The organism is Cupriavidus phytohabitans (assembly GCF_000426345.1).
Classification (GTDB): Bacteria; Pseudomonadota; Gammaproteobacteria; order Burkholderiales; family Burkholderiaceae; genus Cupriavidus.
Genome location: NZ_AUFE01000027.1, coordinates 1 through 57671 on the forward strand (window position 1 = coordinate 1; position 57671 = coordinate 57671).

Here is a 57671-nt window from a genome sequence, read left to right on the forward strand (position 1 = left end):
GGCGAGGCCGGCCAGCGGCACTGACGCCGGCACCGGCCACTGCCAGTGTCGGACCAAACAAGTCCTCGCCGACCACAGTGCGTCCATCCTTCCCCTTGCGCGCAAGCACCGGCGCCAGGGCCGCCTCAATGTTGTTCCATGGCATCCGGGTCGCCAGCACTGCGAGCGGATGCCGTAGATCAATCATCCCGTCCAAGCGGCTGCGAAAGAAGTCCGGTGTGCTCATCAGCAAGGCCCTCAAATCTCCCAGGATTTAAATCAGATTCCTATTCGATCTGGGAGTTCTGCACGCAGCACAATTCTTCCGACGCCTTGCTGCGCCTTACCCTTCAACATTCTGCAGGCCGGACTAAGTAATAAGAGATATAAAGCTGGAATAGAGCGCGCAACAGTCCGGCATATTTTCCGGCGGACAAGGGTCGAGGCGGACCATGAAAGCAGCGGGCGAAACGCCCCACAGGTCCGTTGCTTCGCACTGAAAAGCTATGGCCGCATGGATGATGAGCGCGGTCGCACGAACCTCAATCCTCGACAACAGCGCCGGCTGCCGTCGGAGGCAAAAATAAAAATGCAATTAATCGCCAAGCTGGTCGATCGGCAGTCTTCGTAGCAGCACGCAGATGGGCGGGGAACCGAAGTTTCGCGGGTTCATGGACACTTGAGCACCGTGCGCGGGATTCTGGATTGGTCTTGCATTGCACGCTCTCCGGCTCTTTGGTACCGAGACGAAACCCCGAGGCGGGGCGGCATTCCAGGAATCCGGTGCAGCGCTTACGGGATTGCTTGGCCCAGGTCTGGACGCACCGAAGAGTCTGCGCTACCTACGGTGCCTCATGGGCGCCGGTGGCACCGCTGGTGATGATTTGCTGCATGTGCAGCTGCGCAATACTGCTATCGAATCGCCCTCCATTGCCGCCGAGGATCTCGGTGGCCTGCCTGGCAGTCTTTAGCAGCGTTGTCACTGCCGCGAACATGGTCGGCGCAGCGGCGAGTCTCTGCTTTGGCCCGGACAAGGTCAAGGCGCCGACGAGTTGCCCCATCGCGCTGAAAACAGGGACTGAAGCGGCCGCAGTCTCGGACTCGCGCTCGCCATATGACACAGCCCACAAGCGCTCGCGAACCTCGTGCCAGCGTTCATCGCTGGTTTCGCTGAACGCCAGCAACACCTTGCCCGAGGCACCGCGATCAATGGGGAACTCATCGCCGACACCGATCGCGACGCGCACAGCGCGCGCCGGCTCCACCCGATACAGCACCAGCCGCCGGTCCCCCTGACGGACATAGAACGAAGCGGTCTCGCCAAGCTCGCGGCTGAGTTGCTCAAGCAAAGGCTCAATGACAGGACCGACGCGAAACGATCGCTGATAAATCGCGGCCAGCCGTAGCGGCTGTGGGCCAATTGCATACTGGCCATCGTCAAGCTTGCGAATGAAGCCGCCGTGCTCCAGCGCGCCCAGCAAGCGCAACACCGTACTCTTGTACATATCCGTGCGGCGCGAGAGTTCCGTCAGCGTCAGGCGGTCATCGTTGGGGCCGAATGCCCCAAGAATGGCAAAAGCGCGATCCAGCACCGCCACGCCGCTGGAACTGTCGGCAGGCGGGACCTCGGTCCGGCCATCGAGCGGAGAAGTGGAGTTGTGGCCCATGTTGGTCGTGGCTGTTTGTTCTGTCCAGTAGAACACGTTTTCAAAAAAATAGAAAGATGAGGGTATACCCTCCTTTCTAACGCGGTTTCTCGCGCCTAAAGTTCTTTTCCATAGAACACGGGTCTGTCTGAGAGAACAAAGCGCGATGAGTAACTACCTTCCCGTTCGGCCCGAATGGCTAGCCTCTGCCACCGAGGAGGCGCTTGAGCCGTTGTTGCCAATCGTCGATGCGCATCACCATTTCTACGAGCGCCCGGGATGGACCTACCTGCGCGACGACTATCTGCAGGATCTGCGCTGCGGGCACAACATCCAGGCGTCCGTGTATATGCAAGCCCTGACCCGCTACCGCGTAGCAGGCCCTGAGGCACTACGTCCGGTCGGCGAAACCGAGTTTGTTTCGCAGGCAACGCCAACGCACGCCGGCGGGGAGCCTCAAGTTGCCCAGGCCATCGTGGGCTACGCGGACTTGCGGCGTGGCGCGGCTGTGCGCGAAGTCCTGGAAGCCCACCTCGCTGCCGGCGGCGGCCGTTTCCGGGGCGTGCGCCACCTCACCACCTGGGATGCCGACGCCTCCCTCGCCAATCCTCTTACCGCCGCACCCCGCGGACTGCTGCTGGATCCTGGATACCGCGCAGGCGTTGCAGAGCTGGCGCCCCTGGGACTGTCCTACGATGCCTGGCTGTTCTTTCCGCAGCTCCCGGAATTGTTCGACCTGGCCAAAGCCAACCCGGATACGGTTGTCATCGTCAACCATTGCGGCGGCATCGTGCGCATCGGCCAGTACCGTGACAAGCCGGCGGAAGTGTTCACGCAGTGGTCGCGCCACATGCGCGAACTGGCCCGCCTACCTAACGTACGCGTCAAGCTGGGCGGCCTGGGCATGCGCATCAACGGCTTTGGCTTTGACCAGGGGGAGCGCCCGCCGTCATCGGTTCAGCTCGCCGACACGTGGAAACCGTGGATGCTCACGTGCGTGGAAGCGTTTGGCGCCGAGCGCTGCATGTTCGAAAGCAATTTCCCGGTCGACAAGGGTTCGTACCCCTACAGCAACGGCTGGAACGCCTTCAAGCGCCTGACTGCACAGGCCAGCGCAGCCGAGCGCGACGCGCTGTTCCGCGGGACGGCCAGTGCCGTGTACCGGCTTGGCGAATCGCCTTAATCCACCTTGAATTGCCAGCCCCTGCTGCTGCAGGCCAGCTCCTCCACCTTCTGCCAACAACCCACACGCCATCCGCCCGTACAGGAGACGACATGACTCACGCTCACACTCACCAGCCGTTCGCCACGGCAACCCGCCGCAGTTTTGCCCGGGCCATGCTCGGTTGCACGGTGTCGGCGCTGCTCGCCGCCGGCGTCACAGGCGCGGCTGCGGCCGAGGCCTATCCATCCCAGCCGGTCCGGCTGGTCGTGCCGTTCCCGCCTGCCGGCGGCACCGACGTGCTCTCGCGCCTGGTGTTCAACAAGATCGGCCAGGCCACGAATTGGAAGGTAGTGGTGGAGAACCGCGCCGGCGCCGGCGGCAATATCGGACTCGATAGCGTCGCCAAGGCCAAGCCGGATGGCTACACCCTGGGCATGGGCCAGACCGCCAACCTGGCGATCAATCCCACCTTGTATCCGAAGATGCCCTACAACGCCCGGAAGGACTTCACGCCGGTAGTCCTGGTCGCGGCGCAACCGGTCGTGCTGATCGTGCGTAGCGATGCCCCTTACAAGAACGTTGCCGATCTGGTTGCGGCGGGCAAGGCGAAACAGCTATCGATGGCATCGGCAGGCGCCGGCACCGTCGGCCACCTCACCGGCGAAATGTTCGCGCGCCGCGCCGGCATCAAGATGCTGCACGTCCCTTACAAGGGAGCCTCACCAGCGCTGACCGACCTGATGGGCGGGCAGACCGATTTCTATTTCGCCACGCCGCCGATCGCGATGCCGATGGTCAAGGCCGGCAAGGTCCGTGCGATCGCCGTGACCTCCGCCAAACGCCTGCCGCTGCTTTCCGCCGTGCCGACCGTGGCGGAGTCGGGCTACGCCGGCTTCCAGGCGGAAGACTGGAAGGCCCTGGTGGCGCCCGCCGGCACGCCGGCGGAAGTGGTGGCGCGCCTGAATGCCGAGGTCAACAAAGTGCTGGCACAGCCGGACACCATCACCAGGCTGCGCGAAGAAGGCAGCGAGCCGCGCGGCGGCTCTGCCAAGGACCTGACGACCTTCATCCAGAGCGAAAACACGCGCTGGGGCGACATCGTGCGTCAGTCCGGCGCCCGCGTCGAGTAATTCATTCAGTGGTGCCGCGGCGACTGTACTGCTGCAACACCACGCTATCGGAAGCCAGTCATGCAAAAGCCTTTGCGCAATACTCGCGTGCTCGACCTCACCAACGTGCTGGCCGGGCCCTTCTGCTGCCACCAGCTTGCCCATATGGGCGCCGAGGTCATCAAGGTGGAAACGCCCGGTACCGGTGACCTGGCACGCCAGCTGGGCGCCGATGCCGAGCTGAACCAGCGCCTGATGGGCGTGTCGTTCCTCGCCCAGAATCCCGGCAAACAGTCGATCACCATCAACTTGAAGCACGCCCATGGCAAGGAAATCTTCCGCAAGCTGGTGCGCAGCGCCGACGTGGTGGTGGAGAACTTTCGTCCCGGCGTGATGGACCGCCTCGGCCTGGGGTACGAGACGCTCAAGCAGGACAACCCGCGCCTGATCTATTGCGCGATCTCGGGCTTCGGCCAGGACGGCCCGCTGGCTGAACTGCCGGCCTACGACCAGATTATCCAGGGCATGTCCGGGGTGATGAGCATCACCGGCAACCCGCAGACGGCCCCGTACCGGGTCGGCTATCCGGTGTCGGACACCATCGGCGGGCTGACCGCGGCCTTTGCGGTGGCGGCATCGCTCGCCGACCACCAGCGCACCGAGGGCTACTTCATTGATGTCTCGATGCTGGAAGCGACGCTCGCCACCATGGGCTGGGTGGTGTCGAACCACCTGATCGCGGGCAGGGCGCCGGTGCCGATGGGCAACGAGAACATGACCGCAAGCCCCTCGGGGACGTTCCGCACCGGCGACGGCCTGCTCAATATCGCCGCCAACAAGCAGGAACAGTTCGAGGCTGTGTGCCGCGTGGTGGGCAAGCCCGAACTGGCCACCGATGAACGCTTCGCCCAGCGCCAGGCGCGGCTGGCCAACCGAGCTGCGCTGACGGCAGCGCTGGAGGCCGAGCTGGCCAGCAAAGCGGCCACCGAGTGGTGGCCGCTGCTGAACGAGGCCGGCGTACCGGCGGGACCCGTGCTGAGCGTGCCCGACACGCTCGCCCATCCCCAGGTGCGTGACCGCGGCATGATCGGTGAATTTGCCGATGCGCCGGGCGTTGGTCGCGACATTCGCGTGGTGCGTACGGGCTTCAAGCTCAATCGCGAGGCCCCGGCCGTCGACACGCCACCACCCGAACTCGGCCAGCATACGCGCGCGATCCTGGGCAGCCTGGGCTACAGCGACGCGGACATCGACCAACTCAGCCAGGAGCGCGCAATATGAGCCGCATCGAACAAGCCCCCAACACGCCCGATAGCACCATGGACGCCGGCCAACGCTTGTCGCAGGACTGGTGGCGCACCGAGATCATCGACATGCGCCCCGGCGAAATTCGCTATCGAGGCTATCCCATCGAGCAGCTGATCGGCCGCGTGTCGTTCGCACAGATGATCTGGCTGATGCTGCGCGGCGAACTGCCGGGGCCCGGCCAGGGCGAACTGCTTGATGCCGCCCTGATGGCGGCCGTGGACCACGGCCCGCAGGCGCCCAGCATCGCCATCGCGCGCATGGCGGCCACCTGCGGCGTGGGGCTGAACAACGCGATGGCCTCGGCTGTCAACGTGCTGGGCGACGTGCATGGCGGTGCCGGCGAGCAGGCCGTCGAGCTGTACCAGGACATCGCGCAACGCATCGACGCAGGCGCCGGCCTGGATGAGGCGGTCGGTGCCGGCCTGGAGCGCTACCGCGACCTGCACGGCAAGTTCGTCTCAGGGTTCGGCCACCGCTTTCATCCGCTGGATCCCCGGGCGCCGCGGCTGCTGGCGCTGGTCGACCAGGCATCGGAGAGAGGCGTGGTCAACGGCCGCTACGCCGCGATTGCGCGCGCAGTGGAAAACGCCCTTGGCGCAGGCCGCAGCAAGCCGATCCCGATGAATATCGACGGCGCCACCGCTGTCATCTATGCCGAACTCGGCTTCCCGGCGCCGCTGGCGCGCGGGCTGTTCTGCCTGTCCCGCTCGGTCGGCATTCTCGCGCATGCGTGGGAGCAGACCAACCAGGGCGGGCGCAACAAGGGACCGATCCCTCGGCAGTTCCTGTGGACGTATGACGGCACGCCCCAGCGCGACGTGCCGGAGCCTCCGCGCGAATAGGACCACGATGCCGTCTTGCGACGAGCGAGACGTCATCCAAAGCATCTCTCGACAAGACGCGGGCGACGGCAGTCGCCCCGCGATGACCCGCATCGCCCGGACGCCGCATCACCGGCGCCGGACAACGACAAGCCACACCAAGGAGACAACCATGTTGAACCGACTGATCGCTACCGTTGCCATGCTCTGCGCCACCCTGCCGGGCCATGCCGAGACCTGGCCCAGCAAGCCGGTGCGCATCGTCGTGCCGTACTCGGCCGGCGGCACCACCGATTTCGTTGCCAGGCAGGTCGCCCAGAAACTGACCGAGAGCACCGGCAAATCCTTTTTTGTTGAAAACAAGCCAGGAGCCAGCGGGACGATCGGTACCATGCAAGTCGCGCGCGCCGCCCCCGACGGTTACACCCTGCTCGCGAACGACACCACGTACACGATGCTGCCGTCACTCTTCAAGACCCTGCCCTGGGACCATGAGCGTGACCTGGTGCCGGTCACCACCATCGCGCAGACGCCGGTAATTATCATTGTTCCTACAGGATCGGCATTCAAAAACCTGCAGCAACTGATCGCATACGCCAAGCAGAACCCCGGCAAGCTCAACTTTGGCTCCGGCGGCGCAGGGAGCTCGACACATCTGGCGGCAGAAGTGTTCGAGAAAAGCTCAGGCGTCTCCCTGACGCACATTCCCTACAAGGGCGCTGGCGAAGCATTGATGGGCCTGATTGCCGGAAATGTCGATCTGCTGATTACCGCGACACCCACTGCGATCCCGCAGGTCAAGGGCGGCAAGGCACGAGCGTTGGCGGTCACTGGTGCAGCCCGTGTACCGACACTCCCGGAGGTGCCGACGTTCACCGAGGCTGGACTGAAAGATTACGCCGTGACCAACTGGTTTGGCCTTGCTGCGCCCAAGGGGACGCCTCCAGACCTGGTTGCCAAGCTTCAGTCCGAAGTGCAGAAGAGCGTGCAAAGCGCCGACGTCAAGGAGCGACTGGCGAGCATGGGGGCACAACCCGGCGGAATTCCGTCAGCGGAGTTTGCGAAACGGATCAAGCAAGACACCGTTACCTGGACGCAAGTGGCAAAGGCAGCCAATGTCAAGCCGGAGTAATTGGCGCGCATCTGCATTCCATGCCTGCGCGGCGGCATTCCAGCGGCGCTCGACGTCTTGCAGTATGGCCTGTGCGCGCCCCGCGGCCGTGCTGATGGTGACTATATATCGGTCATGCTTGCCATGTCGTTTCAAGGAGGTCCGCGCTTCCCGCCATCCTTGTCTCCCAGCTTTGCAGACCATGCTACGACGATGGCGCGCTGCGGCTGGAGATCCATGTCGGCCGCAGTCCGTTCCTGATGGAAGCACTGCGCCGCGGCGAGATCGACCTGACCGTCTCCACGCGCGAGGATGCCACGCTGGACGGATCTTCGACAACACGGGCAGAAATCAAGGCTGTCTGGAAGAAAATGCAATTAATCGCCAGGCGAGCAACCCAACAAAGAATGGAGCCAACAGGCAAGTGGGTTTGTGTTCGTGATGTCCCGCCGGGACTGCTCAGGGTAGGCTCGGAGGTACTTTCACGATCGTGAAAGTAAAATTCGCCTTGCCTGAAGCTCACTGGCGGTGCTCGCGGAGAAGCTGTGTGGGGGCTCTTGCGCCGGCAGCTTGCGGCATGTGGCATGCCTCGTCCGTCTGGCGGGCAGCCGTCCTATGCCCGGCACCGCAACCGTGGAATCGATTTGACGTCCGGCACAATTGACCTACCCTGCATATTCAGGCCCTGAGCGAGGAGAGCGGTGCTCCCCGCCCATCTATTTCGGCAAGCCATACCGGCCTGTCCCGCTGATCTTTCGGCTAGAAGGAACTGGCAATGGATGCAGTCCGGGTCTTATTCGAAACCCAGCCCTTGTTCACTTTGCTCCTCACGGTTGCACTGGGTTACGTTGTCGGCGAAATTAATATCAAGGGCGTTGCGCTGGGTTCCGGCGCCGTGCTATTTGTCGGCTTGGCAATCGGGGGGTTCGCACCCAAAGCGGCGCCGCCCCCGCTGGTCGGGACTCTCGGCCTGCTGCTGTTCCTCTATGGCATCGGCATCCAGTACGGCGCCCAGTTCTTCGAGGGGCTGACCAGTACCCGGGGACTGAAGGCCAATGCCGCCGCGGCCCTGGGAGTTATCGGTGCCGGAATGGCGTCGCTGGCGCTGGTTCCGCTGTTCGGGCTGAAGCTCGATGAGTCGCTGGGCATCTTTGCCGGCACCGGGACCAGCACGGCGACATTGCAGGCCATCATTGCGGCCATGAAGGGCGATGGCGCGGCGGTTGGCTACAGCGTGGCATACCCGTTCGGTGTGGCGGGCCCGATCCTGATTCTCTATGTCCTCGGTGCGGTGCTTAAAGCGAAAATCGAGGCGCCAGCGGCAAAGATCATTGAGACTGCCGAGATTTCCCTGCGCAACCCGGAGCTCGTCGGCCTCACGCTTTCCCAGCTGAAGGCGCGCCTGCCAGCGGGGCTGGCCATTGCGGCGGTGCGTCGCGAGCACCATAACCAGCTGCCAACGGAAGACCTTGTCCTGCGCACGGACGACGTTCTGCTGGCGACGTCCACCGAGCCCGCATTGCTTCGGGAAGCTGCTGGCATGTTGGGAGAGTTGCAGCCAGGCCGGATGAGCAGTCATCGCGAGGACCTTGACTATGTCCGCCTGTTTGCCTCAAGCCGTGCCGTGGTCGGGCTTGCGCTGCGCGATATCCGCTTTCCTGATGGCATCGCAAGTTCGATCGTCCAGGTACGCAGGGGCGACGCGGACATGCTGCCAAGCCCCGAGCTCATCCTCGAAGTCGGGGATCGGGTCGGGCTGCTAGTGAATCGCGCCCACACCAAGACCATGCGCAAGTTTTTCGGCGACTCCATCAAAGGTACCGCAGAGCTGAGCTTCATTTCCATCGGCATTGGCGCGGCGGTGGGCCTGCTGGCGGGCATGATTCCCCTGCCGGTCCCGGGCGCTGGCAAGCTGACCCTCGGACTGGCCGCACTGCTGCTGGTTGCGCTCTATCTGGGAAAGATCCGTCGTTCGGGCCCGCTCGTCTGGACCATGCCGCTTTCTGCCAACCTGGTGCTGCGCAATCTCGGGCTTACCATTTTCCTGGCACAGGTGGGAATATCCTCAGGGCCCAGGTTCTTCTCGACCATTGCCATCACCGGAGCTTCGCTGCTTTTCTACAGCCTGCTCATTGTTCTGGTGCTCGTGCTGGTCACGGCCCTGGCTTGCCTGTGGATCTTCAGGATGCCTTTCGATGTGGCAGCGGGCGTCATCTGCGGGGCGACCGGAAATCCGGCAATCCTGGCGTTCGCCAACCGCGTAGCGCCCACGGAGCAGCCGGATATCGGCTACGCCATGATCTTTCCTTCGATGACGGTTACCAAGATCCTGTTCGTGGAGATTGCCATGGTCCTGGCTGGCGGGTAGGGCAAACAGGCATTTCTGCCCGAAGCCCCGGGACCTCATTCCGACCCGGAGAGAAGCGATGAAAGTTGCCGTATTCAGCGCCAAGCCCTATGACCGAGAGTATCTTGACGCCGCCAATGTTGCCGAAGGCCATCAACTCGACTTCTTCGATGTTCAGCTCGACATCAATACTGTCAGTCTGGCCGCTGGTCATGGAGCAGTCTGTATTTTCGTGAACGATGTCGCGGATGCAGCCGTGCTCAATGTGCTCCGGCGTGGCGGCACGTCACTGGTTGCGCTGCGCTGCACCGGATTCAACAATGTCGATCTTGGCGCCGCAGCGGGTCCCGACATGAAGGTGGTGCGAGTCGTGACGTACTCGCCCAACTCGGTGGCAGAGCATGCCGTGGCCCTGCTGCTGGCTATCAACCGGAAGATCCACCGTGCCTACAATCGCACGCGGGACTTCAATTTCTCGCTCGATGGCCTGATGGGGTTCGATTTCTGCGGCAAGACCGTCGCCGTGGTCGGCACCGGGAAGATCGGTCGGGTATTTGCCCGCATCATGCTTGGCTTCGGATGCGAAGTGATCGGCTATGATGTGTTTCCCTCACCGGAATTCGAAGCCTTAGGCGGCCGCTACGCCCAACCCGGCGAAATCGGCGCCAGTGCGGACATTATTTCCCTGCATTGCCCACTGACTCCGCAGACTCACCACATCATCAATGCTGACGCACTGGCGCGCGCCAAGCCCGGGGCACTGCTGGTCAATACCAGCCGCGGAGGCCTGCTCGATACCGTGGCCGCAATCGATGCACTGCAGAGCCGACAACTTGGTGGGCTGGCACTGGACGTGTACGAGCAGGAAGCCGATCTGTTCTTCCGTGATCTCTCCAGCACTATCATCGCCGACGACGTGATGCAGCGATTGGTCTCGTTCCCAAACGTCATCGTGACCGGGCACCAGGCCTTTCTCACGCGGGAAGCCGTGTCGACGATCTGCCAGACGACCCTGCGCAGCATGACTGAATTCGAGTCCGGCCTGGCGCTGACGAACGAGGTCAGCGCATGAATTTGGAGGCCACGTCGTGCGTCGATAAGCTGATGAGCTTTCATCGCCACGACAGCGACCTTGTCCGCTTGCACGCCGCAGAGCCAGGCCAGCGCGTTAGCGTACATCCATGGACGATGCACGTACTTTCTCGACAGCTTTGGCCACGGTGCCGGCAAGGATGCGATTGTTGGCGACGTTCGCTTGCGCGGGCAAGTTCCGCAAGAGCCGCGATACCCCAGCGTCTCCGTTATCGCTCCACGCTGCATCCGGGCCGATGCCCTGAAAAAAGTCGTGACCCTGGCCGGCATTGAGTCCCCAATCACCATCAAAGCCTTGTCGCTCTATCACGCGCAGGCCGTTGTTTCATAACCAAATCTCCTTGTATCACCTGAAAGGCACCGGAATTTGCCTCACCTGGCGTGACGTGGTACTCAAACTTTCCTTTGTGCTACGAAATCCGGACGGCAGCGCTGCACGAGCGCAACTGGAACGTCATGGCTGGCAGTCGTCGGCAGGTCTCAAGACGCTGTTCGCTACGCGTTCAATGCATTCCATGGCGGATCTTGCAATGGGCGAAGGGGTTCGTCCCGTCAGCGAAACGATGCCCGGGCGCACGATCAATACCGGAGCATCCATGATCGCAAGTTTGACCAGGGCGCCGGCTTCAACGTCGGCGGCGACGAGTGCACGGGGACTTGCCAGAACTGCTTCTGTGCTGAGTGCCACGGCGCGTAGGATGCCGAAGTTGTCGCATTCCAGCGCCGGCACCGTGGTGCTGGCCGGTTGGCCCAATGTTGCGGCCAGCGTGGCCTGCATCATGGCCGGCGGCGTCGCCGACGCCAGCCCGAATTGCCAGATCTGCGCGAATGCGCAGCGAGTTCCAGCCAGCGGATGGCCCGAGCGAGCGTAGAACTCGATCCGCTCGGCAGGCAGGAGCCGGATGGTTAGCGCAGTTTCTTCGGGCAGCTCATTGGTGTCCGAGACAAAGAACTCGATGTTTTCCCCGCGTAGCCGCTCCAGCAACTGCTTCCAATTGCTTTCCTCCACCCGCAGCGCGACCCTGGGATGGCGTTGCCGCAGCTCGGACAAGACGCGCGGCATCAGCGTCACCGCGGGGAAGGGTCCTACGCCAAAGGCCGTGTCGCCCAGCTCCACATCCCGATAAAGGTCGATATTGCGCTGCAGGCAGCGGGCGTCGAACAGGAGCTTGCGCGCACCATCGATCACAAATTGTCCCGCCGGCGTTGGGCGAACATCTGCATCGCCTCGCTCAAACAAGCGCAGGCCGAGTTCTGCTTCGATGGCCTGGATGCTGCGGCTGAACGCCGGCTGGCTGAGATGGACGCGCGCGGCCGCGCGCGCGAAATGCAACTCATCGGCCAAGGCAAGAACGTGGCTGAGACGGCGGAGATCCATACTACACGCATTGCGTCCAACGCATTGATCGGATGCTGATTATGCATTGGACGAATCACGGTGGCAAACCTAAAGTCAGCGCATCAAGTCCCGGCGATGAACGGGACGACCCGGATGCAGGACAAACGGAGACACCATGAAAGTGCTGGACAAGTTCTACATCAACGGCGAGTGGGTAGCCCCGTGCATGCGCGCCACCTACGCCGACATCATCGACCCCGCGACCGAGGCGGTCATCGGCAAGCTGGCCATGGGCAGCGCTGAGGACGCCGGGCGTGCCGTACAGGCCGCGAAGGCAGCGCTGCCGGCGTGGTCGGCCACCCCGCGTGAGACCCGTGTCGCGCTGCTGGAGCGCGTGATGGCGGGCTACCAGGCGCGTCTGGGCGAACTGGCGGACGCGGTGCGGTGCGAGATGGGTGCTCCGGTGACGCTCTGTCAATCGCTGCAGGCGCCCATCGGCCTGGGCCAGATTCAGGCCACGCTTGAAGCGTTGCGTGATTTCGAGTTCGAGAGCGAGCGCGGCCGCAGCCGGATCCGGCGCGAGGCGGTCGGCGTGGCGGCGCTGATCACTCCATGGAACTGGCCGCTGAACCAGATCGCGGCAAAGGTTGCGCCGGCGCTTGCAGCGGGCTGCACGATGGTGCTCAAGCCGTCGGAGATCGCGCCGCTGGATGCAGTGCTGTTCGCCGAGATCCTGCACGCCGCCGGGGTGCCGGCTGGCGTCTTCAATATGGTGTTCGGCGACGGCAGCGTGGTAGGGGCTGCGCTGTCGTCGCACCGCGACGTGGACATGGTTTCCATCACTGGTTCGACCCGCGCTGGCGTAGAGGTGGCCATTAACGCCGCACCAACCGTCAAGCGCGTGGCGCAGGAACTTGGCGGCAAGTCCGCGCTGGTCATCCTCGACGATGCCGACCTGCAGGCTGCCGTCACCACCGGCGTGGCGCAGTGCATGATGAATGCCGGCCAGACCTGCATCGCGCCCACGCGCATGCTGGTGCCGCGCCAGCGCTACGAAGAGGCGGTGTCGATTGCCGCGGCAGCGGCCGATGCCATTTGCGTGGGCGATCCCGCCGATCCGCAGACCGGCATGGGCCCGATCTCCAACCGCGCGCAGTACCAGAAAGTGCAGCGCATGATCGGCATCGGCCTGGAGGAGGGCGCGCGGCTGGCCGCGGGGGGAGCGGGACGACCACACGGGCTCGAATGCGGTTTCTATGCCAGGCCGACCATCTTCGCCGACGTCCGCAACGACATGACGATCGCGCGCGAGGAGATATTCGGCCCGGTGCTCGTAATGATTCCCTACGACGGCGAGGAGGCGGCGATCGCCATCGCCAACGATACCGACTATGGCCTCGCCGCCTACGTGGCCGGCACCGACCCCGACCGCACGCAACGCGTGGCGGCGCGGCTGCGCGCCGGGGTGGTTTTCGTCAATGGCGCCATGCTTGACCTGGCTGCGCCCTTCGGCGGATGCAAGACCTCAGGCAACGGACGGGAATGCGGTCCGGAAGGCCTGGCCGAGTTCCTCGAGACCAGGACGGTGACGTCGCCCTGAGCGGGCACGCCGCCTGCAGTTCTCTCGCGGCCTGCGGGCCGCGGCGCCCTACGCTGTCCCATTGACGATTTCCCCGGCGGCCGCCATCGATGGCAACCCGCCGCGGAGACTTGCACCTTGCCGGAGAACGCATGAACACCTCCTATCAACCGGCCATGGCCTGGCGCACCGCCTTGCTGCTGGTGGTCTATATGGTCATCAATTTCGCCGACAAGATCGCGGTCGGCCTGCTGGCCGTGCCGATGATGACGGAGCTGGACCTGTCGCCTGCACAGTTCGGGCTGATCGGCAGCAGCTTCTTCTGGCTGTTCGCCATCGCGGGCGTCAGCGGCGGCTTCCTGGCCAACCGCCGGCCGACGACCGGCATCCTGCTGGCGATGGCGTTGGCCTGGTCGGTGCTGCAGATCCCGATGGCCATGTCGTCCAGCCTCTTCGTGCTGGTGGCGGCGCGCGTGCTGCTGGGCGCCGCCGAAGGACCGGCGTGGCCCGTTGCGGTCCACGCTTGCTACAAATGGTTTCCCAACGAGAAGCGCGAACTGCCGGTGGCCTGCCTGGCGCAAGGCGGCGCCATCGGGCTGCTGCTGGCAGGCATGGCCATGCCGCTGGTGACGGCGCATTGGGGATGGCGTGCCAACTTCTACGCGCTGGCCGTGATCGGCTTCGCCTGGGCGCTGCTGTGGATGGCGCTGGGGACGGAAGGCCGGGGCGCCGACGCCGAGACGCGCGAGGAGAAGGCCGGCATGCACGTGCCCTATCGCCGGCTGCTGGCCGAACCCACGGTGGCGGCATGCATCGCCATGAAGTTCTTCTCCTACTGGGGACTGGCTCTGACGCTGACCTGGTTGCCAGCCTATTTGCAGAAGGGCCTGGGATATGGCGCCGTCGAATCGGGAAGGCTGTACGCGGCACTCATCGCCATGGGCCTGCCGATCAGCCTCGCGGGATCGTGGCTGGTGCGTCAGTTGCTGGCGCGCGGCGTGTCGTCGCGGACGGCTCGCGCAAAGGTGGCCGCGGCGGCCGTCGCCATGGGCGGGGCGGCATTCATGCTGGTGTGGCTGGGAGAACTGCCGCCGTTGTGGCGCGCGGCGCTGATCGGCCTGACGCTGGGGCTGGCGCAGGTCATGTATGCGGTGGGACCCGCCATCCTGGCGGAAGTGGTGCCCGATTCGCAGCGCGGCGCCATCCTTGCCATCGACAACTCCATTGCTTCGTTTGCCGGCGTGCTGGCGCCGCTGGTCACCGGCTTCCTGGTGCAAGGCATGAGCGGCAGCGCGGGCTATGAAGCGGGCTTTGCCCTCTGCGGGCTGCTGATGGTCGCCGGCGCGTTGGCCGGGGGCTTGGCGATCGATCCGGCGCGCGCCGCCTTGTCCGTGCGCCGGCACGCGAGACCTGCCTACCACTATCGCGGCGAGGCCGCGGCATCGAGCCACTGACAGCCCATGGCGCCCTGGCAGGCAATACCCAACAAAGACACCGAATGGAGCAGAGACATATGACCGCCTACCACTTTCCCCTGCTGATCAAGCAGTTGCTGGCCACGCCGATCGCTCAGCGCTCGCGCAACGACATTGTCTATGACGACCGCGTGCGCTTTGGCTATCCCACGCTGGTCGAACGCATCGGCCGGCTCGGCAGCGCGCTCACCCGGCTGGGCGTGGCCCGCGGCAGCACGGTCGCGGTGCTCGACTGGGACAGCCATCGCTACCTGGAAGCCTATTTCGCCGTGCCGATGCTGGGCGCGACGCTGATGAAGACCAACATCCGCCTGTCGCCGGAGCAGATTGCCTATACGCTCGACCATGCCGAGGCGGAGACGCTGCTGGTCAACGTCGACTTCCTGCCGCTGATCCACGAAATCCGCGCGCATTTGCCGCGCGTCAAGCGCCTGATCTGCCTGGCCGAAGACGGCAAGGTGCCGCCGGAGCTTGACTGGGCCGGCGAATACGAGGCGCTGCTTGCCGCCGGCGATCCGGCGCATGCGTTTCCGGAATTCGACGAGAACACGCGCGCGACGCTCTTCTACACCACGGGCACCACCGGCCTGCCGAAGGGCGTCTCGTTCAGCCACCGCGACCTCGTGCTGCACAGCCTGACCGCGCTGGCAACGCTGTCGCAGTCCGGCGAGAACGCGAGCTTCTCGCGCAACGAGGTGTACATGCCCCTGACGCCGATGTTCCACGCGCATGCCTGGGGCTTTCCGTACATTGCCACGCTGTGCGGCTGGAAGCAGGTCTACCCTGGCCGCTACGAGCCATCGAAGCTGGTGAACCTGTTCCGCAAGGAGGGCGTCACCTTTTCGCATTGCGTGCCGACCGTCCTGCACCTGGTGCTGTCGGCGCCGGCCGCGCAGGACGCCGACTTCGGCGGATGGAAGGTCGTGATCGGCGGCAGTGCCCTGTCCCGCGCGCTGTGCAGGCAGGCGCTGGCGCGCAACATCGACATCTTCTCCGGCTATGGCATGTCCGAGACCTGCCCGTTGCTGAGCCTGGGCCAGATCAAGAGCGACGTGGCCCAGGACATCGCCGACCCCCAGGCGCGACATGAGCGCGAAGTCGACATCCGCGTCGGTGCCGGGCTGCCAGCGCTGCTGACGCAGATGCAGGTGGTCGGCGCCGATATGCAGCCAGTGCCTGTGGATGGCGTATCCGTCGGCGAAGTGGTGGTGCGCGCGCCCTACCTGACCCAGGGCTACATGAAGAACCCCGACGCCAGTTCCGCGCTGTGGGAGGGCGGCTGGCTGCATACCGGAGACATCGGCCGATTGGACGCGGATGGCTATCTGCATCTGGTGGACCGGGCCAAGGATGTGATCAAGAGCGGGGGCGAGTGGGTCTCGTCGATCGACCTCGAAGATGCCATTTCCCAGGTGGCGGGCGTGTCCGAGGTGGCCGTGATCGGCGTCCCGGACGCGAAATGGGGAGAAAGGCCGATGGCGCTAGTTGTGCCACGCGCAGGCGATGCCCCTCTGGATGCCGACACCGTGCGCAGCCACCTCGCGGCACTGGCGGATGCCGGAACGATCTCGAAGTACGCCATTCCGGAGCGCATCCTGCTGGTCGACCACATCGACAAGACCAGCGTGGGCAAGCTCGACAAGAAGCGCCTGCGCGAACGCTATCAGCAGAACTGACCAGCGTCGTGCTGGCCATGGTGTTCCGGCGCTGAAAGGCGCAACCATCAATCGCGGTCTGGTAAGCACCGGACCGGCTGCCTCAAGGAAAATTGGAATGAGCGAACAAGCATTTGCTGCCGCGCCGAATAGCCCGGCCATGATCCGCCCGGGTGTCCGCAAGGCCTCGTTCACGGTGGAACCCGTCGCGACCTGCCTCGGGGCGGAGATTGGCAACATCGATCTCAGGGTGCCGCTCGAAGACGATCAGTATCTGGCATTGCGCGCGGCGCTGTTGAAACACAAGGTATTGTTCTTCCGGGACCAGGATATCAGTGCTGCGCAGCAGGTCGCGCTGGCGCGTCGCTTTGGCGACCTTGAGGTACATCCCGTCTTTCCCCACCACCCCGACCACCCGGAGCTGGTGATACTCGGTGGCGATAACAAGCAGGCGGCGCGCGAGAATATCTTCCACACCGACGTGAGCTGGCGCAAGCGTCCGTCAATGGGTTCGCTGCTGCGTTGCGTCGAATGCCCGCCGGTCGGGGGCGATACGCTGTGGGTGAACATGGCCGCGGCGTACTCGGGCCTGCCCGCAGCGGTGCGTGAGCGGCTTGCCGGCCTGCAAGCCGTGCACGATATCCTGCCGGCCTGCAAGCCGTGCACGATATCCTGCCGGCCTTCGGCTCGCGCATGACTGCCGAGCAGCGCGAGGCCCGCCGCCAGGAGTTCCCGCCGGCGACACATCCGGTCGTGCGCACGCACCCCGAGACCGGCGAGCAGATCCTGTATGTGAATGAGGCGTTCACCACGCACTTGTCGAACTACCTGGAACAGCACGAGAGCCAGTATCGATTCGGCTTTGATTTCCGGATCGAGGAGATGGACCTGCTGCACTACCTGTTCCGCCAGGCGAGCGCGCCGGAATACCAGGTGCGCCTGCGCTGGCGTGCCAACACCATCGCGTTCTGGGACAACCGCTCCACGCAGCACTACGCCGTCCAGGACTACTTCCCTGCGCGCCGTTGCATGCTGCGCGCGACCATCATCGGCGACGCGCCGTTCTGAGCGCCACACCGTCAAGGTTTTTTCTGCCACCAGGGAGGGAGATTCATATGTCAAAAGCCGTAGTCGCCGGAGTCGGCATGATTCCGTTCAGGAAGCCAGGCGCCAGCGGTACGTACATCGAGATGGGTTCGGAAGCCGCGCGCATGGCACTGGGCGATGCCGGCCTCTCGTATGACCTCGTGCAGCAGGCTTACGTTGGCTATGTGTACGGCGACTCGTGCGCCGGCCAGGCTGCCTTGTATCCGGTAGGCCTCTCGCAAGTTCCGATCGTCAACGTCAACAACAACTGCTCGACCGGATCGACGGCATTGTTCCTGGCCCGCCAGGCGGTCGAGAGCGGTGCGGTGGAATGCGCGATCGCGTTGGGTTTCGAGCAGATGCAGCCGGGCGCGCTGAAGTCGCAGTGGGATGACAGGCCGGCCCCGCTGGGCACATTGCTGGACATCACCCGAGACCTCAACCAGGAAGCGTCGGCTGCAGGCATCCCTATTGCCCTGTTGCAGTTCGGGGGCGCGGGAAGGGAGCACATGGAGCGGTATGGCACCAGGCTGGAAACCTTCGCCGCGATCCGTGCCAAGGCCAGCCGCCACGCCGCCAACAATCCGCTGGCGATCTTCCGCAAGGTGGTTACCGTCGAAGATGTGATGGCCGATCCGGTGATCTGGCCTGGCGTGATGACCCGCCTGATGGCGTGCCCGCCGACCTGCGGCGCGGCTGCCGCCATGCTTTGCTCGGAAGCTTTCGCCAGGAAGCACAACCTGCGCGCCGACGTGCGCATCCTGGCCCAGTCCATGACCACTGACAGCCCGAAGGCTTTCGAGAGTCGCTCGATGATCGAGGTCGTGGGTTTCAGCATGGCGCAGGAAGCCGCTCGCCAGGTGTACGAGAGCGCCGGCGTCAGCCCGTCGGACATCAAGGTTGCGGAGTTACATGACTGCTTTGCGCACAACGAGTTGCTGACCTATGAATCGCTCGGCTTCGCGCCGGTGGGGGGCGCCGAGAGGTTCGTGCTTGACGGCGACAACACCTACGGTGGCAAGGTCGTGACCAATCCGTCGGGCGGCCTGCTGTCGAAAGGCCACCCGCTGGGCGCGACCGGCCTGGCGCAGTGCTATGAGCTGACGCGCCAGATTCGCGGCACGGCCGGGCCGACGCAGGTCGAGGGCGTGAACATGGCGCTGCAACACAACCTCGGCCTGGGCGGGGCCTGCGTGGTGACACTGTATGGCCGCGGCTAGGACGAAGTGGCGCCGGATGGCGGCGCCACCGGATATGAACAGCGAGATTCCCACATGGCAGACCAAAGTCTCATAGGCAGCAAGTTGTCCCACGGCACCGTCGAGGTCGAGAAGGGCCGCCTGCGCTTCTTCGCCAAGGCGATCGGCGAAACCGATCCGATCTACACCGACGAATCCGCCGCGCGCGACGACGGCCATCCCGCCTTGCCGGTCCCGCCGACCTTCCTTTTCTGCCTGAACAGCGAGGTGGGCGAGCTGAGCAAGACGCTGGAAGTCCTGCAGATGGACCTGGGCCGCATCCTGCATGCCGAGCAGGTTTTCGATTACCACCGCATGGCCTACGCCGGCGACGTGCTGCAGTTCGAAACCCGGGTCTCGGACGTCTACGACAAGAAGGGCGGTGCGCTGCACTTCGTCGTGCAGGAAACCCGCGTTACCAACCAGAAAGGCGAGCACGTCGCTGACCTGCGCAGCACGCTGGTCGAGCGCCGTGCCTAATGAGATATTCCCAATGCAAGCACCGCGCTATGAAGACGTGAAGGTCGGCGACCTACTGCCGGCGCTGGCCCTGCCGGCCATCAACCGTACCACGCTGGCGCTTTACGCCGGCGCCTCGGCTGACCATAACCCAATCCACATTGACATCGACTTTGCGCGCAAGTCGCGGATGCCGGACGTGTTCGCGCACGGCATGCTGTCGGCCGCCTACCTCGGCCGACTGCTGACCGGTTGGGTGCCGCAGCCGGCGCTGCGAAGTGTCGCGATCCGGTTCACCGGCATCACCCACCTGGGTAACCAGCCGACATGTACCGGTGAAGTCGTCGAGAAATTCGAGGCTAACGGCGAGCATCGCGTGAAGGTGGCGATCAGGTCCACCAATCAGCATGGCGAGGACAAGCTGGTTGGCGAGGCCATCGTCGCGCTGGACTGACTGATTGCCGCCCCACGCCCCTCAATGGGAGAGCGGGGCAGAACCCGACAGAGCATCCAAAGGAGACTCCTAAATGACCAAACTCGCAGGCAAGTCCGCCATCGTCACCGGCTCGGGCCGTGGCATCGGCCGGGAAGTGGCCCTGAAACTGGCGGCCGAAGGCGCACGTGTGGTGGTGAACGACCTCGACGCGGAGCCGGCGCACGAAGTGGTCGGCCTGATCAAAGCGCAAGGCGGGGAGGCCGTGGCCTGCGTCGGCAGCGTGACCGCTTCCGACTTCGCCGACCGCCTGGTGAGCACTGCTGTCACGAATTATCAAGGCATCGACATTATCGTCAACAACGCCGGCTTCACCTGGGACAACGTGATCCAGAAGATGACCGACGAGCAGTGGTACGCCATCATGGATTGCCACCTGACGGCTCCCTTCCGCATCCTGCGCGCTGCTTACCCGGTCATCAGCGCCGCCGCCAAAGCAGAGGCCGCCGAGGGCAGGGAGGTGTTCCGCAAGATCGTCAACATTTCGTCGGTCTCAGCCGGCGGCAACGTCGGCCAGGCCAACTATTCGACGGCCAAGGCCGGCATCCTCGGCATGACCAGGACGCTGGCCAAGGAATGGGGTCGCCTGAAGGTCAACGTGAACGCCGTTGCCTTCGGCCACATCGAGACCCGCCTGACCGTGCCCATTGCCGGCAAGGAAAGCGCCACTGTCAATATCGAAGGTCGCGAGATCAAGGTCGGCATCAGCGAGGCGCTGGTCGAGCAGTCGAAAAAGATGATCCCGCTCGGCCGACCGGGCACCCCGGTCGAGGCCGCCGGTTCGGTCTACCTGTTCTGCCAGCCGGAGTCGAACTACGTGACCGGGCAGGTGCTCATCTGCGGCGGCGGTATCGGTAGCATCTGAGGCGGAACCGGGGGAATTAGCATGCTAGAAAATTTCCGTTCGCCGTGGATGGATGAGGACCTGGACGCGTTCGCCGATGCGGTGCAGCGCTTCTGCAAGGACATCATCGAGCCCAACGAAATGAAATGGCGCGCGCAGCATCACGTCGACCGCCAGGTCTGGCGCAAGGCCGGCGAACTTGGCCTGATCCTGCCCGATCTGCCCGAGGCCTATGGCGGCGCCGGTGGCACGGCGGCGCATGCGGCGGTGGTGGCGCGCGAAATGGGCTACGCCGGCAGCACCGGCTTCGGCTATGGCATCAACTACCTGGTGGGACATTACCTGGGCAGCTACGGCACCGAGACCCAAAAAAGTCGCTGGCTCCCCGGCATCGCGTCCGGCGAGATCATCACGGCGGTCGCCATGACCGAGCCGGGCACCGGCTCGGACCTGCAGGGCGTGCGGACCACGGCGCGCAAGCGCCCCGATGGCAAGTACGTCATCAATGGCGCCAAGACCTTCATTACCAACGGGCAGATGTGCGACATGGTGGTGGTGGTCGCCAGGACTGGCGACGAACCGGGGGCTAAGGCCATCTCGCTGCTGATCGTGGATGCCAACAACCCTGGCTTCCGCCGTGGTCAGTGCCTCGACAAGGTGGGCCAGGACTCCGGCGACACCTCCGAGCTGTTCTTCGACGAATGTGTGGTGGAGGCCGATGCGCTGCTTGGCGGCGTGGAAGGCCAGGGCTTCTTCCAACTCATGGGCCAGCTTCCGTACGAACGCGCCCTGATCGCCGTTGGAGCCGCCGCGCAGATGGAGCGGGCCCTTGCACTGACTGTGGCGTACGTCAAGGAGCGCAAGGCCTTCGGCAAGGCGCTGATCGAGCAGCAAAACACACGCTTCGTGCTGGCCGATGTCAAGGCCACGGCGACGGCTTCGCGCGCCTTTGCCGATCACATCATCAGGCACTGGATCGACGGCACGCTCGACTCGTCGCTGGCCTCGATGGGCAAGTTCTGGCTGACCGAGCGCCAGGGCGAGGTAATCGACAAGTGCCTGCAGTGCTTCGGCGGGTATGGCTACATGCTGGAATACCCGATTGCCCGCATGTATGCGGATGCCCGCGTGCAGCGAATCTACGGCGGCGCCAACGAGATCCAGCGCGAACTGGTGGCGCGTTCGCTGTAACGCCGGGATCGGGGCTGCGCCAGGCCTGCGATTCCTGCAGGCCTGGCGTGAGCGGCTTCGAGCGCCGTCCGCGACGTGATGACGTCGCTTTCTGCTTCGCGAAGCCGGCCGAGCAGGCAGACAGACCCTCAACACGGAGATTGTGTCCGTGCTGCTCGATTTGAACGCGGTGGAGTCCATCGACCTGATCCGGGAGGCATATGCCAAGGATTGTGTCGATCTCGACGGGGTTGGCGCGGAGGACGTCGAGATCGCGCTTGGCTTGCGCACCGAACGCGCAACCGCACCCAAGCGAGGAAAATTCTTTCAGCGCCTGCGGGACCTGTCCAACTATCAAGAAGCGACGCGCCCCCGTACCGCTGGGCCAAAGACCGGAAGAAATGATCCCTGCCCGTGCGGAAGCGGGAAGAAGTACAAGAAATGCTGCCTGGAGGTGTGACGGGGAGTAATGATGCAACCGAGATTTCGGACGACGAACTCAGATGGCGACTCCCAGTTTCACAAACGCGCGCACGGCCGCCGATAGCTCCCTGCGTCTGTGAGCCAGTGCTAAGTGCACAGGCAAACTGAAATCAGCAATCTGTTTGTAGCAAATCCCGGGCTGTGAAAAATTCCGCATCGACTCCGGCACGATCGCTATGCCGTAGCCCGCGGACGCCATACTGATCGCGGAGATGAAATCCTGAACGCGATACTCGAGATGCGGGGTAAAGCCGCCGGCTTTTCCCAATGCAGACAGTACGTGCCCGAATCCTTCTTCGTCGTCGAACTGAGGGACGATAAAAGGCTGTTCTGCCAGAACACGCGCCGGAACTGAGGCCCGGCTGGCCAATGGATGGCTCCGCGCCATCGCAACCAACAAGCGCTCTGTCTGTACAACCTTCGCAATCACGCCAGCCGGGTACAGACGTCTGGGCCTCACAATCCCGACATCGATCTGGCCGTCTTTCAGCGCCTCAAGCTGCCGGGGGGATTCCATCTGCACCACTTCGACCCGTACGTTTTCATGTGAGCACCGAAATTCAGTCAGCAACCTTGAAAGAAGGCCGCTGCTTACCGCGGAAGCCACGAATCCGATTCGGATGACGCCGGCAAGCCCCCTGGCAGCCAGTCGCCCCACCTGATCAGCGCGCTCGAGATGACGCAATGCGGCGACAGCCTCGGTGTGAAATAGGTGGCCTGCATCCGTAAGCGTGACGGGTTGTCGCTTGTTGCGGTTCAGCAGTGTTACGCCCAGGTCTCGTTCAAGGCGTTGAATCTGGGTGCTCAGGGCTGACTGGGCAACGTCCAGGCGGTCTGCAGCCTTGGCAAAGTGCAGTTCCTCGGCCACAGCCAGGAAGTACCGCAACTGGCGGACATCGATCATTTTTTAATCTCAAAAAGAGAACAAACATTACGCAATCCTGTCTGGATCGTATCAAAGTTTCGGGGTGAAATAACGAAACCCATTCACGGAAACAACGATGAACGCTTCACGCCCTGCGGCAGCCCTTTCCAGTCATGAGCAAACACGATTCAGGCTGACTGATCATCCGGAACACCATCGAATCTTGCAGGTGCAGGTCGACCCCGGCGCGCTTGCTGGCTTTGTCGATGAGGTTCGGCAGATCGACGTCCAGAACCTCGAATACGTCCCTTTCATGCGGTATAAGCTCGCGGATGTCCTCGCGAGGCATGTGGGGGAGGATTTCGCCGCTACGCTCATCGGCATTCTCAAGGATCGCCGTCACGGTGGCTTTACGGTCGGGCTTCAAGACATGTCCACTGATGCAACGGATTTTGTGCGATTCGGCACCGCCATCGCACACATTCTGGGCCCCTGCAATCATGACGCGATGTCCGGGACCTACTATGCCCGCGTCGTCGTCAAGCACACGGATGACAGCGATTCGTACCTGCGCCAGGCATACCGGCTATTCACCATGCACACTGACGGCACCTTCGTCAGCGAAGCGACGGACTGGCTCCTGATGATGAAGCTCGCCCAAGAGCATGCAATTGGCGGCGAATCGCGCTTCCTGCATATGGACGACTGGGACGACCGCAATCGCTTTGTCGATCACAGGCTGGGAACCAGGCCCTTCCTCTACAAGGCTCCCGGCTCAAAGAACGTCAGCGAGATGGTCGAACGACCGCTGTTCTTCCAGACTGAGTTCGGCCTGTCGATCTCGTTCATCGATCAGTTTGTACAGCCTCGCAATCGCGAGGAGGCTGCATTCCTCTGCGATCTCTCGGCGTCCATGGAAGCCTCGCCAGGGACAAAGGAGGTCTCTCTGCCAGTTGGGGAACTGGTTGTCTTGAACAACTACTTCTACGTCCACGGGCGCGCGCCTTTTGAAAAGAACGAATCCCTGTTCCGCGAGTTGATGCGGCAGCGAGGCATGTTCGCCTAGTCACACGGACGTCGTTCACCAAACTGGCCTCCCGGCGATGGGCTCCCTGCCGGGATTGATGACTGGATGAAAAATGACATCACAAATTGAAGTCGCAGAAGCCGTCGCCGCTCCGGCCGCCACGTCATCCTGCAAAGCCGCATACGGCGCAAATCTTCAGGTAGGCCGGCGGCTTCGCTCGTTGCTGTCGCTGGCGGATTTTGAGTTGGCAGCCAGAAAGGTGCTTCCCCGTCCGATCTTTGGATACATCTCCGGCGCTGCGGAGGACGGCAAGTCAGCGGCGGCGAACCGGGCTGCATTCGATACCTTAAAGTTCCGACCCAGAGTGCTTGTCGACGTATCGGGAAGGTCGCAAGCGACTGAGGTTTTTGGCCAGCGTTACGATGCGCCGTTTGGTGTGGCGCCGGTTGGTATCAGCGCGATTGCGGCGTACCGTGGCGATGTTGTTCTGGCGCGTGCCGCAAGGGACGAACGGATTCCGGCCATCATGAGCGGCTCGTCCCTGATTCCCATGGAAACGGCTCACGCGGCCGCGCCAGGCACTTGGTTCCAGGCTTACCTGCCTGGCGACCCTACCCGCAGGGCTGCGCTGATCGATCGCGTCGCAGCCGGCGGTTTCTCTACACTGGTAGTGACAGTCGACATCCCAGTCTGGGCCAATAGAGAAAATAATATCCGTGCCGGCTTCTCTTTGCCATTGCGGCCATCTGTGCGGCTGGCAATGGACGGCATCACGCGACCACGCTGGCTGGTAGAGACCTTTGCTCGAACGCTGATTACGGACGGCATGCCTCATTTCGAGAACTCGTTCGCCACGCGTGGCGCACCGATCTTGTCGGCGTCTGCCATACGCGATACCAACGGGCGCGATCACCTGAGCTGGACAGACATTGGGCGGATCCGAGAGCAATGGCGCGGAAATCTTGTGCTGAAGGGTATTCTTCATGCTGCGGACGCTGAGCGCGCGGTTTCGATGGGCGCCGACGGCATAATCGTCTCCAACCACGGCGGTCGGCAATTGGATGGTGCTGCGGAGCCACTGTTCGTACTGCCGGAGATCTGCGACGCGGTGGGACACAAGACGGTCGTAATGATGGACGGCGGTATCCGGCGAGGTAGCGACGTCCTGAAAGCGCTGGCCTTAGGGGCGCGCTTCGTTTTTCTCGGGCGTCCATTCATGTACGCCGCCGCAGTTGGAGGTACGGCGGGGGTTCGGCATGCCATCACTCTGCTTCGAGACGAAGTTGACCGGAACATGGCAATGCTTGGCACGACAACCGTCGCGGAAGTCAATCGCGCCATCCTCGTTTAAACGATGCGGCCGCATGTAGGTCCGCGGTTGTAGAGGCAGCATCTACAGCTACCGTCCCACTTTCCGGGCGTATGTCTCTCGCCCGGAACCGCTTCCGAAAAAGGCGTCCTTCAGCAGGACGCCTTTTTTGCAGCATTGAGGGAGAGGGTCTGGACCCCTCCCTGACGATCAAGGCTGAAACGCCTTACGTAAAGCATCCGTTATGGACAGATTACGAAATTGCTGAAGCCACCATCGCGGTTCTCGATCCCGGCCAGAGCAACGTTGATGTCCGCAAGGCGGTAGCGATGGTGTTCGAAGACCGAAAGGTCCACCACGCCTGCTTCTACCATGTCGGCCATCTCCTGACCCTGGCCTGCCGTGAACCACACCGAACCGGTCAACTGAATGTCGTTGTCCATCAGATAGTGCAGATCGATGGGCACATCGCCCGCCACAGCGCCGATGTTGACTTGCTGCCCGCCGCGGCGCAGCCCTGCCAGCGCCTCCAGCATCGACGATTGCGGCGCACCCGGCCCCAGTGCATCAATAACCGCGTCAACGCCCAGTCCATCAGTAAGACCCTTGGCCCATACATCAGCGGTCATATCAGAGCCGAGTTGGTGAACCTCGATGCGATCCGGGGCGAGGTTCTTGACCCGCTGCAGCAGGTCAAGGTTGCGACCGGTTCCGAGGATCTTACGAGCACCCAGCCCCAGCGCGTACAGTGCAGTGCCAAGACCCAACGTGCCGCTAATGCCGTTGATGAGCACTGTCGAACCAGGCCCGACTCCGGCGCGTCGTAGCGCGCGATATCCCGTGCCGAGATAGCCAAACCGTGCCGCCGATTCGAAGCTGAGGTTTGAGGGCAGCTTGACGAGGCTATATTGCGGCGCTGTCATGTATTCGCACAGGCCACCATAGGGATAGTCGTCGAACATCTTTTGCGACCGCTCGCTGAACCCGAAGTACCCGTTGAACGTGAAGTACGGACAGGATGTCGTGTTGCCCGACCGGCATGCCCGGCATCCACCGCAATACCTGGCTGGATTGACATAAACCCGATCCCCTGGGTTCCACGCATGAACCTGCGATCCGACAGCCTCGATCACCCCGGTTGCATCAAGCCCGAAGATCGCGGGGAGCTTTGGCAAAGGCAGGTTGGGAAACCACTTTGTCCAGTTTGCCAGCACGTTGCCGAGGTTCGGCACGATACCGCAGGCCGCCACCTTCACCAGCACGTCTGTCGGGCGGACTTCCGGTACGGGAAGCTCTTCAATGACCATGGGCTGCCCCACATCGTGCATTCGCGCAGCACGCATCAGTCTGGTCATGGCTTGTCTCCTTCTTTCACTAGTTGCCGTCTCCGGCTTAGGTTGATGTCATGTTGACACGCCGCGCTAGTTCTTCGACATGTCTTACAAACTTCCTTCTCGTTCATGGGCGCCTGGCCGGCACGCCATTGGCTGCATTGTACGTATCCGGAAAAAATATGCAAGAACAGTGAAATAATGCATAAAAACAGGTTGGGCCTCTGTCGGCAAAAAGAGCAGCACGCGTTACATTCGCTGGGAGTTTTGCAGGCGGCTTGACAGCCACGCGGCTCAACGTTGCAGAAACCAAATTTTTGCGCATAATAGGAGCTAATGTGTAGGAAGAGGGCGCTCACGCGATTACAACGATGCAAGAACCCGCTACAAATACAGCGCAACCACTGGTTGAGGTGGCACAACAAGGGCTCAGATCGGCCATCATTCGGGGCGATCTGCAACCGGGGGCCCGGCTCAAAATCGATTCGCTGTCACGTTCGCTCGGACTAAGCAGTTCTCCGATCCGGGAGGCGTTGAATCGCCTTGCGCAGGAAGGCATTGTCGATGCGGAAGAAAACCGCGGCTTCTGGGTTCCCCCGCTTTCTGAAGAGGCCTTCCGGGAACTGGTGCGACTGCGCTGCCTTTTGGAAGGCGAAGCCATTCGTGAGTCAGTAGAGAAGGGCGGCGATGACTGGGAAGCTGGAGTCCTTGCAGCACACCACCGGCTGGAGCTGATCGAGAAGAAGCTGCCAGCCGGCCCGGTGGCGCTGAACAATGAATGGTCGCAACGGCATAAGGCATTTCACCTGGCGCTGATGTCGGGGTGTACGTCCGCGCTGCTGCTTCAGATGATCGATTCGTTGTTCGACAAGGCCGAGCGGTACAGGCGCTTCTCTGCCTTGCACCGTTCCGAGGCCCGGCACAAAGGCACCGAGCATCAGGCCTTGATGAAGGCAGCACTCGCGCGCGAAACAGACAAGACAGTAAAGCTGCTGACGCAACATATCGAAGGAACGCTCGATCGCGTTCTCACGGCGCTTCGAAAAATCCAATAGCACTCGTGCCGCCAGCTGCGCAAGCATTCGGCGCTGCTGGCGATCTTGCCGGTTGCCATTGCAAGCGCACTTCGTTTGGCCAGACATAGCCTGCGGGCAAAGAGGACGTCCTGCTCCTAAACCCGCTGCGCCCAACTCGCGCAGTAGCAACGCCACGACTACAGCACTGTGATCCCCTCGTTGCCCAGTCGTTGCCCAGTCGTTGCCCAGACGTTGCCATGGCAGATGCGGCCCCATCACATCCAGTTTTATCGCGGCACAGCTGCGTGGCGATCGCTGTCATGTCGCCGGTCCAGATTAATCACTTTCCGGTTCTCGGCCGCGGCATCCAGCTCCTCCTGTCCGGCTAACCCAGCGCCGCTGCTTCACATTCAATTGCTCGTGCAGGACTAACTGCAGCGATCGGAACAAGCGCCGTCGGCGTGATTTCCTCGTGTGCCCACGCATTCTCCCGCAATTTTGGGGGCGAGATGCCGCTGGTCGCCAAGCTGTAGACGGGTCCACCCCGCGCTTATTGAAAGCATGCCCATCAGCTCCGGGTAAACGTCAGCAACGAACGCATTGCTGATGCGTACTTGTGCGTGCTAACATTTTTTATGCATAAAAAACGTCTTTGGGCATAGGGTGATCCGCCCGTTGCGCCAAGGGCGCCCGCACTTCAAGGAGACGCCATGGAAGTCCACAATCGCAGATACGAGAATCTGTTGCTGTTTATGCTGTTCTTTACTGTCGGCTTTGTATTTTTCGACAGATTGTCCATCAACTTCCTGTTTCCCTTCATGAGGCAGGAGTTCGAATTGACCAACGCCAGGATCGGCCTGCTCACATCGGCGCTTGCCTTGACGTGGGCTGTATCCGGCTACGCGCTGAGCTCTTACGCAGACAGCAAGAACCGCCGCAAGTCGGTGCTGATCGTCGCAGTGATCGTCTTCTCGCTCTGTTCGATCTCTTCGGGCCTGGCCCAGACCTTCACGGTGCTACTGGTGGCTCGGGCGGTGATGGGGCTGGCGGAAGGTCCCGTACTTCCCGTCAGCCAATCATTGATGGCCTTCGCGTCGAGTGAATCCAGACGCGGATTCAACATGGGGTTCATCCAGGCGTCGGCGGGCGGGCTGCTGGGCTCGGTGCTTGCACCGGCAATTCTGGTGCCGCTGGCCAGCACGCACGGATGGCGGTTTGCGTTCTATTGCGCGGGTATTCCAGGCCTTCTGCTGGCGATCCTGCTGCTGCTATTCGTTCGTGAGCCGGCCATCGCGCCGAAGTTCGACGTATCTCAGCAAGCCAAGGCCCGTTCCGGCGAAACAACTCCCTTGAGGAGAATTGTTGCAAGCCGCAACATGGTTCTGTGCATGGTTATCAGCTGCTTCTACATCACGTGGTTCCTCGCCATTGTGACGTTTTCCCCGGCTTTTCTGATGGAGCACCGAGGCTTTACTGCTGGCCAGATGAGCATTTTCATGACCGTCCTCGGCGTATCCAGCGTGATCGGCGGATTCGCCGTCCCCGCGCTCTCCGATCGGATGGGGCGAAAGACGACCATGATCGTATTTTCGGCCGTCGCGGCAACCGCCCCCCTGGTTATTGGATTCATGCAAGCGGAATTTCTATCCCTTTGCATCGCCATCTTCCTGGCATACCTGGGGTATGGGTGCTTTCCGATCTTTCTCGCCACGATCCCTGCGGAAAGCGTGTCGCGCCAGCACATGGGCAGAGCGATTGCAATAGTGATCGGCGTCGGGGAGATCATTGGCGGTTTTGTTTCGCCGTCTGTCGTTGGACTCTCCGCAGATACGTTCGGTGCGACCGCGCCCTTCGCGATTGCTTCGGGGGCTGCGTGCATTGCCTTGTTGGCATCGGTATTCCTGCGGGAAACCGCACCTGGAAAGATCCAAGCGACATTGGCACACAGCAGTCTGGCAGAAGAGCTTCGGTGAAGGGGGCACATGACCGCTGCCCTCTATGTCAGAAGTTGGTAACAACGTGTGGAAGAAAAAGGATTAAGCGATGCAAATCAGACGCGTAGTGACAACGCACGATGCCAATGGCAGCTCGAGCGTTGGCTCCGATGGGCTCGTACCAAGGGCCGTCACATTCGATACGGTGCCCGGCTTCCATGTCCGCATGGTTTGGGCAGACGAAGGCGAAACAGCCGGAGCCGTTGCCGCGGAGGACCGAACCGCCGACGTCTCCAGTTGGCTCCCGCCTCAAAGGGGCAGTCGCCTGCTTGTCGTGACGTTCCCGCCTGACACGGCACCGGCCGCCGCGGAGCCCGAGGCGCTGGCGCAAGAGTTCGCGACCAAGCTGCCGGGTCTAGCCGAAACGTTCGAAAAAGACGATCCGGGCATGCACCGAACCGAGACGTTGGACTATGGCGTCGTGCTGGATGGGGAACTCTGGCTGGAACTCGACGGCGGCAAGCAAGTGCACCTGAAGCAGCACGATATCGTCGTACAAACCGGTACACGCCACGCCTGGAGAAATAGAGGCGAGAAGCCGGCGACGATCCTTTTCGTCCTGATTAGCAAGGCACCGTAGTCAAGCGAGTAACGCGCAGCGATATAGCCCCTGGCACGGGCCTCATTCGCCGCGCACAAGACAAAGAGAAGAGATGGAGGAGAAGGCGATGAGGTATCAAGTTGTCATTCGCAGGGCAAGGTGGGCGGCGCTGTGCTTCCCGTGCGCGCTAGGCGCCAATATTGCCCAGGCAAATGATCAGGTACAGCTATATGGAGCTGTCGACGCGTTTGCCGGCTCCATGCGAGTCAGCGGGCAAAGTCATGGCACGGCGGTAGTAAATAGCTCTGGGCTTACCACCTCGTATTGGGGCCTGAAGGGAAGGGAGTCCTTGGGCAATTCACTAAGCGCAGAGTTCGCTTTGGAAAGCTTCTTCCGCACGGACTCTGGACGGTTCGGGCGGTATGACGGAGACACCTTCTTCGGGCGCAATGCCTACGTAGGACTGAGTAGTAGCTACGGCACCTTGAAACTTGGCCGCAACACCACGCCCTGGTTCATTTCGATGTTGCTTTTCAATCCGCTTGGGGATTCCGAAGTATTCTCTCCAATGTTCCTGCAATCGTATACGACACCCCCCGGGTCTCCCGTGAACCGCACGATTGCGGGCGACACGGCCTGGAACAACTCTGTTCTTTATCAAAGCCCCGGTTTCGGTGGACTGCGCTTCAACTTGCTGTACGCAACCGGCGAAGAGGTGGGGCATCAGGGCAAGCAGAACTACGGTGGCAACATCACCTACTTCTCTGGTGACTTTGCCGCCAGCGTTGCGGTGCAGCGGGTCAGTGTGAACGCGCCAGAGTTTTCCGCCAACGGCGCTGCTTATCAGATGGCTTATCTGCTGGGCAGTTCCTATGACTTCAGGTGGATAAAGCTGCATGGACAATATGCCAGGGCCGATAATCACTACGATGCCAACGGCAGTCAGGATAACAAGACCATGCAGTTGGGATTCAGCAGCCCGATCCTGGCAGGGACCCTGCTCTCAAGCTGGGCCAGGACTTGGCAAGGCAGCGGTGTGGCGCAGCAGTCCGCACGCCGGGACACGGTATCGATAGCATACGACTACCCGTTCTCGAAACGCACCGATGTTTATGTGGCCTGGCGGTATGACAAAGTCACACATCTCAATGCAGGAAACAGCGCAGGCCTGGGATTGCGACACAAGTTCTAATCCGCTTCTTCCAGTCGGGGGGCGTTCCGATCAGTTCGGACGGCACAGTGCCCAGCAGTCTTGGAAGCGGTTTATTTTCGCTGCAACGTGTTCACATCCTGTCTCTTGCGCGAGCGAGGCAGGATGATCCGAACGCTGTTGAGCGATGAGGTATGGAGCAAAGTCAAACTCATCTTGTCTGGCAAGGAAGGCGGCCGCGGCTGAACGGCTGCCGACAACCGCTGGTCTCTCGAGGCGGTGGTTTGGATCGGTCGCACGGGCAGTCCCTGGCGTGACCTACCCGCGGAGTTTGGCATCGTGTACATGCGCTTCGCGCGATCGCGTCGCAATGGTCTGGCAGCGAGTCTCCCATGCGGTATCTGGCGAAGGGGAACTCGAACACATCCTGATCGATTCGACCATCGTGGGAGCACACAAGCTCGCGAGGCGAGCGCTTCTTCAAATACAGCACGCGCACGGGCTGGCCGAAGTGGTCGCACAGCACTTGCTGCAGGCGTTCGGCGAAGCCATTCTCGCCGAGGGCGGCCACCGGGATGCGCAGGTTGAAGGTCTTGCCGACCGCCTGCGTCACGCATCGAGCATTTTCCCCGTGTCTCCACTCGGTATGACAAGCGAGCCGACAGCTATCGTCTTCGCATCGCTTGCCTGCGCCTTTGGACCATTGGTCCAATTGTGAACAGACCTAGCGCATTCGAAAGCAGGCTGGTATGCGATTCCCGATTCCCGCCCGACGAGCAGTATGCCGACTTCGCCCAGGCAACACAGCGACGCTTCGGATAAAGTCCTCCGCGTCGCGTGCTGTAGCTGCAGTAACCTACCACACTGTGAAGTTAAGGCTGGCCTGGCAAGAAAAGGGATGAAAGCCTATCGCCAGAGCCGAGGGCGATGTCGCCGCGAGGCAGACCAGTACAAGGCCTGTAGTGCCGGGGCGGCGGACTGACTTACCAGTCTGCCGCATCGCTCCATCGATGAGACTTCCAATTGCAGCCGCAACTCTGCGGCGCAAGCGTAAGCGATCACTGAGCTCTCCGGATCCTCACTATCAAGCCAGGTCTGTACGACGCGTTGCAACATGATGTCTCGTGACATCGGAAACTGAGCGGCCGTTTTCAGGGCAACCTCACTCGCCAGGCGTACCTTACGACGGAGTTCGCTCAGTTGTTGCAAGATGCGATGTTCAGGGCGCGCCATTACAGCGCGTAAGTGTATGCGGTTTTGGTCTTGGTAAAGAACTCCTTCGCATGATGGCCCTGTTCGCGAGCGCCATAGCTGGATGCCTTGGTCCCACCGAAAGAAACGTGGTAATCCACGCCGGCCGTTGGCACATTGACCATGGCCATGCCGCTCTGGATATTGCGCTTGAAATGTGTTGCCTTGGCAAGGGAGGTCGTGCAAATGCCTGCGGTGAGACCGAAGGGACTATCGTTGGCCAGCACCATGGCGTGCTCGAAATCGTCCGCGACTAGGGTGCAGGCCACCGGACCGAAGATTTCCTCACGAGCGATTCTCATATCGGGCGTTGCATGGGTAAAGAGCGCCGGGCTGATGAAATGCCCCCTGGTTTCGCGCTTGAGAAGCTCGCCGCCCAGCGCAAGCGTTGCGCCTTCAGCCTTGCCGATTTCCACGTACTCCAGGTCGGTGCGAAGCTGACTTTCGTCCGCCGCTGGTCCCAGATGTGTTTGCGGGTCCAGAGCGTGCCCAACGCGCAATGCACGCATGGCATTCTTGAGTCTCTCGACAAACCGATCGTGAACGCTTCGTTCAACGATAATGCGCGACGTGGCGGTACACCGTTGACCCGTAGAGAAGAACGCACCCTGAATCGCGCAGTCGACAGCGTTATCGAGATCGGCATCATCAAGAACGACCAGAGGGTTCTTTCCGCCCATTTCGAGCTGGATCCTGGTCATGCCTTCTGATGCACGCGTCAGAAGTCGCTTTCCGGTTTCCGTAGATCCGGTAAAGGTCAGTCCGGCGATCTTCCGACTGTTGCTGAGAGTCTCTCCTACAATCGACCCGCGGCCCATGACAAGGTTAAAGGCGCCGTTGACTACGCCGGATCGACTGATGATCTCGGCGAGGGCCCAGGCGGATGCCGGAACCAGTTCGGCTGGCTTGAACACGACGCTGTTTCCGTATGCGAGGGCAGGAGCAATCTTCCAGGCCGGAATGGCGATCGGGAAGTTCCACGGAGTAATGATGCCGACCACGCCAAGCGGCTCGCGCCGCATCTCAACATCGATACCGGGTCGTACAGAATCCACGCTGTCACCACGCATTCGCAGTGCTTCACCAGCGAAGAATTTAAAGATCTGCCCGGCGCGTGAAACTTCCGCAATACCTTCCGCAAGCGTCTTGCCTTCTTCCCGCGAGAGAAGTTCACCAAGATCCGCGCTTCGCGCCAGCAATTCGGCGCCGATAAAGTCGAGCGCGCTGGCGCGGGCCTGAATGCCTGCATTGGCCCAGATGGGCTGAGCGTCGCGGGCCATGGAGATGGCCAGCTCTGTCTGATCGACATCCGCCTGAGCGAAGTCGCCAATCACGTCATCGAGGTCGGACGGATTTTCATTGCGGCGCGCGTTATGGGATTCAACCCATTCGCCGCCGATGTAGTTGCGATGCATTCGCGTCTCTCAAGTAATAGCCAGGGAAAACAATCTGTTACGCTGCTGCCCAGCGCGCCTAGCGCTGCCCATCGTGTACAGAGACGCCTTCCCTGGAGAGCCCGCCTAGTCGCGAATGAACACGGCCACCGGTCCCCATGACCAAGGCGAATAGCAGTTCATTCGGCCGCGGTGCATCCTGGATGCCGATCTCCATGCTGTTGTAATGACTGCGTACATAAGAAGCGTGAATGTAATGGACCGGGACCATAAGGCGATATCCGGCTGCGGCTACGGCCTTCGAGGACGGCACCATTGCCTTGGGCTCGTCCAGTACGGTGCGCATGGCCCAGCCGCCGGCTTCGTGCCAGACGGCACCGTGCTCGAGTTCCCCGTTCACGCCGACGATCGCCCCCTTGCTGTAGACCTCGATGTTGTTGCGACCAAGTGTCTCGACCAGCTCGCTGGCGAGGTCCGTGCCAAGGGTTCGCAGCTCGGTCATGAAGGGAATGAGATCGGCCTCATAACGGCCCGCATAGGGATTCTTGATGACCGCGCATGCGGTTGCCATCCGCAATGGCGTGGCCGCCACCGGGCCCCCCTCGTGGTAAATGGTCTCGATGGTCAGACTACGCTTTCGAATTTCGATCAGTGACATGGTTTTCTCATTGTTTGGGGATATTGGACTCGCTGACGACAGCTCTCCATTTCTGAAGGTCGTTGACGAGCAGTTTTGTCATTTGCTCGGGCGAACTTGACGTTGCCGTGCCGCCGATTTCGGTGAGCGTGGCGCGCACCGTCGGCGATTCCAACGCCTTGGCGACGCTTGCTTGCAGGACATCGACGATTGCCGGTGAAGAGTTGGCCGGTGCCATCAAGCCAGCCCAGGACACTACCTCGTACCCCGGAACGCCGGATTCCATCACGGTCGGAACGCTGGCCATCGGTGTCCAGCGTTTCGACCCCGTCGTTGCCAGCACCCGCAGCTTTCCGGCCTTGACGTGCTGTGTCACTGCGGTCGGGGGGGCGATAATGAGGGGGACCTCATTTGCGAGCAGCGCTGTTACCAAGGCTGCGTCGCCGCGGTACGGTACGTGCAGAAGTTCTGTGTTGGCCTTCCTCCCAAGAAGCTCCATTGCCAGGTGATGGGTCGAGCCAATGCCGGCGGAGCCATATGCGATGCTCCGGGGCGATGCGGAGGCCCTATGCAACAGGCTGGCAAGGGTGGGATAAAGTCCGTTCGCCCCGACTACCAGCAGGAAGGGAAATGTCGTCACCGTCGAGATCGACTGGAAGTCGGAAACTGGGTCATAGCGAAGTTTCCGATAGAGCGCACCTGCAACGGCGTGGCCGCCTGTGGCGAGCATCAGCGTATAGCCGTCGGGTCTTGCGCGGGCGACATGATTTGCCGCAATCGTTCCTCCGGCACCGGGCCGAGACTCGACGATAACGGGTTGTCCGAAGCTTTGCGCCAGTTCTGCAGCCAATACCCGCGCGATGCTATCCGCGTTACCGCCAACCGCAAACCCGTGACAGATGGTGATGACTTTGGAAGGATACTGAGATCCAAGCGCTCGAAAGGGGATGGTGCAGGCGGCAGCAAGGCCTGCAGCCAGAACGTCTCTGCGCCGCATGTTTGTCTCCGGGACTTTCTAATCGCAGCCACCCCGTCGCGGACAACGAGGTGGCGATTCGACTTAGTTCTGTTGGACAACGGGATTGCGCAGCACGCCGATCTGTTCGATTTCGACTTCGCAAACGTCGCCGGGCTTCATGAAGCGCGGCGGCTTCTTGCTCCAGCCCACGCCTGCGGGCGTGCCGGTGACGATGACGTCGCCGGGGCTCAGCGTGAAGATGGTGGAGGCGTAGTTGATGAGCCTCGGAATGCTGAAGATCAAGTGCCCGGTGTGGCTCGACTGGACAACCTCACCATTCAGGCGCGTTTCGATCTTCAGTTGGCGGTCCGGTTCAATCTCGTCGGCTGTGACCATCCAGGGGCCAAAGGCGCCGGTGGATTCGAAGTTCTTTCCGGAGGCGATCTGCTTCGCATGGAATTGCCATTCCCGAACGCTGGCGTCGTTGTAGCAGGCATACCCGGCCACATGCTCATACGCCTCTGACTCAGGGATGTCGCGTCCTGGCTTTCCGATGATGACGGCCAGTTCCCCCTCCCAGTCCAGGGACTCGGATACATGCGGGCGGACGATAGGAGCGTCATGCGCCACCTGCGAGCGCCACACGCGCAGGAAGATCGGCGGACATTCGGAGAGTTCCCGCTGCATGCCGGCTGCGAGCACTTCCTGATGGTGGTCCATGTAGTTGCGTACCGCGCAGACGATTTTCTCGGGGCGAGGAATCACCGGGAGGTAGGTGATCTCTTCAATGCGAGCGTGAGCGCTGAGGCCTTTTACATGCTCGGCTGCATTTTTATATGCACCAGACGCAATGTAGTCGAGCAAGCTTGGCTCATGGGGACGAGCCTGGCCAAGGTCAAAGACGTCGTCTCCGACGATGGCACCCCACGTTTCACGACCTTCATGCTTATAGGACAGCAGTTTCATTGGAACTCCAGTTGGGAACGGTTATGGCTGTACGGCATATCAGGCGTCTGTGCCTGGACGGCGCTTCTCTTCAAACTGGGCTTGCCACACCTCGATCGGCAAGAAGGTTGGGTCGCGCCGGCAGGCCTCTTCCGTTTCACGCAGGATGGTCTCGTCGTCCTTGGACAGGTCCAGAGGATCGCCGTGAGGCTGCGCAACGTAAAAAGGTGTATCGACGTAGATCTCGACCATGTTTCCTTCCGGGTCGAGCATGTACACGGACAGGGCATTGCCGTGGTTAAGTCCGCGCACGTCGCTGGCACCTCGGGCGATGGCTCTTTCTGAGATGTCGCGCAGATCCTGAATCGTGGGCACGGCAAAGGAGATCTGCATGACCGTGCTGAATGTCGCTTCCGGCGGGCGGCCCGACGCGAGCACCAACTGGTGATGTTGGTCTGGGCTGGCACTAGTGAAGACAAGCTGATTCTTGAAGGTCCGGCCTTCACCACGATCGGTAATCGTCAAACCGAACGTCTCGGTATAGAACGCGACCATTCGGGGCAGGTCGGTAACGTAGATCCCAAAATGCGATGGGGTCGGTCGGCTCACCTTGAGCATGTTGTCTCCTTCGTCGTAAGTCGTTGCGCGGTCTGCGCGAAACTGGGTGGCTCATTGGGCACTCACTACCCTCGCTACGCTTGCAAGTTTGTGCATGGAATCCATTTTATGCATAAAATGGTGCCGTTGCCAAGTGCGGGACCCACTGTCCCCATGCAAGCGAGCGCCCCACGACTTGGGGTGTTGTTTCGACTTACTTATTCAAAGGAGCGATATGAACGACGTATGTGGAGCCGGCTCTGCCGAAGTGGAACTGCGCGAACTGGAGCGCCAGCGCTGCGATGCCATGCGACGCGGGGACTTCGCACGATTGCGGGAGATCCTGCATCCCGATCTTCTGCATGTGCACGCGAAGGGTCAGGTTGACGATTACAGCAGCTATTTCACTGGTGGCGGGACGCATGTTGAATACAAGCAAATCGACCGTTTCGACCTGAATGTCCGCGTTATCGGCGATGCCGCGATCATGTCCGGCCGTCAGTTGCTTGTGGCTGTCCGCAAGGATGGAAGCGGCACTGTCCGGATCGATTCGCGAGTGCTTCAGGTGTGGACGCTAGAGGGAGGCAGCTGGCGACAGATAGCCTTTCAGACAACGCCAACGGAATTGAGCATCACACAATAAGATGGCGTGACGAAGCAGCCAGCAAGGGATTGAAGTCTGGGCATGGCGTAGCGTGCGCGGCAGGTCGGGGCCGAGCGCGCTACCCTGAGGGGCCGGAATTTGTGAATATCTTAAGCTTCACTATGCACGATTACACTCCGGAGCCAATGAGCGCGTGACCGTGATCAGCGACGACGCCGGTGAGTTCGAGAAGACCGTACAGGGTAGTCGACTCGCTCGCGGCCGGATTCTCGATTGGTTCCACATCGCCATGCAGTTCAACGCAGCGCAGCGTTCCGTGTACGGCAGCAAGATGATGGACGCACTGGAGCGAGAGGAACGAGAGTCGACGGAGACTGAAATCACTCACGCCAAGTTTCTAGTCTGGCATGGCAAGGGCCGCAAAGCCATGGAGCGAATCAGGGCACTGGACGCTCGGCTGCTGACGCGGACAGGGTATGAGTACAGCACGCTGAGTGAGCACCTACGCCGTTTTGAGCATTGAGAAGACATGTCGCGCCACCGGATTGACCGCATTGGGCCGCTCCCACAGGTAGTGCTTGATATCGGGCAGGCGCGGCAGGCCGCCCGCTGGGCAGCAACTGCTGTCCCTGTAATTGAGATTTTGTTCCGGCGCCGGTCCACGTGAGCTGCATCGTGCGCCTTGAATGACTCCAGCTAGGCCGGTCCGGTCCTTGCGACTTCAGGCACCAAGGCATGAAGCCGGGAAAGAACGAGCCGCGCCGCCCGGGACAGCGGATGATGTCGCGTGACGCCCATCGTAATGGTCCGTGGCAAGCGCGGTTCGACGATCTCGACTGCTGACAACCGCCCGGCGGCAACTTCGTTATCCACTGCGAGCAGCGGAAGTATGGTCAAAGCGCCACCGGCAAGCGCGACCTCCTTCATCGTATTCAGCGATTCCACTTCCAGTGCCACGTCCAGCGAGATGCCGAGCTGGCGCGCGTGCTGGTCGAGAATCGAGCGCAGGCCGTTGGGCGCCGGCGGCAGAACCAGCGGGAGGCCGTCGAGCTTGCGGAACGCCACCGTCGGCTTCCCGGCGAGCGGATGCCCGGGCGCGCAGATCAGGTAGGTGGCGACCTGGGCTAGCACGTCTTCATTCTGCCGCGGCCCGGGGCCATAGCGGTTGACGACCGCAAGATCCAGATGGCCCGATTCCAGCTCCTCATCGAGCTGCCCGCTGAACCCTTCGGCCACGCGCAGCCGGACACCCGGCGCCATGGTGCGCAGGTCCTCGAACAGCGCCGGAATCAGGCGTGGCGCCATTGACGGCAGCACGCCGATCCTTACCTGGCCGACCGGCACGCCCGCCGCGTCCTTGACCTCGTCGCGCAGCCGCGCCGACTGGGCCAGCAGCAACTGGACATGCGGGAAGATCCGCTGGCCGAACTCCGACAGCACCACGCCCCGGCCGGTCCGTTCGAACAGCCGGTCGCCCCATTCGGCTTCGATCTGGGCAATGGCGCGGCTCACCAGCGACTGGGCGATCCCCAGCGAGCGTGCCGCGCGTGACAGCGATCCCACTTCGGCCACCAGTGCCACGGTTTCGAGCTGCTTCAGGTTCACGCTGCCACTCCATCCAGAAAGTCGATATCAGATATCGACGATTCTACTCTTTTGCATTGGACCAGGACTCCATACACTGAGTCCATCCCTCCTGGCAGAGAGAGGGGGCTTACGAAACATATGGAGACAACATGCCGCGCTTTTCCGCTGTGCTTCGCGCATTCCGGCGGCCGTTATGCGCCTTGCTGGTCGCCGCCGCGCCGGCTGCCTTCAGCGGCGCCGCCGCTGCCACACCGGGCTATCCCGCCAAACCGATCCGCCTGCTTGTGCCGTTTCCGGCCGGCGGGCCCACTGACGCGATGGCGCGGCTGATCGGCCAGCACCTGTCGCAGCAGCTAGGACAGCCCGTGGTGATAGACAACCGCGGCGGCGCCGGCGGCACCATCGCCACGGAGGCCGCGGCGCAGGCGGCCCCCGATGGCTATACGCTGTTCTTTGCCACCACCGGCACCATGGCGATCAACCCATGGCTCTACCGCTCGCTGAAGGTTGACCCCGTCAAGTCGTTCGATGCCGTGGGTTCGGTGGCCTCCACGGTCAACGTGCTGGTGGTGCCGAACAACCTGCCGGTCAGCAACGTCAGGGAACTGCTGGCGCTGGCAAGGCAGAAGCCGGGCACGCTGACCTTCGGCTCGGCAGGCAACGGCAGCTCCAACCACCTGTCCGGCGAACTGTTCAGGTCAATGGCGGGCGTCGACATCGTCCATGTGCCGTACAAAGGCTCGGCGGCGGCATTCACCGACCTGCTTGGCGGACGCATCTCGATGATGTTCGACACGGTATCGAGCCAGGTGCAGTACATCAGCACAGGCAAGGTCAAGGCGCTCGGCGTGACCGGGGCGACACGTTCGGAGGCGCTGCCCAAGGTGCCGACCATTGCCGAGGCCGGCCTGCCGGGCTTCGACGTAACGATCTGGTTCGGCCTGTCGGCACCGAAGGGCACCACGCCCGACGTGATCCGCCGCCTGAACAGCGAGCTGCAGGCCGTGCTCGCGCAAGCAGACGTGCAGAAGCAACTCGCCGCGCTGGGCGCCCGGCCGCTGCCGGGTACACCCGCCGACTTCTCCAGGCTGATCCAGCATGACGCGGGCAAGTGGTCGCCAGTGGTCAAGGCATCGGGAGCGACCCTTGACTGAGATCTCCGCAACCTTCGCCGCCCTGTTCTCGCCGGCCTCGGTGGCCGTGATCGGCGCCTCGGACAATCCCAACAAAGTGGGCGGACGGCCGATCCACTACCTGCGGACCTTCGGCTACACGGGCGAGGTGTTTCCGGTCAACCCGGGGCGCGAGGTCATCCAGGGCTATCGCGCATACCCCGATCTGGGTGCGATCGGCAAGGCGCCGGACGCCGTGGTGATCGCCGTGTCCGGCGATGCCGCGCTTGAGCAGGTGCGCCAGTGCGGCGCCGCCGGCGTCAAGGCTGCCGTCATCATGGCGTCGGGTTTCGCCGAGACCGGCGAGGCAGGACGCCAGCGGCAGCAGGAACTGGTGGCGCTGGCCAATGACAGCGGCATGCGGCTGGTGGGACCGAACGCGCAGGGCACGGCCAACTTCGCCAGCGGCGCGGTGCTCAACTTCTCGACCATGTTCATGGAGGTGGCGCCACAGGACGGCCCGATCGCAATCATCAGCCAGAGCGGCGCGGCGAGCGTCATGCCCTATGCCTTGCTGCGCCAGGCCGGCCATGGTGTGCGCTACCTGGTGGCGACGGGCAACGACGCCGATCTCGACGCTTGCGCGATGACCGCCGCCGTGGCGGCGGACCCCGAGGTGCGGCTGATCCTGGTCTACCTCGAATCGGTGTCCGATCCGGCGCAGCTGGCCCGCGCGGCGGCGGTGGCCCGGGCGCGCGGCGCCAGCATCGTGGCGATCAAGGCCGGTAACAGCCAGCGCGGCGCCAGGGCAGCAGCCTCGCATACCGGTGCGCTGGTCGGCAACGACGCGGCGATCGATGCCTTCCTGGCTTGTCACGGCATCTGGCGTGCGCGCGATATCGGCGAGCTGGTTCGCGCCGTGCCCCTCTACCTGCAGCACCGCGCGCCGGGGCAGGGCCGCACGGTCGTGATGAGCCATAGCGGCGCCGTGGGCGTCATGGCGGCCGACCTCGCCGAACGGCACGACCTCCCGCTGACCGAACTACAGCCGGCCACGCTGCGCGAACTGGGCGCGATCCTGCCCGCGTTCGGTACGGCCAGCAATCCGCTCGACATGACCGCGGCGTTGCTGGGCAAGGGCGACATGTTCCCGCGCGTGCTCCAGGCGCTGGGCGCCGATCCGCAGGCCGACATGGTGATGGTCGGCATTCCGGTGGCCGGTCCCGGCTACGACGTCGAGGCGCTGGCGCGCGACGCCGCCGCCTTCAGCGCGCAACTGGGCAAGCCGCTGGTGGCGAGCGCGCCGCAACAGCCGGTGCGCGAGGTCTTCGTGCGGCACGGGGTGCCGGCCTTCGTCACCGAAGCGGATGCCATTGCAGCGCTGGCGCAATACGCCGCGCATCATCGGCTGGCCGAGGCGGCAAACACGCCGGCCTGGCCTGAAGCACGGCAGCTCGACGGCAGTGGATTGCAGGACGAAGCCCGTAGCCTGGCATTGCTTGCCGCAGCCGGCGTACCGACCGTGCCGTACCGGCTATGCGACAGCGTGGATGCGGCGGTGACGGCGTTTGACGCGCTCGGCGGGGTGCCGGTGGTGGTCAAGGGCTGCGCGGCGGAGGTCCCGCACAAGAGTGAGCATGGCCTTGTGCATCTTCGGCTCACCGATGCGGCAAGCGTGGCCCGCGCGACGCAGGACTGTCTCGATACGCTGCAGCGGCTGGGCGTGGCATCCCCACGGGTGATCGTGGCAACGATGGTCAAGGGCCGCCATGAGTTTGCGCTGGGCGTCTCGGTCGATCCCGCGTTTGGGCCGCTGGTCATGATCGGGGAGGGCGGCACGCTGCTCGAACTCCGCAAGGACGTCGTGACCCTGCTGGCGCCGTTCACTGCCGACGACGTCAAGGCGGCCTGCGCGCGGCTGCGCCTGGCGCCGCTGTTCGATGGCTATCGCGACATCCCGGCGCTCGACCTGGAGGCGCTGGCGTCGTCGGCGGTCGCGCTCGGAGACTGGGCGTTGCGTCACCGCACCGCGCTGGTTTCGGTCGACATCAACCCGCTGATGGTGATGGCGGCCGGCGCGGGTGTCGTGGCAGTCGATGCAGTGGTGGAACTCAAGGGAAACTGAAATATGGAAGCCATACGTGTCGAACAGGATGACGAGATCGCCATCGTCACGCTGAACCGTCCGGGCCGCATGAACGCGGTCAACGACGTGCTGCGCGGCGAGCTGATCGAAGCGCTGGGCCGGCTCAACACCGAACCATCGGTACGCGCCGTCGTGCTGACCGGCGCCGGCGAGCGGGCGTTCTGCGCCGGGCAGGACCTCGATGAGGCGGCTGCCGTGACCTGGCAGCAGCTCGTGCCCTGGCTGAACCGGCAACGGGCGATGTACCAGGCCGTGCGCGACCTGGACAAGCCTTGCGTGGCCGCCGTGCGGGGCGTGGCGGCAGGCGCGGGTTTTCAGCTGGCGCTGTGCGCGGACTGGCGCCTGACCACGGCTGACAGCCGCTGGGGACAGCCGGAGGTCAAGGCAGGCCTGGCGAGCATCGTCGGATCCTATCTGATGACGCTGCACGTGGGGCACACCCATAACGTGCAGATGTCGCTGTCGGGCGAACTGGTCAGTGGCCAGCGCGCCTTCGACATCGGCCTGGTGACGGCGCTGTGCGGCGAGGCCGAGCTGATGACGCAGGCGCTGGCACAGGCCAGGTCGCTCGCGGCGCTGCCGCCGACCGCCGTGCGCCTGTCCAGGCAGCGCTTTCGTGCCATGACGCAGCCGGGGTTCGATGAGGCCTGTGTCGCCGGCATCCGGGCGCAACTTGAATGCTATGCCGACGGCGAACCGCAGCGCGTGATGGCAGCGTTCCTCGATCAACGCAAGACAAGGGAGTCGCAGTGAAGGAATTGACCCAACACTACATAGACGGCACACGTCGCCCGATACGAGGCGGCGAATCGATCCGCGTCTACGATTCGGCGACCGAAGCCCCGTTGGCCGAGGTCGGCCTGGGCACCGCGGACGATGTGGCCGACGCCGTGGCGGCGGCCGTGCGGGCGCAGCCAGCATGGCAGGCCCTGGGCGCAGCCGGGCGGGCGCCGTATCTGCATGCGCTTGCCGATGCGCTGGAAGGTTGCGCAGCGGAACTCGCCCATGAGATCTCGCGTGAAGTCGGCATGCCGCTGAAGCTGTCGCGTCGTATCCAGGTCGATGCGCCGATCGCGGCCTGGCGCGCCACGGCGGCGCTGGCCGACAGGTTCGATTTCGTCCGCACGATCGGCAATTCCCGGGTGACGCTGGTGCCGGTCGGCGTGGTGGCCGCCATCACGCCGTGGAACTACCCGTTGCACCAGATCACGGCCAAGCTGGCGCCCGCGCTGCTGGCCGGCTGCACGGTGGTGCTGAAGCCGTCCGAACTGGCGCCTGCCGCCACGGAACGGCTGATGGCCGCGTGCGAACAGGCGAAGCTGCCGCCGGGCGTCCTTAACCTCGTACTGGGAGGTGCGGCGGTCGGCGAGGCGCTGGTCTCGCATCCCGATATCCAGATGGTGTCGTTCACCGGCTCCACGGCAGTGGGCCGCAAGGTCGCCGCGCAGGCGGCGGGCGACATGAAGCGCGTGTCGATGGAACTCGGCGGGAAGTCGGCGGCCGTCGTGCTGCCGGGTGCCGATCTCGCCAGGGCGGTCAGGGCGACGGTCGGTTCCTGCTTCCTCAATTCGGGGCAGACCTGCAGCGCGACCACCCGGCTGATCGTTGCACGCGAGGACTACCCGCGCTGCCGGCAACTGCTGGCGGAGGCCGCGGCAGCGATGACCCTGGGGGATCCCGCCGATGGCGAAACCCGGGTCGGCCCCTTGCTGTCGGCGCTGCAGCGCCAGCGCGTGCAGGCGCATATCGCCGCAGCGGAAGAGGCGGGCTTCGACCGGATCGCCGGCGGTGCCGACGCGCCAGTACCAGCGACCGGCTATTTCGTCGCGCCGACCATCTACGGCAACGTCGCACCCGACAGCCGGCTGGCGCAAGAGGAGGTCTTCGGGCCGGTGCTGGCGGTGCTGTGCTACGACAGCGTCGACGAGGCGATCGCCCTGGCCAATGGCACGCGCTACGGACTGGCTGCCACGGTCTGGGCTGCCGATGACAGCGCCGGCGAGGTGATCGCCAACGCGCTGCGGGCAGGGCAGGTGGACGTCAATGGCGCCCGCTTCAATCCCGCCGCACCGTTTGGCGGCTTCGGCCTGTCCGGCGTCGGGCGCGAAGGCGGCGTCCATGGGCTGGAAGAGTTCCTGGAGCCGAGATCGGTCCAGCTCCCTTAGTCAAGACTAGCCAAGACATCAAAAGGAATCGCACTATGTACAGTCAGGTCACCGTTGCTCGCGCGGGAAAAAGCGAGCGCATCGCCGTGGTCACCATGAACCGGCCGGACAAGCTCAACGCGCTGACCAAGGTCATGGAGGCCGAATTGCGCGATGCCATGGAGGCCGTCGATCGCGACGACAACGTCCGCGTGGTGGTGCTGACCGGCGCCGGCAAGGGCTTCTGCGCCGGCATGGACATCAACGAACTGGAAGTGCTGCCGCCGGGCGACATCCGCGCCGCCCAGTGGATGCGCCCGTTCGACATGAACCGGCGCGCCGACTACCAGACACGCTATGGCTATTTCCCGGCCATGCGCAAGCCCGTGATCGCGGCAATCAATGGTGCCGCGGCGGGTCTGGGCCTGGTGTTCGCGCTGTACAGCGACATGCGCTTCGCCAGCGCCCGGGCCGCGTTCAGCACCGCGTTCGCGCGTCGGGGGCTGATTGCCGAGCACGGTATCTCCTGGCTGCTGCCACGCGTGGTCGGCCCAGGTCATGCTGCCGATCTGCTGTACTCGGCACGCAAGGTTCCGGCCGACGAGGCGCTGCGGATTGGCCTGGTCGACCGTGTGGTCGATGCGGACACACTCATGGCGACGACGCTTGACTATGCCGACGACCTCGCCGAAAACGTTTCGCCCCGATCCATCCGCGTGATGAAGCGGCAACTGTGGGAGCAACCGTTCCAGTCATTGGCCGAGGCCACGCGGGTTGCCAATGCCGAGATGTTCGAAAGCATCCAGAGCGAGGACTTTACAGAGGGGGTTGCGCATTTCATCGAGCGCAGGCGGGCCAGATTTTCCGGCCACTGACCGCACTGAAACACTCTGCTGCGAACGTGCACCGCGCAGCCCTTCTTCGCCGGCCACGCGTCGGCGACGTTGCATGTCGCAACGCGTGGCAAGCAGGATGAGTGACACGCTTCCAGCTACCCTGTTTCCAGCGCGACCACTATTCCGGCTGGATTCCCGCTTCCTTGATGACTTTCCCCCACTTTGCCAGGTCAGACTTGATCAAGGCCGCGTATTCCTGTGACGTGCCGCCCTTGACCTCGATTCCTGCCGCTTCCAGCTTGGCGCGCACCTCGGGCAAGTTCAGCGCGGCATTGATCTCGGTATTGAGCCTGGCAACGATCTCCCTGGGTGTTCCCGCGGGGGCCAGGAAGCCGCCGTTGGTATTGGCGTCATAGCCCTTGAGGCCTTGCTCTTCGGCAGTTGCCACATTGGGCAGGGCCTTGGAGCGGCTGTGGGTGGATACCGCGATGGCACGGACGTTGCCCGACTTGACCTGCTCCTGGATGGCGCTGATGGTATCGATGTAGAGCGTGGTCCGTCCGGCGATCAGGTCGGGATGGGCGGCGGACGACCCTTTGTATGGCACCAGCAGCACGGGCGCGCCGCTTACCATGCGGAACATTTCGGCGGCCATTTCCTGGGCGCTGCCGCGGCCGGAAGTGGCAACCTTGGCCTCGCCCGGATTCGCCTTCATCCAGGTGACCAGCTCAGGTACCGTCTTGACCGGGAGTTTCGGGTAGACCGCAAACACCAGCGGGATCTCATGGGTGTAGACGATGGGCTCGAAGCTCTTTTGCGGATCCCACCCCAGGTTCCTGAACAGGAATTTGTTGATGTTGTGGCTGCCGCCCACGATGCCGATGGTATATCCATCGGGCCTGGCGTTGGCCAGCACCGCGGTGCCCAGGTTGTTGGACGCACCCGGACGGTTCTCGACGACGAACGGTTGGCCAAGCCTGACTGAAAGCTTTTCGCCGACGACCCGGGCGATCAGGTCGATGCCACCCCCCGCCGGCGCGGGGACGATGATGGTGACGGGGCGCGCGGGGTAATTCTGTGCCGATGCCAGGCCGGGTGCGATGAGCAGCGCGGCGGGGACGACCAAGGTCTTGATCAGGGTAGTGAACTGCATCGTTGTCTCCGTTTGTTTCTGGTTAACTCTTGTCAACTCTGGGGATGCACGCCTTTGCAACGCGTGCAAGGGTGCGGATCCATGTCAGCCGCGCCCGGCGAAGGGCATGGCACTGGCCATGACGGTCATGGTCAGCACGTTGGCGTCCAGTGGCAGCGAGGCCATATGACGCACGGCATTGGCGACGTGGCTGGCGTCCATCATGGGCTCGGGTGCGATCGTTCCGTTGGCCTGCAAGACGCCGCGCGTCATGCGCTCGGACAGGTCGGTCAATGCGTTGCCGATGTCAATCTGGCTGGCAACGATGTTGACGGCGCGCCCGTCCAGCGCCAGTGCCTTGGTGAGGCCGGTGACGGCGTGCTTGCTGGCGGTATAGGGCGCCGTGAAGGGACGCGGCGTATGCGCCGAGATGGAGCCGTTGTTGATGATGCGCCCGCCCTGCGGCGATTGACGGCGCATGAGTCCGAAGGCCGCACGCGCGCAGAGATAGACGCCGGTGACATTGGTATTGATGACGTTGAACCAGTTGTCCAGCGGCAGCTCGTCCATCGGCACAGCCGGCGCATTCACACCCGCATTATTGAAAAGCAGGTCCAGTCGCCCGAACTCGCGTTCGATCGCGTCGAACAAGGCCTGCACGCGCTGCGGGTCGGTCACGTCCGCGGGCATGGCCACCGCGGTCTGGCCGCGCGCGGCGGCTTCGGCGGCCAGCGCTTGCAAGGGCGCGGCGCGACGGCCGGCCAGCACGACCGTCCAGCCGTCGTCGAGCAAGCCAAGCGCGGTAAGGCGGCCAACGCCGCTGCCAGCGCCCGTAACCAGGGCGATCTTTCGGGAAGCGTTCAAGGACGGTCTCCTGCAATGAGGGGCGAACGAAAATCAGGTGAGAAACGCCGCCGCGCGCCCGTGAGACGGGGAGGGCAAGCGTGGCGATGGTGGGAAAATGAAGCCGGTCAATTCCGGTGTCAGGGATGGGCCCGCGCTCAGGTAGTCAGGCTCATGACGGGGCGGTTGCCGGCCAGCGCCTGGGCGACGCTGTCGAGCACCATCTGCGCCATGGCGGTACGGGTTTCCCAGGTGGCGCTGGCGCGGTGGGCCTGCAGTGTCGTGCGGTCGGACTGGCGTAGCGTCAGGGGAACGCGAGGCTCGTCTACGAATACGTCCAGCGCGGCGCCCGCGATCCGGGCGGCGGCGACGGCTTCGGCGAGATCTGCCTCGTTGACCAGCCGGCCACGCGCCACGTTGACGAGATAGCCGCGGCGGCCGAGTGCGTCCAGCACCGCGGCATCGACGATGCCTTCGGCCTTGTCGGCAGCCGCGCACAGCACCAGTGCATCGCTGTCGTGCGCAAGCTGGCGCAGATCTGCCACGAACGCATAGGGCACGTCGTCCATGCGGTGCAGGTCCGTGTAGCGGATGTCGCAGCCAAAGGCAGCGGCCCGCGTTGCGACCGCGCGGCCGACTCGCCCCATGCCTACGATACCGACGCGCATGCCGCTGAATCGCCGGGCGAGCGGGATGGCGCTGGGCTGGGGGTGCAGCTCCCATTGGCCATCGCGCACAAAGCGGTCGCCGGCGCAGATGTTGCGGCAGGCCGCGATCAGCAGGCCGATGGCCAGGTCTGCCACGTCTTCTGTCAGCGCACCCAGGGTGGCGGTGACGGGCAGGCCGCGTTCACGGCAGTAGGCAAGATCCACCGCATCCGTCCCGACGCCATTGACGGCCACCACCTTCAGCGCCGGCAACTGTTCCAGCATCGCGCGCGAGATCCCGGTGTGCCCGCCGGTGATGACGGCCTCGATGGCCGCGCCATGCTCCCGCAGCCACGCGCCCTGGTCCGCGATCTCGAAGAATTTGTGAACCCGATAGCGTGTGGCGAGTTCGTCATTGGCCGCCGGGATCAGGATGGGATTGAGTTGCAGGATCTGTGGCTTCATGTCCGGATGCAGTCAGGTTGACAAAGGTAGGGAAAGGTTGACTGCATGGTACGTATAAGTTGATTGTGGAGGCAATCTTGATATATAAAATCAATATAAATTTGCCCAACCACATCATCATGGGATCCTGGATATCGATGGAGGAGGCGTGCAAACGCCTTGGCGTCAGGCCGCAGACGATCTATGCCTACGTCAGCCGCGGCAAGCTGGAAGTCACATCCGACCCCGCGGACACACGGCGCAGCCTGTATCGCGCCGAAGACGTGGCGAACCTGGCCAGGCGCAAGCAGGCCGGGCGCAAGTTTGAGACGCTCGCAACCAATACGCTGTTCGGGGCGGAGCCCAGCATCCCCACTGCGCTCTCCACCTTTGTGCGGGAGCGGCTGTACTACCGCGGTCAGGACGCAGTGATGCTGGCCGGCTCGGCCAGTCTGGAAGACGTTGCGCGCTTGCTCTGGAACGCCGAGCAACCCGTCGACTTTTCATCGACTGCCCGCTGCGGCAAGCCGGGGCGTGTTGCGGCGTTCATGGCCCTGGCCGAGCTGGCCGCCACAGGCCACTCCACCCATGGGCGCATGACCCGCGTCCTGCACTACGAATGCCAAAGCCTGGTAGGCCAACTGGCCAATAGCTTCGGCGCGCATGCGGGACAGCAGCCGTTGCACTTGCGCTTTGCGCAAGGATGGAAGCAATCCCCTCACGTGGCGGATCTCCTGCGTACCGCAATGGTGCTTCTGGTAGACCACGAGCTGACGAGCTCCGCCTTTGCCGCGCGCATCGCCGCGTCTACCGGAGCGTCCCTGCCGGCCTGCCTTCTGTCCGGCCTGACCACATTGTCCGGTCCGCTGCATGGCGACGCCTCAGGCCGCGTGAAGGCGCTGTTCAATGAACTGGACCGACAGGGCGAGGACCAGGTGATCGCCCACCATCTGTCCGCTGGCTTGCCATTGGCAGGCTTCGGGCATCACCTCTATCCCGAAGGCGATCCGCGCGCGGCCGCGTTGCTGGCACTGTTCGATCCTCCGGAAGTCATCGCCCGTTTTATCGAGAAGGCGACTCGCCTGACCGGTTTGCAACCCAATATCGATGTTGCCCTGGCGGCGCTGGTTACCCACTACGGACTACCTGGCGACGCAGCCTTTGGCATGTTCGCCACGGCGCGGAGCATCGGACTGCTGGCGCATAGCCTGGAGCAGTTGGGGGTGGGGCAAGTGATACGTCCGAGAGGGCGTTATGTCGGGAAAACGCCTGAAAGAGCGGCCGAGGGCTGAGTCGCTACGGCGCCGCCCCCTCACTCACGAACCACCGGCCCTCGCGCGACACAAGCTGCCGTCGCCGTTCACTTCGTCATGCAGCGCCACCAGTCAACTTACGCCAAAGGCTGGTCGCGTTCGACTGATTGAGCGCGCCGCATTCGTCAGCCTCGAAATGCGAGAAACCGACATAGCGCAGACGACCGACAGGCATGATCCGCTCGACGGCTTCCCTGACCAGCGTCAAGGGAAGGATCAATGCGGACGAAGCGGTCGCGCTTCAGCGCCCGATGCGGTTGCTGATCCCTGGCGCTCGCGAAAATCATTCGCAACCCGCAAAGGGCCCGCGGAGGGAGGGCAGCAAATCAACCCTCGACGTCGCGCGGATCGTTGCCAAAAGAGCTTCGCTCAACGATTTGGTGGTCCCGCCGTGGATACAGCAGTTCCACCCTTGCACGCCTGGCCTTCTCGAGGCCGGTGGCAATCGCGTGGTCCATGGAGGTGAATCGCTGCTGCCTGCCGGCGCCACCTTCCGATTTAACGGCCCACTCTGAGGCCCGACCATCTTTTTGTAAAGGCTCTCGTCACACCTAAACTGGTTCCATCACCTCCTTCTCTGCGCGGCTTCGCGAAATCCGGGGTCATTCTATGGAGGGACGGATTATGCACACTGTTGTCAGGACTTATGCCGGAAGCGGGGCCAAGGCGCTGTTTGACCTGCTGGAAAAGCGCACACCAGAAGTCGAACCGCTGATGCGCAAGGCTTTGTCAGCTATACGCTGGTGCGAACCACCGATGGCGGATTCTCCGTCACGACCTGCAATGACAAGGCCGGCGTGGATGAAAGCGTCAAGAAGGCCAGGGACTGGATTGCCGAGAACGCAGCCGCTACGGGGGCAAGCGCGCCGACTATCTCCGAAGGAACCGTTATCCTGCACGCCAGATAGGCGCTGCACGCAAGCAGGGCAGGTCGCAAGTGAGCCGGGCCGGTTCTGCAAAGAACCGGATCGACTTATCGAGCGGATCGAGGGCACGCCTTGGCGCGCAGCCATTTCGATCCGTCCCTACGCCTGACCAACGGGAAGAACAACATGGCAAAGCTTGTCGCACTGTACAAAATGCCTGCCGACAAGGCAGCGTTTGACTCGCACTATTTCTCGAAACACATTCCGATTGCCAGGAAAATGCCCGGCTTGCAAGCTTACGAGGTCAGCAGCAGTCCAGTGGAGACGCCAGCCGGGCAATCACCTTTCCATCTGGTAGCGTTGCTGACCTTCGATTCCCTCGGCGCACTGCAACAGGCTCTCGCTTCGCCAGAGGGTGCCGCGGCCGCCGCCGACCTGGCGAATTTTGCACAGGCGGGCGTGGATCTTCTGGTCTTCGACACCAAAGAGGTGTAGCGCCTGTCAGGCGCTCGCGATCCTGTTTGCGCAACGTTGCGCAACGCTCTTGTGCATCGTCTCCCAACAGGGGATCGGAGCCATCCGGAACGGTGTCCGAGACTTCTGCCCAATCTTCTTCGGTCAGTCGTTGCGCGGCACGCGGCATGACCTGTTTTTCCTCAGTGGAGAGATGATTGCGATAGTAAGCAAGGTACATGGCGGCGGCTGCTGACGATGCCATCTGTCACTGCAAAAGTGAAGCGCATGCGCGTTCACTCAAGCAGGAACTGGAGGTGCGGATGGCGGAATGCTTGCTGGAGCTTCATCCAGAGAAAACCAAGATCGTGTACTGCAAAGATGCAAACAGACGAGGAACCTATCCGGTCCTGCGCGGCTGGATTCAGTACTACGGGCGGTTTCACCGGTCTGTGCTTATCAATGTGCTACGCGCAATCGATTACGCGCTGGTGCACTGGGCACAACGGAAATACAAAACCCTTCACGGTCGCAAAGCGCGAGCGTGGGCATGGCTGAACGGCGTCAGAGCTCGCCAGCCTGGCCTGTTCCCGCATTGGTCGTTGGAGGGAGGTTGAACGATAGGAGCCGGATGAATCGAGAGATTCACGTCCGGATCTGTGAGAGCGTGGCGGTGAGATTCCTCTGCGCTACTCGACACAACGCCCCAACGGAAAGCTTTTTTAACAGTCTGAAGAATGAGCGGGTACATGCTACGCGCTACCGGACACATCAGGAAGCGAAGGCGGACTTGTTCGAATACGTCGAGGTGTTTTATAACCGCAGTCGTCGTCATTCGTCGCTCGGCTTTGTCTCTCCGGCTCAGTTCCTGCAAGACTGGATCAAGGCTCGGCAGACCAAGGATGTGGCTGCATAACCCGGGGCCTCTGGAAGGCGAAAAACCGGGGGAACCTCAACTCGCTAGTGAGCCACCAACGGAACCTAGGTCAAGGGAAGTTGTTGAGTTCTTGGAGCAACTCGGGCTCTCGGAGTTTGAACCCCAAGGTTTTTAGCGCTCCCGAGCGGAGGTGGCAGTTTTGCTGGCGAAGCGGTGGCACTGTTGCCTCGGTATGCGGGAATTGCCCTTCCGGCGCCACCGCACGCACTGCACCTCAAAGGGCTGCATCGTCCAAGTTTGCCGAACCCTGCGTACAACCCGTGACGGCTGCCCAATCGGTATCTGCAGTCTTAAGCTGTTGCACAGGAGCGGCCAGGCGCTGTTTCTACATGCCTATTTCAAACTGGAGAGGACAATGTCAATGTTCAAGGGATTTCATCACCTGACCGCCGGCGTGAGACACGCGCAGGAGGATGTGGACTTCTACGTCAAGCTGCTCGGGCAGAGCCTCGTGAAGAAGACCGTGCTTCTCGACGGCGAGGATCCGATCTACCACCTTTACTACGGCAACGCGAATGGCGATCCGGGGACCCTGGTGACGTCGTTCCCGTTCCGCCAGCGGGGGGTCATGGCGCGTCAGGGATCGGGCCAGGTGCGGGTCATCAACTACTCGGTCCCGACGGGCTCGCTCGAGTTCTGGCGCAGCCGCTTCGATGCCATGGACGTGCCGTATGACAGCGAGATCGTCGAGCGCTTCGGAGAGCGCCGCCAGCGGTTCCAGCATCCGTGTGGCATCGAGTTCGATCTCGTCGAAACCGATCTCGACCCGCGACCGGCTTGCGTGGCCAGCGATATCCCCGAAGTCCATGCCATCCGTGGCGTGCACAGCATCACGCTGTCGCTGCGGGATGTCGCCGAATCGATCCGCTTCATGGGCGAAGCGATCGGTTTCCAGAACGTAGGCCAGGCGGGACCCTACTACCGCTTCGAGACGTACACCGGCGGCCCGGGCACGGTCGTCGAGTTCCTGCATGAGCCGGACCGGCACCAGGGCTCGTCGATCTACGGCGAAGGCACGGTCCACCATGTGGCGTTCGCGGTGGACACCGTGGAACAGCAAGCCATCCTGAAGGAGAAGCTGTTTGCCCTTGGCTACATCGATACGTCCGAATCGGTGCACCGCAACTATTTCCGCTCGATGTACTTCAAGATGCCCGGTGGCGTGATGTTCGAAGCGACGACCACCGACATCGGCTTCGCGATCGACGAAGCGCCCGGCCATTTTGGCGAGGAGTTTCAGCTCCCGCCCTGGCTGGCGGATCGCAAGGACGAACTGCTGGGCCGGCTCGAGCCCATTTCTGCATGACGTTGCCGGGGATCGATATGCGGAAGCCGAAAGTACTGATCGTTTTCTATTCACGGAACAGCTCGACCGAGATGCTGGCCAAGGCTGTCGCCGAGGGCGCCCTCGAGGCTGGCGCCGAACTGCGCGTTCGGCGTGTGCGGGAGTTCGTTGGCCCCGACGTCATGCGGCAGGCGCCGGGCTGGCTCGAGAACGCCACGGAGATGAACGCGAAATACGAGGCGCCGACCGAAGCCGATGCCGAGTGGGCCGACGCGATCGTGTTCGGCACGCCGACGCGGTTCGGGACGATCTCGGCCGAGCTCAAGGCGTATATCGACGGGCTCGGCGGGCTCTGGTTCGCGGGCAAGCTGAACGGTAAGGTGGGTTCTGTGTTCGGCACGACGTCCTCGCGCCATGGCGGCAATGAAGCCACGCTGCTGGCGGCCTACACGCCCATGGCGCACCTGGGCCTGATCATCGTGCCGCTGGGCTATGCCGACGCGGCAATGTTCAAGGCCGGCACCCCGTACGGCGCGACTCACGTCTCGCACCGTGACGCCGTGAAGCCCGACAACGATCACCTGGCGGTTGCCCGGTTTCAGGGCCGCAGGGTGACGACCGTCGCGCGTGCCTTGCACGTCCAGCCGCAGCCCGTGGCAGCCTGAAAGTAAAAGCCTGATAGAAAAATGGGCGGAGACTCACAGTCTCCGCCCATTTCCTGCATCCGCACAGGCCGATGACGCGATGCACATCGCCAAGGGCGAACGCGCATCCCGCGAGATAGGGAGCTGGTGCAAAACCCGGTGTGCGGTCCAGCGCCTTCAACACGCCTTCAGCTATGGCGTGCAGTGCGCTGGAATACGGTATCGCGGCGGAGCACAATGCCGCCTCGTTCCTTCGCGATCCTGGTGCGACAGGTGGCAACAAGTCCTGCGTCGCCGCCATGGTTGACGATCATGGACTCGAGCGCCGCGATCTTGTAATCGTGGACCGCTTCCATGACCGTCTTGAGCGCGTCACTCCGCGGACCGGGCGTTTCCCTGTCCGCGGGCGTGCGGACACACCGCAGGCGGATCGCCGATGAAGCCGCGCGCAGACCAGAGTTCCGGGAACGGGATCTCGTTCATGGTCGGCAGGAGCCAGGCAATGCCCTCGGTGCCGAAATAGGCTGGCCGGGCGCCGAACGTCCGGCGCGTTGCCATCAGGTGCAGGTGCTTCCACGCGGAGAATCCCTCCGCGATATCGGCCAGCGTCTCGCCGAGCTGCTGAAGTTCGCCGTGATTGTCCGGGCTGGCATAGACGTCGCGCCAGACGTTTTCGACCGCCTTGTCCGGCATGTAGGGCACACTGAAATCGCGGTCGAGTACCACCGCCGGTACGGCGAAGCCCTTGCGGCTCAGGTGGGCGAGGACGTCGTCATACAGGCTCGGCTCTGCCAGCACCTTGCTGAGTTGTTCCCAGCGCCGGGGTTGTGGCAGGAAGTGCTGCAGGTGCTCCTCCTGCTTGATGCCGAGCAGGTAGACCATCTGCCGGTACGTCCAGCCCTGGAGGGCGGTGTCCTTGCCGTACTTCGGGCCAACGCAGGACAGGATGGCCAGCAGGTCGACCGGCGTCATCCACGCGATGGAGCGCCATGTGGCATTGAGCGGCTCGTGGTGGGCGACGACGCGCCGGAGCGTCCGGCAGGCTCCGGTCAGGTCATCGGCACGCAATTGCGCCTGCGCGGCCTGTATTTCCTTGATGATCAGCATCCAGTACAGCTCGGACACCTGCGCCGATACGATCCAGGCATGCTCGCCGGGATGATCGCTGACCGGGCGCTGCAGCGAGTGGAGCACGTCTGTCTGTAACCAGTCACTGTATGGCGTATGTCCGGCTGGGGTTCCGGCCGGCGCCGGGGATGCGGGCTTGACGGTATCGTTCACTTTGGTCTCCTAGTGGTGGTGGGGTCAGGCAAGTTTTATGGAACGGCGACGGTCCGCAGCATCGATTCCATCTGCGTCAGGCCTGTCGCGGTGATCTGCCGACTGGCCAGGGCATCGAACGCGTGGCGCAGGCCGACGGGATGCGGGAAGCTGTCGGATGGCCGGCCGGCCATTACCACAGGCTCTCCAACAGCGCATCCAGCTTCGTGCCGGCATCCTCGCCAAGGTCGCCAACCTCGGAGGGATAGTTCTGCTTGAGCAGGGCCGCCATCTCGGGAAGCTTCGCCCGATCGAAGTCGAGGTCGCCGAGCCGGCTCGGCAATTCCAGTGCGTCCACGGCTGCCTGAATGCGGTCAGCGAGGAATGCGGCGGGCGGGCGGCCGCCACGGTCCGTGGAGAAAATCTCGAGCTTTCGGCCATAGGCGCCGGCACAGGCGCGGATGACGGGCGCCAGCGCAATGCACGATGTCACGCTGTGCGGTACCCCGAACGTCCCGCCGAGAATATGCCCGATGCGATGGCTCAGCCCGTAGATGACCGAAGCAGGACAGAAGTAGCACTGCCATGCGGCGAGCTGAAGCTGCAGCAGGTCGTCGGTCGACACGTGGCCGCCCGCGATGGCCTCGCGAGTTTCGAGCTTGCGCGGCCACTTCTCCAGCACGGCAAGGAAGCGCTCCACACCCCTGGCGGCCAGGATGGCGTGAGGGTGATCCACGTTGACCCGGCGCATGCCTTCCACCGCATGGTCGATCCCCTTGATGGCCGAACTCAGCAGCAGCATACGTGGCGTGTCGACAATCATCCGGGGATCGATCACCACCAGCCTGGGTGTCGTTTCGCGCACGGCATAACTGCGCTTGAACTTCTGGGGACCGTCCGTTTCCGTCACGCCGAAGTAGTGGGAGAACTCTGAACCCGACAGGGTCGTCGGAATCGCGGCAATGGGCAGATAGCGGCCTGTCTGCTGGAAATGCTGGTAGGAGACTGCCTTTGCGGCGTCGAGTACGGAGCCGCCGCCGAGGGCGATGATCGATCCCGCATTGGCCTCGATGCATGCGCGCAGTCCGTCGCGCACGGCGAAATCTGGCACATGCGGCGGCAGGCCGGTGAAGGTGCCCACGCTGTCGCCGATGGCAGGCTGCAGGTGTTCACGGTTCAATGCCTCAAGGAATTCCACCGTGAACGTCATCGGACGGCGGATGCCGTAGTTTCCCATGGAGGGGGCGACGGTTTTCAGCACGTCGTGCCCCCAGACAATCTCTTCCTGCGGCAAGCATTTCAACTGGTTCATTCCACCTCTCCACCATATTTTCGTATGCGATCGGGGCTCCGATCCCGAGTAGGAAGATAGGCGAATCGCGTTCGCGCGTGGGCGCAGGATTGGGGAACGGAGCGTTCAGGAAATTGGACGCCGGACGGTGCGGAGGGGCGCCTGTCGTTCGTTGTTTCCGAACGGAGCTTTCAAGTATTGCCATCTTCACAAGACAGGGGACCTGTCTATGATCCTTTTCACCGCAGCGACCCCCAACCACGAGAACGGAGACATGAAGATGGAGGCAATCCAGATTACTGAAGCGCTGATTCGCGGACGCCACAGCAAGCGCGGCTTCCTTGACCAGCCGGTGCCGATCGAGACTGTCAGGGAAATCCTGTCGCTTGCGAAATACGCACCGAGTTCGAGCAACACGCAACCCTGGCGCTGCTACGTGCTGACCGGAGAGGCTCGCGAGAAGATTGCGGGAGCCGCGGTCGAAGCGTATCGTGCCGCGCCTGAGGGACTGGTGCCCGATTACCCGTTTTTTCCCAAGGAATTGCCGGCGCCATTCTCATCGCGCTTCAATACGTTTCGCGGGATGCTCGGCGATGCACAGGGCGTGCAAAGGTGCGATATCGCCGGGCGCCGGCGAGACGTCGAACGGCAGTTCCGGTTCTTCGATGCGCCCGTGGGACTGATCTTCACCATGGACCGGCGCCTGGAATGGG

General features: G+C 62.9%; 52 protein-coding genes and 8 pseudogenes (1 of these 60 running past the window's edge). 41 read left to right on the plus strand and 19 right to left on the minus strand.

Going from position 1 to position 57671, the window contains the following annotated elements:
• Nucleotides 1-226: pseudogene (locus K309_RS0119455) on the minus strand (IS5/IS1182 family transposase); the annotation flags it as partial.
• Between the two features lie 595 nt (nt 227-821).
• Nucleotides 822-1646 (minus strand): IclR family transcriptional regulator, encoded by an 825-nt coding sequence (locus tag K309_RS0119460; RefSeq protein WP_029047985.1) that lies wholly within the window; start codon nt 1644-1646, stop codon nt 822-824.
• A 145-nt stretch (nt 1647-1791) separates the two neighbouring features.
• Between K309_RS0119460 and K309_RS36855 the strand changes: the two are divergent.
• The 9 genes and pseudogenes from K309_RS36855 to K309_RS41770 form a co-directional block, all read left to right on the plus strand.
• Nucleotides 1792-2808 (plus strand): annotated as a pseudogene (locus tag K309_RS36855) (amidohydrolase family protein); the annotation flags it as partial.
• A gap of 155 nt (nt 2809-2963) precedes the next feature.
• Entirely contained in the window at nt 2964-3920 is a 957-nt protein-coding gene (locus K309_RS0119470) for a Bug family tripartite tricarboxylate transporter substrate binding protein (protein ID WP_369796456.1), read from the plus strand.
• Nucleotides 3921-3980: 60 nt separating this feature from the next.
• On the plus strand, nt 3981-5180 hold the full coding sequence (locus K309_RS0119475) for a CaiB/BaiF CoA transferase family protein (RefSeq protein WP_029047987.1): 1200 nt from the start codon (nt 3981-3983) through the stop codon (nt 5178-5180).
• On the plus strand, nt 5177-6049 hold the full coding sequence (locus K309_RS0119480) for a citryl-CoA lyase (RefSeq protein WP_029047988.1): 873 nt from the start codon (nt 5177-5179) through the stop codon (nt 6047-6049). The genes K309_RS0119475 and K309_RS0119480 overlap by 4 nt, the downstream gene beginning before the upstream one ends.
• A 151-nt stretch (nt 6050-6200) precedes the next feature.
• On the plus strand, nt 6201-7160 hold the full coding sequence (locus K309_RS0119485; RefSeq protein WP_029047989.1) for a Bug family tripartite tricarboxylate transporter substrate binding protein: 960 nt from the start codon (nt 6201-6203) through the stop codon (nt 7158-7160).
• A gap of 200 nt (nt 7161-7360) precedes the next feature.
• Nucleotides 7361-7468: pseudogene (locus K309_RS42980) on the plus strand (LysR substrate-binding domain-containing protein); the annotation flags it as partial.
• A gap of 446 nt (nt 7469-7914) precedes the next feature.
• Nucleotides 7915-9507, plus strand: coding sequence for an aspartate:alanine exchanger family transporter (locus K309_RS0119490; protein WP_029047990.1), 1593 nt, complete (start codon nt 7915-7917; stop codon nt 9505-9507).
• A gap of 58 nt (nt 9508-9565) precedes the next feature.
• Nucleotides 9566-10558, plus strand: a complete 993-nt coding sequence (locus K309_RS0119495; protein ID WP_029047991.1) for a 2-hydroxyacid dehydrogenase — start codon at nt 9566-9568, stop codon at nt 10556-10558.
• Nucleotides 10559-10618: 60 nt separating this feature from the next.
• Nucleotides 10619-10909 carry a hypothetical protein gene (locus K309_RS41770; RefSeq protein WP_156914398.1) on the plus strand — a complete coding sequence of 97 codons (291 nt, stop codon included), beginning with the start codon at nt 10619-10621 and terminating at the stop codon, nt 10907-10909.
• A 123-nt stretch (nt 10910-11032) separates the two neighbouring features.
• Here K309_RS41770 and K309_RS0119500 read toward each other — a convergent pair whose 3' ends face one another.
• Nucleotides 11033-11956, minus strand: coding sequence for a LysR family transcriptional regulator (locus K309_RS0119500; RefSeq protein ID WP_029047992.1), 924 nt, complete (start codon nt 11954-11956; stop codon nt 11033-11035).
• Between the two features lie 136 nt (nt 11957-12092).
• On the opposite strand from K309_RS0119500, the gene K309_RS0119505 reads away from it, so the two are divergent.
• The 10 genes and pseudogenes from K309_RS0119505 to K309_RS43985 all read left to right on the plus strand — a co-directional run.
• The gene (locus tag K309_RS0119505; RefSeq protein ID WP_029047993.1) at nt 12093-13517 is read left to right on the plus strand and encodes an aldehyde dehydrogenase family protein; all 1425 of its coding nucleotides are present in this window, start codon (nt 12093-12095) and stop codon (nt 13515-13517) included.
• 131 nt (nt 13518-13648) lie between these two features.
• Complete coding sequence (locus K309_RS36860) at nt 13649-14950, plus strand: MFS transporter (RefSeq protein ID WP_051320519.1); 1302 nt, start codon at nt 13649-13651, stop codon at nt 14948-14950.
• Between the two features lie 59 nt (nt 14951-15009).
• Entirely contained in the window at nt 15010-16647 is a 1638-nt protein-coding gene (locus K309_RS0119515) for a fatty acid--CoA ligase (RefSeq protein ID WP_029047994.1), read from the plus strand.
• 139 nt (nt 16648-16786) lie between these two features.
• Nucleotides 16787-17694 (plus strand): annotated as a pseudogene (locus K309_RS36865) (TauD/TfdA dioxygenase family protein).
• Between the two features lie 47 nt (nt 17695-17741).
• Nucleotides 17742-18932: a lipid-transfer protein gene (locus K309_RS0119525; protein WP_029047995.1), complete on the plus strand. Its 1191-nt coding sequence runs from the start codon at nt 17742-17744 to the stop codon at nt 18930-18932.
• 54 nt (nt 18933-18986) lie between these two features.
• Complete coding sequence (locus tag K309_RS0119530; RefSeq protein ID WP_029047996.1) at nt 18987-19430, plus strand: MaoC family dehydratase N-terminal domain-containing protein; 444 nt, start codon at nt 18987-18989, stop codon at nt 19428-19430.
• A gap of 13 nt (nt 19431-19443) precedes the next feature.
• Nucleotides 19444-19863, plus strand: a complete 420-nt coding sequence (locus tag K309_RS0119535; protein WP_029047997.1) for a MaoC family dehydratase — start codon at nt 19444-19446, stop codon at nt 19861-19863.
• Nucleotides 19864-19936: 73 nt separating this feature from the next.
• Nucleotides 19937-20767 carry an SDR family NAD(P)-dependent oxidoreductase gene (locus tag K309_RS0119540; RefSeq protein ID WP_029047998.1) on the plus strand — a complete coding sequence of 277 codons (831 nt, stop codon included), beginning with the start codon at nt 19937-19939 and terminating at the stop codon, nt 20765-20767.
• Between the two features lie 21 nt (nt 20768-20788).
• Entirely contained in the window at nt 20789-21937 is a 1149-nt protein-coding gene (locus K309_RS0119545) for an acyl-CoA dehydrogenase family protein (RefSeq protein WP_029047999.1), read from the plus strand.
• Between the two features lie 364 nt (nt 21938-22301).
• Nucleotides 22302-22376 (plus strand): annotated as a pseudogene (locus K309_RS43985) (SEC-C metal-binding domain-containing protein); the annotation flags it as partial.
• Between the two features lie 39 nt (nt 22377-22415).
• Here the strand turns inward: K309_RS43985 and K309_RS0119555 are convergent.
• The gene (locus K309_RS0119555) at nt 22416-23303 is read right to left on the minus strand and encodes a LysR family transcriptional regulator (RefSeq protein ID WP_029048001.1); all 888 of its coding nucleotides are present in this window, start codon (nt 23301-23303) and stop codon (nt 22416-22418) included.
• Between the two features lie 97 nt (nt 23304-23400).
• On the opposite strand from K309_RS0119555, the gene glaH reads away from it, so the two are divergent.
• Entirely contained in the window at nt 23401-24330 is a 930-nt protein-coding gene (gene glaH / locus K309_RS0119560; RefSeq protein WP_029048002.1) for a glutarate dioxygenase GlaH, read from the plus strand.
• Between the two features lie 73 nt (nt 24331-24403).
• Nucleotides 24404-25642: an alpha-hydroxy acid oxidase gene (locus K309_RS0119565; RefSeq protein ID WP_029048003.1), complete on the plus strand. Its 1239-nt coding sequence runs from the start codon at nt 24404-24406 to the stop codon at nt 25640-25642.
• Between the two features lie 200 nt (nt 25643-25842).
• On the opposite strand, the gene K309_RS0119570 is transcribed toward K309_RS0119565, so the two are convergent.
• Entirely contained in the window at nt 25843-26955 is a 1113-nt protein-coding gene (locus tag K309_RS0119570) for an alcohol dehydrogenase catalytic domain-containing protein (RefSeq protein WP_029048004.1), read from the minus strand.
• A gap of 347 nt (nt 26956-27302) precedes the next feature.
• Between K309_RS0119570 and K309_RS0119575 the strand changes: the two genes are divergently transcribed.
• From K309_RS0119575 to K309_RS41775, 6 genes and pseudogenes are all read left to right on the plus strand, one after another.
• Nucleotides 27303-27986 carry a GntR family transcriptional regulator gene (locus K309_RS0119575; protein WP_029048005.1) on the plus strand — a complete coding sequence of 228 codons (684 nt, stop codon included), beginning with the start codon at nt 27303-27305 and terminating at the stop codon, nt 27984-27986.
• A gap of 671 nt (nt 27987-28657) precedes the next feature.
• Entirely contained in the window at nt 28658-29920 is a 1263-nt protein-coding gene (locus K309_RS0119580) for an MFS transporter (RefSeq protein ID WP_029048006.1), read from the plus strand.
• Nucleotides 29921-29990: 70 nt separating this feature from the next.
• Nucleotides 29991-30521, plus strand: a complete 531-nt coding sequence (locus K309_RS0119585; RefSeq protein ID WP_029048007.1) for a cupin domain-containing protein — start codon at nt 29991-29993, stop codon at nt 30519-30521.
• Between the two features lie 73 nt (nt 30522-30594).
• Complete coding sequence (locus K309_RS0119590; protein ID WP_232232422.1) at nt 30595-31674, plus strand: porin; 1080 nt, start codon at nt 30595-30597, stop codon at nt 31672-31674.
• A 123-nt stretch (nt 31675-31797) separates the two neighbouring features.
• Nucleotides 31798-32089: pseudogene (locus K309_RS36870) on the plus strand (transposase); the annotation flags it as partial.
• A 152-nt stretch (nt 32090-32241) separates the two neighbouring features.
• Nucleotides 32242-32350, plus strand: a pseudogene (locus tag K309_RS41775) (IS5/IS1182 family transposase); the annotation flags it as partial.
• A gap of 514 nt (nt 32351-32864) precedes the next feature.
• On the opposite strand, the gene K309_RS0119600 reads toward K309_RS41775, so the two are convergent.
• From K309_RS0119600 to K309_RS0119620, 5 genes are all read right to left on the minus strand, one after another.
• Complete coding sequence (locus tag K309_RS0119600) at nt 32865-34298, minus strand: aldehyde dehydrogenase family protein (protein ID WP_029048010.1); 1434 nt, start codon at nt 34296-34298, stop codon at nt 32865-32867.
• Nucleotides 34299-34356: 58 nt separating this feature from the next.
• Nucleotides 34357-34935 (minus strand): amino acid synthesis family protein, encoded by a 579-nt coding sequence (locus K309_RS0119605; RefSeq protein ID WP_029048011.1) that lies wholly within the window; start codon nt 34933-34935, stop codon nt 34357-34359.
• Nucleotides 34936-34942: 7 nt separating this feature from the next.
• Nucleotides 34943-35911, minus strand: a complete 969-nt coding sequence (locus K309_RS0119610) for a tripartite tricarboxylate transporter substrate binding protein (RefSeq protein WP_029048012.1) — start codon at nt 35909-35911, stop codon at nt 34943-34945.
• 63 nt (nt 35912-35974) lie between these two features.
• A complete protein-coding gene (locus tag K309_RS0119615; protein WP_029048013.1) occupies nt 35975-36838 on the minus strand; it encodes a fumarylacetoacetate hydrolase family protein in 864 nt (287 codons plus the stop codon).
• Nucleotides 36839-36877: 39 nt separating this feature from the next.
• Nucleotides 36878-37435 (minus strand): VOC family protein, encoded by a 558-nt coding sequence (locus tag K309_RS0119620; protein ID WP_029048014.1) that lies wholly within the window; start codon nt 37433-37435, stop codon nt 36878-36880.
• 214 nt (nt 37436-37649) lie between these two features.
• On the opposite strand from K309_RS0119620, the gene K309_RS0119625 reads away from it, so the two are divergent.
• Together K309_RS0119625 and K309_RS0119630 are read left to right on the plus strand one after the other, a co-directional pair.
• Nucleotides 37650-38057: a nuclear transport factor 2 family protein gene (locus K309_RS0119625; protein ID WP_029048015.1), complete on the plus strand. Its 408-nt coding sequence runs from the start codon at nt 37650-37652 to the stop codon at nt 38055-38057.
• Between the two features lie 154 nt (nt 38058-38211).
• Nucleotides 38212-38541, plus strand: a complete 330-nt coding sequence (locus tag K309_RS0119630) for a hypothetical protein (protein WP_029048016.1) — start codon at nt 38212-38214, stop codon at nt 38539-38541.
• Between the two features lie 173 nt (nt 38542-38714).
• On the opposite strand, the gene K309_RS36875 is transcribed toward K309_RS0119630, so the two are convergent.
• The gene (locus K309_RS36875; RefSeq protein WP_035877924.1) at nt 38715-39623 is read right to left on the minus strand and encodes a LysR family transcriptional regulator; all 909 of its coding nucleotides are present in this window, start codon (nt 39621-39623) and stop codon (nt 38715-38717) included.
• Nucleotides 39624-39754: 131 nt separating this feature from the next.
• On the opposite strand from K309_RS36875, the gene K309_RS0119640 reads away from it, so the two are divergent.
• Genes K309_RS0119640 through K309_RS0119660 form a run of 5 tightly spaced genes read left to right on the plus strand, consistent with a single transcriptional unit; the run spans nt 39755 to nt 45882 of the window.
• Complete coding sequence (locus K309_RS0119640) at nt 39755-40759, plus strand: Bug family tripartite tricarboxylate transporter substrate binding protein (protein WP_029048017.1); 1005 nt, start codon at nt 39755-39757, stop codon at nt 40757-40759.
• Nucleotides 40752-42842, plus strand: coding sequence for an acetate--CoA ligase family protein (locus tag K309_RS0119645; protein WP_232232423.1), 2091 nt, complete (start codon nt 40752-40754; stop codon nt 42840-42842). The genes K309_RS0119640 and K309_RS0119645 overlap by 8 nt, the downstream gene beginning before the upstream one ends.
• Nucleotides 42843-42845: 3 nt before the next feature.
• Entirely contained in the window at nt 42846-43616 is a 771-nt protein-coding gene (locus K309_RS0119650) for an enoyl-CoA hydratase/isomerase family protein (RefSeq protein ID WP_029048019.1), read from the plus strand.
• Nucleotides 43613-45028, plus strand: coding sequence for an aldehyde dehydrogenase family protein (locus tag K309_RS0119655; RefSeq protein WP_029048020.1), 1416 nt, complete (start codon nt 43613-43615; stop codon nt 45026-45028). Before K309_RS0119650 ends, K309_RS0119655 begins: the two co-directional genes overlap by 4 nt.
• A 35-nt stretch (nt 45029-45063) precedes the next feature.
• Nucleotides 45064-45882: an enoyl-CoA hydratase gene (locus tag K309_RS0119660; RefSeq protein WP_029048021.1), complete on the plus strand. Its 819-nt coding sequence runs from the start codon at nt 45064-45066 to the stop codon at nt 45880-45882.
• Between the two features lie 139 nt (nt 45883-46021).
• Here the strand turns inward: K309_RS0119660 and K309_RS0119665 are convergent, their stop codons facing one another.
• From K309_RS0119665 to K309_RS0119675, 3 genes are all read right to left on the minus strand, one after another.
• Entirely contained in the window at nt 46022-46996 is a 975-nt protein-coding gene (locus tag K309_RS0119665) for a Bug family tripartite tricarboxylate transporter substrate binding protein (protein WP_029048022.1), read from the minus strand.
• Between the two features lie 84 nt (nt 46997-47080).
• Nucleotides 47081-47839: an SDR family oxidoreductase gene (locus tag K309_RS0119670; RefSeq protein ID WP_029048023.1), complete on the minus strand. Its 759-nt coding sequence runs from the start codon at nt 47837-47839 to the stop codon at nt 47081-47083.
• 137 nt (nt 47840-47976) lie between these two features.
• Nucleotides 47977-48930, minus strand: coding sequence for a 2-hydroxyacid dehydrogenase (locus K309_RS0119675; RefSeq protein ID WP_029048024.1), 954 nt, complete (start codon nt 48928-48930; stop codon nt 47977-47979).
• A gap of 137 nt (nt 48931-49067) precedes the next feature.
• Between K309_RS0119675 and K309_RS0119680 the strand changes: the two genes are divergently transcribed.
• Complete coding sequence (locus tag K309_RS0119680) at nt 49068-50201, plus strand: citrate/2-methylcitrate synthase (protein ID WP_198030833.1); 1134 nt, start codon at nt 49068-49070, stop codon at nt 50199-50201.
• A 76-nt stretch (nt 50202-50277) separates the two neighbouring features.
• On the opposite strand, the gene K309_RS43990 is transcribed toward K309_RS0119680, so the two are convergent.
• Together K309_RS43990 and K309_RS40055 are read right to left on the minus strand one after the other, a co-directional pair.
• A complete protein-coding gene (locus tag K309_RS43990; RefSeq protein WP_348635778.1) occupies nt 50278-50430 on the minus strand; it encodes a hypothetical protein in 153 nt (50 codons plus the stop codon).
• 118 nt (nt 50431-50548) lie between these two features.
• Nucleotides 50549-50680, minus strand: coding sequence for a hypothetical protein (locus tag K309_RS40055; RefSeq protein ID WP_369796454.1), 132 nt, complete (start codon nt 50678-50680; stop codon nt 50549-50551).
• A gap of 594 nt (nt 50681-51274) precedes the next feature.
• Between K309_RS40055 and K309_RS0119690 the strand changes: the two genes are divergently transcribed.
• From K309_RS0119690 to wrbA, 5 genes and pseudogenes are all read left to right on the plus strand, one after another.
• Nucleotides 51275-51583: an EthD family reductase gene (locus tag K309_RS0119690; protein WP_029048027.1), complete on the plus strand. Its 309-nt coding sequence runs from the start codon at nt 51275-51277 to the stop codon at nt 51581-51583.
• A 197-nt stretch (nt 51584-51780) separates the two neighbouring features.
• A complete protein-coding gene (locus tag K309_RS40065) occupies nt 51781-52158 on the plus strand; it encodes a group II intron maturase-specific domain-containing protein (RefSeq protein WP_084402469.1) in 378 nt (125 codons plus the stop codon).
• Nucleotides 52159-52241: 83 nt separating this feature from the next.
• Nucleotides 52242-52457: pseudogene (locus K309_RS0119695) on the plus strand (IS3 family transposase); the annotation flags it as partial.
• A 376-nt stretch (nt 52458-52833) separates the two neighbouring features.
• Nucleotides 52834-53784, plus strand: a complete 951-nt coding sequence (locus K309_RS0119700; RefSeq protein ID WP_029048029.1) for a ring-cleaving dioxygenase — start codon at nt 52834-52836, stop codon at nt 53782-53784.
• A 17-nt stretch (nt 53785-53801) separates the two neighbouring features.
• Complete coding sequence (gene wrbA / locus K309_RS0119705; protein ID WP_029048030.1) at nt 53802-54428, plus strand: NAD(P)H:quinone oxidoreductase; 627 nt, start codon at nt 53802-53804, stop codon at nt 54426-54428.
• A 167-nt stretch (nt 54429-54595) separates the two neighbouring features.
• Here the strand turns inward: wrbA and K309_RS41780 are convergent, their stop codons facing one another.
• From K309_RS41780 to K309_RS0119725, 3 genes are all read right to left on the minus strand, one after another.
• Nucleotides 54596-54763 carry a hypothetical protein gene (locus K309_RS41780; RefSeq protein WP_156914400.1) on the minus strand — a complete coding sequence of 56 codons (168 nt, stop codon included), beginning with the start codon at nt 54761-54763 and terminating at the stop codon, nt 54596-54598.
• 16 nt (nt 54764-54779) lie between these two features.
• Complete coding sequence (locus K309_RS0119715; RefSeq protein ID WP_029048031.1) at nt 54780-55688, minus strand: tryptophan 2,3-dioxygenase; 909 nt, start codon at nt 55686-55688, stop codon at nt 54780-54782.
• Nucleotides 55689-55860: 172 nt separating this feature from the next.
• Nucleotides 55861-56979, minus strand: coding sequence for an iron-containing alcohol dehydrogenase (locus tag K309_RS0119725; RefSeq protein WP_029048032.1), 1119 nt, complete (start codon nt 56977-56979; stop codon nt 55861-55863).
• A gap of 259 nt (nt 56980-57238) precedes the next feature.
• On the opposite strand from K309_RS0119725, the gene K309_RS0119730 reads away from it, so the two are divergent.
• Nucleotides 57239-57671, plus strand: partial view of a nitroreductase gene (locus K309_RS0119730; protein WP_029048033.1) — the 5' portion only. It continues 251 nt past the right edge of the window; the window shows 433 of its 684 coding nt (coding positions 1-433); the start codon lies at nt 57239-57241; the stop codon falls past the right edge of the window.

Coding starts and splice junctions, on each gene's coding strand:
- wrbA (WP_029048030.1), top strand. CDS start 53,802: ATGCGGAAGCCGAAAGTACTGATCGTTTTCTATTCACGGAACAGCTCG.
- K309_RS0119530 (WP_029047996.1), top strand. CDS start 18,987: ATGGCAGACCAAAGTCTCATAGGCAGCAAGTTGTCCCACGGCACCGTC.
- K309_RS0119555 (WP_029048001.1), bottom strand. CDS start 23,303: ATGATCGATGTCCGCCAGTTGCGGTACTTCCTGGCTGTGGCCGAGGAA.
- K309_RS0119620 (WP_029048014.1), bottom strand. CDS start 37,435: ATGCTCAAGGTGAGCCGACCGACCCCATCGCATTTTGGGATCTACGTT.
- K309_RS0119585 (WP_029048007.1), top strand. CDS start 29,991: ATGCAAATCAGACGCGTAGTGACAACGCACGATGCCAATGGCAGCTCG.
- K309_RS0119615 (WP_029048013.1), bottom strand. CDS start 36,838: ATGAAACTGCTGTCCTATAAGCATGAAGGTCGTGAAACGTGGGGTGCC.
- K309_RS0119515 (WP_029047994.1), top strand. CDS start 15,010: ATGACCGCCTACCACTTTCCCCTGCTGATCAAGCAGTTGCTGGCCACG.
- K309_RS0119540 (WP_029047998.1), top strand. CDS start 19,937: ATGACCAAACTCGCAGGCAAGTCCGCCATCGTCACCGGCTCGGGCCGT.
- K309_RS0119600 (WP_029048010.1), bottom strand. CDS start 34,298: ATGCATCGCAACTACATCGGCGGCGAATGGGTTGAATCCCATAACGCG.
- K309_RS0119680 (WP_198030833.1), top strand. CDS start 49,068: ATGGAGGAGGCGTGCAAACGCCTTGGCGTCAGGCCGCAGACGATCTAT.
- K309_RS0119725 (WP_029048032.1), bottom strand. CDS start 56,979: ATGAACCAGTTGAAATGCTTGCCGCAGGAAGAGATTGTCTGGGGGCAC.
- K309_RS0119650 (WP_029048019.1), top strand. CDS start 42,846: ATGGAAGCCATACGTGTCGAACAGGATGACGAGATCGCCATCGTCACG.
- K309_RS0119690 (WP_029048027.1), top strand. CDS start 51,275: ATGGCAAAGCTTGTCGCACTGTACAAAATGCCTGCCGACAAGGCAGCG.
- K309_RS0119505 (WP_029047993.1), top strand. CDS start 12,093: ATGAAAGTGCTGGACAAGTTCTACATCAACGGCGAGTGGGTAGCCCCG.
- K309_RS0119625 (WP_029048015.1), top strand. CDS start 37,650: ATGAACGACGTATGTGGAGCCGGCTCTGCCGAAGTGGAACTGCGCGAA.
- K309_RS36860 (WP_051320519.1), top strand. CDS start 13,649: ATGAACACCTCCTATCAACCGGCCATGGCCTGGCGCACCGCCTTGCTG.
- K309_RS0119640 (WP_029048017.1), top strand. CDS start 39,755: ATGCCGCGCTTTTCCGCTGTGCTTCGCGCATTCCGGCGGCCGTTATGC.
- K309_RS0119565 (WP_029048003.1), top strand. CDS start 24,404: ATGACATCACAAATTGAAGTCGCAGAAGCCGTCGCCGCTCCGGCCGCC.
- K309_RS0119580 (WP_029048006.1), top strand. CDS start 28,658: ATGGAAGTCCACAATCGCAGATACGAGAATCTGTTGCTGTTTATGCTG.
- K309_RS40055 (WP_369796454.1), bottom strand. CDS start 50,680: ATGGACCACGCGATTGCCACCGGCCTCGAGAAGGCCAGGCGTGCAAGG.
- K309_RS0119575 (WP_029048005.1), top strand. CDS start 27,303: ATGCAAGAACCCGCTACAAATACAGCGCAACCACTGGTTGAGGTGGCA.
- K309_RS0119545 (WP_029047999.1), top strand. CDS start 20,789: ATGCTAGAAAATTTCCGTTCGCCGTGGATGGATGAGGACCTGGACGCG.
- K309_RS0119675 (WP_029048024.1), bottom strand. CDS start 48,930: ATGAAGCCACAGATCCTGCAACTCAATCCCATCCTGATCCCGGCGGCC.
- K309_RS0119480 (WP_029047988.1), top strand. CDS start 5,177: ATGAGCCGCATCGAACAAGCCCCCAACACGCCCGATAGCACCATGGAC.
- glaH (WP_029048002.1), top strand. CDS start 23,401: ATGAACGCTTCACGCCCTGCGGCAGCCCTTTCCAGTCATGAGCAAACA.
- K309_RS0119570 (WP_029048004.1), bottom strand. CDS start 26,955: ATGACCAGACTGATGCGTGCTGCGCGAATGCACGATGTGGGGCAGCCC.
- K309_RS0119665 (WP_029048022.1), bottom strand. CDS start 46,996: ATGCAGTTCACTACCCTGATCAAGACCTTGGTCGTCCCCGCCGCGCTG.
- K309_RS0119490 (WP_029047990.1), top strand. CDS start 7,915: ATGGATGCAGTCCGGGTCTTATTCGAAACCCAGCCCTTGTTCACTTTG.
- K309_RS41780 (WP_156914400.1), bottom strand. CDS start 54,763: ATGGAAGCGGTCCACGATTACAAGATCGCGGCGCTCGAGTCCATGATC.
- K309_RS0119700 (WP_029048029.1), top strand. CDS start 52,834: ATGTCAATGTTCAAGGGATTTCATCACCTGACCGCCGGCGTGAGACAC.
- K309_RS0119470 (WP_369796456.1), top strand. CDS start 2,964: ATGCTCGGTTGCACGGTGTCGGCGCTGCTCGCCGCCGGCGTCACAGGC.
- K309_RS0119590 (WP_232232422.1), top strand. CDS start 30,595: ATGGAGGAGAAGGCGATGAGGTATCAAGTTGTCATTCGCAGGGCAAGG.
- K309_RS0119610 (WP_029048012.1), bottom strand. CDS start 35,911: ATGCGGCGCAGAGACGTTCTGGCTGCAGGCCTTGCTGCCGCCTGCACC.
- K309_RS0119475 (WP_029047987.1), top strand. CDS start 3,981: ATGCAAAAGCCTTTGCGCAATACTCGCGTGCTCGACCTCACCAACGTG.
- K309_RS0119500 (WP_029047992.1), bottom strand. CDS start 11,956: ATGGATCTCCGCCGTCTCAGCCACGTTCTTGCCTTGGCCGATGAGTTG.
- K309_RS0119460 (WP_029047985.1), bottom strand. CDS start 1,646: ATGGGCCACAACTCCACTTCTCCGCTCGATGGCCGGACCGAGGTCCCG.
- K309_RS0119660 (WP_029048021.1), top strand. CDS start 45,064: ATGTACAGTCAGGTCACCGTTGCTCGCGCGGGAAAAAGCGAGCGCATC.
- K309_RS0119495 (WP_029047991.1), top strand. CDS start 9,566: ATGAAAGTTGCCGTATTCAGCGCCAAGCCCTATGACCGAGAGTATCTT.
- K309_RS0119605 (WP_029048011.1), bottom strand. CDS start 34,935: ATGTCACTGATCGAAATTCGAAAGCGTAGTCTGACCATCGAGACCATT.
- K309_RS0119485 (WP_029047989.1), top strand. CDS start 6,201: ATGTTGAACCGACTGATCGCTACCGTTGCCATGCTCTGCGCCACCCTG.
- K309_RS0119535 (WP_029047997.1), top strand. CDS start 19,444: ATGCAAGCACCGCGCTATGAAGACGTGAAGGTCGGCGACCTACTGCCG.
- K309_RS0119525 (WP_029047995.1), top strand. CDS start 17,742: ATGTCAAAAGCCGTAGTCGCCGGAGTCGGCATGATTCCGTTCAGGAAG.
- K309_RS40065 (WP_084402469.1), top strand. CDS start 51,781: ATGGCGGCGGCTGCTGACGATGCCATCTGTCACTGCAAAAGTGAAGCG.